The sequence below is a fragment of the Lichenifustis flavocetrariae genome, assembly GCF_026130545.1.
Taxonomy (GTDB): domain Bacteria; phylum Pseudomonadota; class Alphaproteobacteria; order Rhizobiales; family Beijerinckiaceae; genus Lichenihabitans; species Lichenihabitans flavocetrariae.
Genome location: NZ_JAMOIM010000004.1, coordinates 227,076 through 284,746 on the forward strand (window position 1 = coordinate 227,076; position 57,671 = coordinate 284,746).

The following is a 57,671-nucleotide window of genomic DNA, read 5'->3' on the forward strand; positions in this document are numbered from 1 at the left end:
TCCTCCTGCAGTTCGCGCAAGACGCGTTTCAACTCTGCACGATCGCTGCCCTTGATCCCAAAGGCGCGCGCAAGCTCGCGTTTGCCGAGAGGAGCCGGTTTGCGACCGCTCTCCTTCGCGGCCGCGACCTCCTGCGCGATGAGGGCCAGGATCTCGGCTTTTGTGGGGAGGGGCGTGGAAGCGGACATTTCAAACACATATAGTCGGCCTCTCCCGGCAATACGAGACGCGTTATCGGGACCTCTTCCTCGCGCATCGCTTGCGAAATGCGGGTCGCGCTTGACAGGCGGAACCCGATGGTGGAGTCCGGCCCCCATTTCCAACATGCGGACTGGGTCTCATGGCGATCGCATTCGTGTTTCCGGGACAGGGGTCGCAGGCCGTCGGGATGGGCAAGGCCCTGGCCGACGCCTTCCCGCAGGCCCGGGAGGTCTTTGCGCGTGTCGACGCGGCGCTGTCGCAACCCTTGTCGCGCCTGATGTTCGACGGTCCCGAAGCAGAGCTGACCGCGACCGCCAATGCTCAGCCGGCCCTCATGGCCGTGAGCCTCGCGGTCGTCCGGGTCCTCGAAGCCGAGACAGCCTTCAAGGTGGCGGACGCGACCTTCGTGGCCGGTCATTCGCTGGGAGAATATTCGGCCCTTGCGGCTGCGGGTGCGCTTGATCTCGAAACCGCCGCGCGGCTGCTGCGGCTTCGTGGCGAGGCGATGCAGCGGGCGGTTCCGGCCGGTGCGGGCGCCATGGCGGCGCTGCTCGGCGTGGACGAGGATCAGGCCCGTGCGATCGCCGCCGAGGCCGCTCAGGGTGATGTGTGCGACGTCGCCAACGACAATGGAGGCGGCCAGATCGTGATTTCGGGCACCGCCGCCGCCGTCGAGCGGGCAGTCGCGGGCGCCAAAGCGCGGGGCGTCAGACGCGCCGTGATGTTGCAGGTCTCTGCGCCTTTCCACTGCCGCCTGATGGCGCCTGCCGCGGTGGTCATGCGAGACGCGCTCGCCGGTGCCGACATCCGGGAGCCTGTCGTACCCGTGGTGGCCAACATGCTGGCGCGCCCGATCAGCGCTCCCGCGGATATCCGCGTCGCGCTGGTGGATCAGATCTGCGGCACGGTTCGCTGGCGCGAGAGCGTCGACTTCATGGCGCGGGCCGGCGTCACGGAGTTCATCGAGGTCGGGGCCGGCAAAGTCCTGTCGGGTCTCGTCAAGCGCATTGCGCCGGAGGCAGTCGGCCGTTCGGTCGGCACCCCCGACGAGGTCGCGGCTCTCGCGTCGCGCTGAGCGGCGCCCATCAGCATCAGGATCAGGAGGAACGCCCGTGTTCGAACTTTCGGGAAAAACCGCTCTCGTCACCGGCGCAACCGGCGGACTCGGCCAGGCGATCGCCCGGACCTTGCACGCCCAGGGCGCGAGCATCGCGATCTCCGGAACGCGGGCCGAAGTCCTCCAACGGCTCGCGGAAGAACTCGGGGAGCGAGTCCATTGTCTGCCATGCGATCTCAGCAAGCCCGAGGAGGTCCAGGCTCTCGTGCCGGCCGCCGAAGCCGCCCTCGGTTCGCTCGACATCCTCGTCAACAACGCCGGCGTCACGCGCGACCGTTTGTTCCTACGCATGAAGGATGACGACTGGCAGAGCGTGCTCGACATCAATCTGACGGCTGGATTCCGGCTTGCCCGGGCAGCCCTCAAGGGCATGATGAAGCGCCGGGTCGGCCGCATCATCAGCATCACGTCGGTGATCGGCACCACCGGCAATGCCGGCCAGGGGAATTACGCGGCCTCGAAAGCGGGCCTAGCCGCCATGTCCAAGTCGCTCGCCGCTGAGGTCGGCAGCCGGGGCATCACGGTGAACTGCGTCGCTCCTGGCTTTATCGTCAGCCCGATGACGGATGCATTGAACGACGCCCAGAAGGAACGGGTGTTGACCAGTATTCCGGCGGGCCGATTCGGCGCTGGTGGAGACGTGGCTGCTTGCGTGGCGTTTCTGGCAAGCGACGAGGCCTCCTATGTCACGGGCCAGACGTTGCACGTCAACGGAGGAATGGCCATGATCTAGACCCGGTGGCGAAAATCTCGCCATCATGTCGGTGTCATGCTACCAAAGCCAAGCCAGCTATGCCAAGAATATCGGCCTGAGGAAATTGCCTTTCTGCAGCGAATATGCTTCCAACGCGGGCGCCGATGGCGGCGACGCGAGACGGCGAGGTTGCGACAGCATCCCGATTGTCCGCCGATGCTGCCTCGGCGCTCTTTGGATTCAGCAACGCTCACGATCAGAGCACCAAGTACCAAACAAGGAATGACAAGATGAGCGATGTCGCAGACCGCGTGAAGAAGATCGTTGTGGAGCACCTCGGCGTCGAGCCGGACAAAGTGGTCGACAACGCGAATTTCATTGACGATCTGGGTGCCGATTCGCTCGACACCGTCGAACTCGTGATGGCGTTCGAAGAAGAGTTCGGCGTCGAGATTCCGGACGATGCCGCCGAAACCATCGTGACGGTGGGCGATGCGGTCAGGTTTCTGGAAAAGAACAAGAAGTCCTGACGACTGCCGCCCCGCGGTTCGCCAAGAGGCCGTATGCGTCTCGGCCAAGGCGGGGCGGAGCCGATGCTCCCACCGCTGAGGACTTTTGCATCGACGACAAAACCGAATATGACGGTGATTGTCACAAAGCCCGCATCGAGATGAAATGGCGGGTTGCAGTTAAGGATCGCATCGGGTGAATCTGGGACGTCGGGTCGTTATCACCGGCTTGGGTATGGTGTCTCCGCTCGGCGGCGACGTCACGGCGAGCTGGTCTCGTTTGCTTGCCGGGGAAAGTGGGGCGCGAACGGTCGAAACCTTCGACGTGTCCGATCTTCCGTGCAAGATCGGCTGCCAGGTTCCACGTGGCGACGGCCTGAATGGGTCGTTCAATGCCGACATGTGGATGGAGCCCAAAGAACAACGCAAGGTCGATGATTTCATCATCTTTGCCGTTTCGGCTGCCACCCAGGCTCTCGCGGATGCGGGTTGGGCACCGAAGACCTATGAGGATCAGATCGAAACGGGCGTCCTGATCGGTTCCGGCATCGGCGGCCTCGGGGGCATCTACGACGGCTCGGTTCTGCTCAAGGACCGTGGTCCCCGTCGCTTGTCGCCGTTCTTCATTCCGGGACGCTTGATCAATTTGGCGAGCGGCTATGTCTCGATCATGCACGGGCTCAAAGGTCCGAACCACGCGGTCGTTACAGCCTGCTCTACGGGTGCGCATGCGATCGGCGATGCTGCCCGCCTCGTGGCCTTCGGCGACGCCGAAGTGATGGTGGCAGGCGGCGCGGAATCCGCCGTCAACCGCCTGAGCTTCGCGGGTTTCTGCGCCTGCCGCGCCTTGTCGACGGCCTTCAACGACCGGCCTCAAGCGGCATCGCGCCCCTATGACAGGGATCGCGACGGTTTCGTCATGGGCGAGGGCGCGGGCTGCGTCGTGATCGAGAGCCTGGAACATGCCAAAGCCCGTGGCGCCAGGATCTATGCGGAGATCATCGGCTACGGTCTGACCGGTGATGCCTATCACATCACCGCGCCTTCCGCCGACGGTGACGGTGCCTTCCGGTGCATGAAGGCCGCGCTCAAACGCGCTGACCTCGAGCCCTCCGCCATCGACTACGTCAACGCGCACGGCACGTCGACGCCGCTCGGCGACGAGATCGAACTGGGAGCTGTTCAGCGTCTGGTCGGCGATGCGGCCGAAGGGCTGACGATGTCGTCCACGAAGTCGGCGATCGGCCATCTTCTCGGCGCCGCGGGGGCCGTCGAGGCCATCTTTTCGGTGCTGGCGATCCGTGACCAGATCGTTCCGCCGACGCTGAACCTGGACAACCCGTCCGTGGAGACGCCCGTCGACCTCGTGCCGCACCGCGCCAAGTCGAAGCGCGTGGCTGTCGCCCTGTCCAACTCGTTCGGGTTCGGCGGCACGAATGCTTCGCTGGTCTTCCGCCACATCGATGCCGCCTGACGATGGGCGTGGCAGCGCCGCATCAAGGCGGGTAATTCAATCCGATCGAAGCCGCGCCGCCATGACGGCGCCGTTGTTGTCACGCCAGCATGGGGTAGACATCGGATATCTGGCGATGCGAACTGTCCTCAGGTCGTGTGAAAGGTGGCGTCGTTGAAAAGCCCGAGGGAAGCCCTGCAGCCTGACGCGGCGCCGCCGCCGCCGTCGCCTGCGCCTCGCCACAGACGTGCTTCCCTTACGTCGATTTTGAGCGGCGTCCTCTCGTTTCTGATCGTCGTCGTCGTTGTCGCCGTAATCGGTTGGTCTTTTCTGTCGGAGAAGATCACCGCGCCTGGGCCGCTGCCCGCCGACAAGACGGTGAACATCCCCAAAGGCGACGACGTCGAGCTGACGCTCGAGGAGAACGGCGTCATCGACAATGCGATGTTGATGAAGGCGACTTTGCTGCTCGAACGCAGCCGAGGCAGCGTCAAGGCGGGCGAATACCTGTTCAAGCAGAACGCCAGCCTGCAGGACGTGATCGACACGCTGATCTCGGGCAAGCAGGTGCTGCATGCCTTGACGATTCCCGAGGGCCTCACGAGCCAGCAGGTCGTTGACCGCATGCGTGAGAACGACGTGCTGGTCGGGGACCTCAAGGCCGTGCCGCCGGAAGGTTCGCTGATGCCGGACACCTATAAATTCGCGCGCGGCACAACCCGCGAGCAACTCGTCCGGACCATGCAGCAGGAGGAACGCAAGGTGGTGTCCGACGTTTGGGCACACCGTACATCGGACACCGTGATCCGCTCGCCCTACGAGCTCGTGACGCTCGCGTCGATCGTCGAGAAGGAAACCGGCAAAGCGGACGAGCGGCCCCGTGTGGCCGGGGTCTTCATCAATCGCCTGTCACGAAATATTCCCCTGCAGTCCGATCCGACCATCGTGTACGGGCTTGTGGGCGGCAAAGGCACGCTCGGGCGGGGCATCCTCAAAAGCGAGGTCGACCAGAAGACGCCTTACAACACCTATGCGATCGTCGGTCTTCCGCCTGGGCCGATTGCCAATCCCGGCAAGGCGGCCCTCGAGGCGGTCGCCAGTCCGTCGCGCACCAAAGAGCTTTACTTCGTCGCCGATGGCACAGGAGGCCATGCCTTTGCGGAGACGCTGGATCAACATCGCGCCAATGTGCTTCGGTGGCGCCAGATAGAGCGGGACGCGAAGGACAAGGTCGCGCCCGACGCCGCCGGAAGCGTGCCGCCCGCGCCCGGTACCACACCTGGTGCCGTGCCGAAGAACCAGCGCGGCGACGCGGGTCAGGATGGCAACGTGTTCGGCGACCTTCTGCCGACCGGCAATGCGGCGTCCGGCTCCCGCTCCCCGGATCGTTTTGCCGCGATGCCGCTCCCGGTCATGGGAGACACGAATTTCGCGTCATCGGGCGCGAAGGCGGCGGCAGCCTCTCAAGCCAATCCCTTCGACGATCTCGACATCGAAGTCGATGGTGTCAGATCCAAGGAAGCGCCTCCGGTGTTCGCCGATACGGACACCGAGGCCGACACGACTCCGGGTCCGGCCGCCAGTCAGATGACGTTCGCGCTTTCGGCACAGCGGCAGGCAGAGATGCGGGCACGGGAATCGGCCTATGGGCTGCCGGCCGCGTCATCCACCCTGCAGCCCGACCGGGTGCAGACCGCCGCGGCCCCCGAAGCGGCACCGCCCCTGCCGGGCGGCAAAGTTCGGATTTTCGACGCGTCCGAAGGGACGCCCCTCGATCCGCTTCGGGATCACTCCTACGACCTGATGACCGCCAAATCGGTTCCCGCCTTGAAGGCGCTGCCGCCAATGCCCGCCGGGATGGCACGCTGATTTTAGCCGTGCTGCGCTGGCCGATGATCCGTTTCGGTCGGGACCTCTGGACCTCGATGCTGAAATCGCGCAGTTTGCCGATCCCGTTCCGAGCCTCGCAGTCATGATGATCGCCAATCCGGCCCTGCAAACACCCCCCCGCCGCAGAGGCCTCATGCTGATCCTCTCGTCGCCGTCGGGCGCCGGGAAGACGACGCTGACGCGCCTCTTGCTGCAGAATAGAGACGTCGACCTCACCCTTTCGGTGTCGGTGACGACACGCGCGCGCCGGTCGAGCGAGGCCGATGGCATCCACTACCATTTCATCTCACGCGATCGTTTCGAGACGATGCGGGACCGCGGCGAACTGCTTGAACATGCTGAGGTTCATGGCAATTACTATGGGACTCCGCGCGGCCCGGTCGACGAAGTGCTGTCCAACGGCCGCGACGTCCTGTTCGATATCGATTATCAGGGGACGCAGCAGGTGCGGGCCAAGGCGCCCGAGGATGTGGTGACGATTTTCATCCTGCCGCCTTCGATCCACGAGCTTCGGTCGCGGCTGGAGCGCCGCGCCGAGGACGCGCCGGAAACCATTGCGGCTCGACTCCGCGCGTCACGCAACGAAATCACGCGCTGGACCACTTACGATTACGTCCTCGTCAATGACGATCTGCAACGGACCTTCCGTGACGTGCTGGCGATCCTGACGGCCGAGCGTCTGCGCCGCGTTCGCCAGGAAGCCGCAACCGCGGCCTTCGTCAGCCAACTCCTGAGCGAGCGCTGAGGGTCAGGCGCTCCCAAAGTTGAGCCAGATGGACGAAGCCTGTGACGTCGACTTCTTCGGCCCGCTTCGTGCCGTCGATACCGGCCGCCGCGAGAAAATCGGGAATGTCGATCGTCTCTGCGAGTCCGGGGACGCTCTTGAGAGACTGGCGAAGCATCTTCCGGCGCTGACCGAAGGCCGCGAGCGTCAAGGCCGATAGACGGCCGAGCGGGCAGGGCGCAGGATCCCGGCGTGGGATGAGTTCCACGACAGACGACATGACCTTGGGCGGCGGCGTAAAAGCCGCAGGTGGCACGTCGAACAGGATGCGAGACTGCATTCGCCACCCGCACAGGACCGCCAACCGACCGTAATCGGCGCGTTGTGCCGGCGTCGCGACGATCCGCTGCGCAACCTCGCGTTGGAACATGAGGACCAGCCGATCGAAGCGCGGGGGCCAGGCGGCGGTCTCGACCCATTTGACGAGCAGCGCCGTGCCGATGTTGTAAGGAAGGTTCGCGACGATCCGTAACGGCACTTCGGCGTCCGTTAGGCTGCACGGATCAACCGACAGGGCGTCGGCCTCGATCACGTCGAGGCGGCCAGGGAAATGGGCGCCGATCTCGGCTAAGGCCGCGAGGCAACGTCTGTCACGTTCCACGGCGACGACGCGGGCCGCGCCCTGCGTCAGCAGGGCCCGGGTCAGGCCGCCAGGTCCGGGTCCGACCTCGAACACACATACGCCTTCGAGAGGTCCCGAGGCGCGGGCGATCTTTCCAGTCAGGTTCAGGTCGAACAAAAAGTTCTGGCCAAGCGCCTTCTTGGGGTCGAGCCCATGCCGTTCGACGACCTCTCGAAGCGGCGGCAGGCCATCGGCGGACAACGACCCGGTCACGCGAAGTGCCTCGACAGACCCGCTGGCGTCGCCTCAGCGCCCATCTGTCGTATTGGTGACGCCGAGGTTGCTCGATCCCTTCGCCGAGGCCAGCGTCCTCAGAGTAAGCTGGAACATGACCGTCTGATCACGGCTCTCGACATTGGCGGCCGTGGTGTAGGTCTGGGAATAGTTGATGCTGAATGTCGTGCATTCGTCGTTGTAGCCCACACCGAAGCCAAGCGACGCGAGCGCCGGGTGGTTCACAGCAAGATCGTAGGCCCCGGTGACGCTGTCATACTTGTGCGGGTTGAGATCCAGAACGGTATTGGCGCTCACGAAGTAGTGCTGGAGGAAATCGTAGCGGCCCGTGAGCAATACGCCCTCGCGGACGAAAGGGTAGCCGATCAGGGGCTGGGCCTCATAGCGCGAATATTGCACCGTCGTCGTGAGGTCGTAGGCTTTCGCATTGGCCGCGAGGTCGATCGTCTCGGGCGTGAAATCCTTCTGATTGAACCGGCCTTTGGCGATGAACCAGAGATTGGAATTCGGTGCCACTGCGACTCGGCCCACATAGTCCGAATCGTCGGTCTGCAATCCCGAATTGCCGGCGATTTGCGCGACGTCGCTGGACGCGTAGGAATTGTTCCCGGCCAACTGGAAGGACTCGCCAAACAGGGCATTGACGTAGCCATCCTGCTTGAACGTCATCGTGTACTGGCCACCCGCATTGGCCCGGACCCCGCCTTCGACACGATCGTAACCGGAGAACTTGTTCCACTCGAACAAATTGGTGTCGTCGAAAAACAGGCTTTGCGCATCCTCGTTCGGCCGATTTCCGGATTCGGCCTCATTCGGTCGCGCGATGATCTGCGCGATGGGCTCGAATGTGTGGGTCAACGACCCGGTCTGCGCCACGAACGGGTAGCGCCAATCGAGTCCGACGCCGGGCTGGAAGCGCGCGAACATGGAATTCTTGGAGCCGAAGAAATTCGCCTGGTCGGCATTCGAGAGGACCGAGGTGGCGCTGCCATTGGTGAACCTGAACGAATCCGACTCGTTCAGCGACAAGCCTTCGGCGTCGAACCTGGCGAATGCGAAAGGCGTCCAGACCTCGCCGATCGGGTCGATGAACTTGCGCTGCCAGGTGATCTGAGCCGAAGCCCGTTCGTAATTTCCGGCGATACCGCGAACGAAGCAGGACGGCGGCTTGAAGTTCGGCAGGGCGAGATTGGGCGTCGAGGATGTCGGGCACACGTCGTAAAGCCCGAATGCCTTGTCGAGCAACCGGACACCAGTTGACTGGTAGGCCGCGGATTCACGGCTTAGCGCCGTGAAGTTGGTGTCGATGTTGATCTCGCCGCCGATCCCCATGGTCTTTGCCGGGTCGACAGGGATCGTTCGATTATAGTCGAGAACCGGTAGGACGAGAGGCTGCTGCTTTTCGAAATCGAATTGCGACAGGCCCTGGATGTAATAGCCCCGCAGGTCGAAATAGCTGCGTTCACCCTTCCCGGTCAGATAGGCTGTCGAGATCGACTCGCGGACATAGTTTGTCGACAGCGTGTCGTCGCGGAGCTTGTAGTCCTCGAAGAAATACTTGTCCGAGAAGACCGCAACGTCCCAACCGAATTTCCAGCTCGGGTTGATGTAGAATTGGCCGGCCGTCTCGATCGAGCCTCGAAGCTCGCGATCTCCGGTTCCGTAGGGCGCCGCATCAAAGGCTTTGGGGTCGAGCTGGTAGATGCCCGTCGCCCGGATATTGTAGCTGCCGTTGCTCAGCCGTTGGCGGAATTCCGCCTGTCCCAGCACGCCCTGGCGTGTCAGGACGGTCGGCGTGAGCGTGACGTCGTAGTCTGGCGCGACGTTCCAGAAATAGGGAATGGCAGCGCCATAGCCAAGGCGATTGTTATAAAGGAAGCGCGGCGCCAGAAGGCCGCTCTTCTTCGACACGGTCGGATCCGGGCTCGACAGATAAGGGAAATACGCGACGGGGACGCCGTAGAATTCGAAGAAGGCATCCTCGTAATAGAGCATCTGTTCGTCGCTCTTGTGGATGATCTTCATGGCCCGGACCTGCCAGAGCGGCGGCCGTTCGGGGTGCTCCTTACAGGGCTCGCAGGCCGTGTAGGTGCTTTTGTCGAGAACCGCGGTTTCGCCTTCGCTCCGCTCTCCGCGGGGGGCTGTCAGCCGGGTCTTGTCCTTGCTGATCGTGGACAGGCTGTCGATGAAGCCGCTCTTGAAGTCGTCCGTCAGGTCGAAGCGACTGCCGTAGGTGACCGTCCCGTCCGCCTCGGTCAGCTTGGCATTGCCTTCGGCATAGACCCGGTTGGTGTTGCGGTTGTAGATGACCTTGTCGGCTTCCAGCGTGCGGCCCTGGTAGTAGAGCTGCACATTGCCCTCGGCCGACACGACATTCGTGTCCCGATTGTAGACAAGCTCCTTGGCTTCGACCAGAAGCCGATCTTTCTTCGCAGGATCAGTGGTGCCGCTCGGTGTGCTGGTGGGCCGGACTGCCGTCGGAGTGGTCGTCTGGCTCCACGACGGCGAGACCCATCCGGCTGTCACGAGAATGACGGCCATCAAGGCAAGCACTTTGGCAGGGACGGTCTGGCAGGAGATAAAGATACGCGATCTCACATCAACTCACACGAACGGGTGCCCCGCATCAACCATCCTCTTGGTACAGGAGCACAAGCGAACCCAGCATACTCCCGATGATGGCCGGAGACCAAGCCGCGACCGTCGTGCTGATCAGTCCTGCACCGCCGAGATCTCCGACAAGCTTCGTGGAAACGTAAAGCACAAAGCCCGAGGCCACGCCTCCCGACACCATCCGGGCCACGCCACCAAACCGGAAAAATCTTAAGGAAAAGGATGCCGCCACGAGAACCATAGCGACAAACAACAAGGGACGGGCCAGAAGTTTCTGATATTGCAGGCTATAAGCAGTGGCGTCGAGCCCGGCGCGTTCGGTCTGGTCGCGCACCTCTGGCAGTGTCCAGAACGGTACACTCTCGGGCGGGACGAAGGATTGCGTCACCTGCTCCGGTGTCAGATTGGTCGCGAGCAGGTAGGTCTTGTCATCGACAGGCGCCGTATCGGGCGCAAGCACCCGTGCATTTTCGAACGCCCAGTAACCCGGATGCAACTCTGCACGTGGCGATTCGACCCGTTCCATGAAGGCGCCGTCTGGTTCGTACACGAAGGCCGTGACTCCGGAGAGCACGACCCCGCCGTCGCTGGCGCGGGCGGCACGGAGAATCGCCTGCCCGTCGAGTCCCCTTTCCCGGATCCACAGGTCCACCTCGGAATTCGAATCCTGCATCTGGCCGAAGAGCTTGGTCTCCAGCCGATCGGCCCGCTGCTTGAAAATGGCCGAAAGCGGATTGTAGACCATGACGGCGAACAGGCCGAGCAACAGCGCGACGACCAAAGGCGGCGCCATGAACTGCCAGACCGAGACACCCGCCGCACGGGCGACGATCAATTCGAGCTTTCTCGTGAGATTGAGAAAGGCGAACATGGCTCCGAACAGAACAGAAAAGGGCAACATCTGTTCGGCGACGGCGGGCACACGCAGCAAGGACAGAAAGGCCACCAATTGCGCCGTGGCGCCCTTGGCGTCCCCGGACCGCCGGAACAGCTCGACGAAATCGATCAGATAGATCAGCGCGAACATCGTGCCGAAGACCCCGAGCACGGTCCAAAGGAATTTGAGCGAGAGGTATCGCGCCAGCGTGAACCCGATGGCGCTCATGCCGCTCTTGGACGCATCAATGGAAATGTGGGCAGACGCGGGAGAGGGATCGTCGGCCCGAACATGATGAAGCTCGTGACCACTACGCTGACCAGTGGGACCGCATACATGACCAGCACCCCGGACGCCGAACGAGCAGCGAGATTTGACGCGGCAAAGCCCGCGATCCGGACGCTCATGACGACGATGATCGCTGTCACGATCGCCGAACTGCGGCCCTGGCGCGTCGTCCGCGCCTGGCCGAGCGCCGCGAAGGCGATCAGCCCGAATGCGAGCGCATAGAGAGGGTTGACGAAGCGGTCATGGAGTTCGGAGCGGAACTTGCCGTATTGTTGCTTGACGCTCGGATCGTCGGGTTTGAGCCGCATGAGGTCCGCGGTGCTCCGCTCGCGTGGCTTGTACGTGATACTCCCGGCATCGGCGCCGAATTGAGCGAGGTCGATGGCGTAGCTGTCGAAGCCGATCAGGGCGGCATCCCGCGAATTCGGTTGTTGCCGCTGAATACTGCCCTTCTCCATCATCAGATAGCTGGCGTCCTCATTGTTGATCGTCTGTCCAAGCTCGGCGAGATAGGTCGAGACCTTCTCCGGGTCGCGCCGGTCTTGCATGAAAACGCCCAGCAATTCGCCGTTAGGTCCGCGCTCACGGTAGTGAAAGACGAACCCCTGATCGAGCGTCGTGAAGGTGCCGGGCCGCACCACACGGGTCAGGAAGTCCGACCTGACTTCCGTCACGAGGTCACGCAAGGCGTGGAAGCTCCACGGCATTACGTACACGGACATGATGGAAACCACGAGGGCCGCCATGATCGTCAGCAACGCGAAAGGCCGCATCAGACGGAAGGGCGATAGGCCTGACGCGCTCATCACGATCAACTCGCTATCGCTGTTGAGCTTGTTGAGGCTGTACAGGACAGCGATGAACAAGGCGATCGGCGCGATGATCATGACGAGTGACGGCACGCCGAGACCCGTGATGGCCAGAAAGGTCACCAGCGATTGGCCCTTGGTGGTCAGCAGGTCGAATTCGCGCAACGCCTGCGTGATCCAGATCATGAACGTCAACACGCCGAGGGCGGACACGAAGGCCCAGAACGTGGTGCCGAAAATGTAGCGCTCGACCAGTCTCATGGGCGGATCGAGACTGCGGGTCGGTCGCGCCGGCAAGGTCGGAGCGGTTCGACCGGATGAGAAAGCCTAACCTGCATCCGCGTCCTTTCGCCTCCCCGAGACGTCGTAATCCGATCCCTCGTCTCGCGCATCGACTGAGGCCACCGTCGCTGCCGTCATGCTGGCGGCCAGACCAATTAGGCAGTGCGAACGGCATTTTCGGGGCAGCTCCGCCGATCTACCGAAGCGTCACCTTGCCCGCATCTCTTCAAGCGTTAAAGCTCAATGATCGGCTTGCCGTTGGACGTAGCATCGCGGATCGCGCTACGCTTGGCATACGCCTGACATTGACGAGGATAGAATGCCCGACTTGGTAGAGATCACGTTCACGCCCCTCGGAGCCGAGCCCTCGGGCGGAACCCTGGTGTGCTTCGTCGGCAAATCCGTCGAGCTTCAGGGGGCCGCGGCCCGATCGCTGCCCGGCGCGGCGGCGCTGGTCACCAAGGCTGCCGAGATCGCGCAATTCAAGGGCAAGCCGAAATCGGTCCTCGACCTGCTGGCCCCGTCCGGACTCGCGATCGACCGGCTGCTCGTCGTCGGAGCGGAGGATGAAAAGCCTTGGGGGCAGCACGATTGGGTGACCCTCGGCGGCTTCGTGATGGGGAAGCTCAGGGCCGGCACGAACGTGACCGTCATACTCGACCTTCCGGGGGCTGACACGTCGGCCGTCGCATCCTTCGCGCTCGGGTTGAAGCTCCGCGCCTACCGGTTCGACCAGTACAAGTCCAAGAAGGCGGACAAGGCCGATAAGACTGACGACGGTCCGATCGCGGTCGCCATCGCCGTGAAGGAGCCTGAGGCGGCACGCGCCGCGGGCGCCAGCCTCTCGGCCATCGCGGGCGGCGTCTATACGGCCCGCAGCTTGGTGAACGAACCGCCGAACGTGCTGTTCCCCAAGGAGTTCGCGCGCCGTGCTGCTGAGCTGCAGGCGCTCGGCGTCGAAATCGAGGTGCTCGACCAAGCCGCTCTGGAGAAGATCGGCATGCGGGCGCTTCTCGCGGTCGGTCAGGGCTCGCGCAACGAAAGCCGCGTGGTGGTGATGCGCTGGAACGGCGGTGCGGCCGGTCAGAAGCCCGTTGCCGTTGTGGGAAAAGGCGTGACCTTCGACACGGGCGGCATCTCCATCAAGCCGGCGGCCGGCATGGAGGACATGAAAGGCGATATGGCGGGCGCCGCCTGCGTGGTCGGCCTCATGCAGGCACTCGCGTCACGCAAGGCCAAGGCCAATGTCGTCGGCGCCATCGGCCTTGTCGAGAACATGCCGGACGGCAATGCGCAGCGGCCGGGGGATATCGTGACCGCCCTGTCGGGCACGACGATCGAGATCATCAACACCGATGCTGAGGGGCGGCTCGTGCTGGCCGACGTTCTCTGGTACGTCCAATCCACCTATCAGCCCGCGATCATGATCGACCTCGCGACGCTGACCGGGGCCATCATCGTCGCGCTGGCCCATGAATATGCCGGCATGTTCTCGAACAGCGACGAATTGTCCGAACGACTGGTGAAAGCCGGCCAGGAGACCGGGGAGCGCGTTTGGCGGCTGCCCCTCGGTCCGACCTACGACAAGCTGATCGAGTCGAAATTCGCCGACATCAAGAACACCGGTGGGCGGCATGGCGGGTCGATCACGGCCGCGCAATTCCTGCAGCGCTTCGTCAACGAGGTGCCCTGGGCGCATCTTGATATTGCCGGCACCGGCATGGGGTCGCCCGTCGACGAGATCAACCAGAGCTGGGGATCGGGCTGGGGGGTGCGCCTGCTCGACCGACTCGTGGCCGATCATTACGAGGGCTGACGGACGCGACGCCTCATGACGGAGGTCTGGTTCTACCATCTCGAAAGCCAGCCGCTCGACAAGGTGCTGCCGATTCTCCTGCAGCGCTCCCTCGATCGCGGCTGGCGCGCCACGGTCCAGGCCACGTCGGTCGAGCGCCTGACGGCGCTCGATACGGCCTTGTGGGTCTTCGATGAGGCGAGCTTTCTTCCGCATGCGATGAAGCAGGACGGCAATGCCGCTCAGCAGCCGATTTTGCTGACCGATGACGACGAGAACCCCAATGGGGCTGCGATCCGGTTCTTTGTCGATCGGGCCGCGGTCGCGCCGGCGCTCGCTCGCGGCACCTACGAGCGTGCCGTCCTGCTGTTCGACGGACAGGACGATGAGGCCGTCATGAATGCGCGGGGGCAGTGGAAGACGCTCAAAGAGGCCGGCCATGCCGTGACCTATTGGCAGCAGTCCGACGATGGCCGGTGGGAGAAGCGGGCATGAGACCGATGTTGCGCCTCGCGCTATTCGTCTCGATGGCCTCTCTTTCCGGGTGGCGCGGTGCCGGAGCGACCGCGCTGGCGGCCGGCCGACAGACGATGACCTTTATTCCTGGCGACAGATCGCGGCCTGCCACTCTCGTGACGCCGGGATCCGGGCGGCGCGCATCGGCGGCGCCCGTCCACGCGCCCGCAAAGGGCCGTATCGCGCGTCGGTCGCAGGAGGGCGATGAGACGCCCGCCGCGACCGCGCGACCGGGCCAGGGGTTCACCCTGGAAGACGGGGTCCTGACCTATCCGGCGCCCGCCCGGTTTCAGCCTCAGAAGCAAAAACCCCGGTGAGTGTCGAACGCGACCCTTGAACTTGAGAGGCGCCCGCGACGCATGAAGTCTTCGACCAGACACAACCTGGCTTCTCTGCCTGCGGGCCCGGATCGGCGGCGGTGGCCCGGTGAGATTCCGTGGCGCTATTCGGTCTCGGAGATGCGGGCCGACGCGGTGGTGCACGCCATGGGCCTGGCCTTCGCGGTTGTGGCCCTTGTTCTCTTTATGGGGATGCCCCCGGTCAGCCCGGCCGAGACGATGGCCGTCACGGTCTACCTTGCGGCCCTGGTGAGTTCCTTGGCCATGTCGGCCCTCTACAACCTTTGGCCGGTGTCTCGCGGGAAGTGGATCCTCCGTCGCTTCGACCATTCCGCCATCTATCTGCTTATCGCAGGAACCTATACGCCCTTCATGACCCGGCTCGGAACATGGTGGCTCCTTTGGACGGTCTGGGCGGTCGCGGCTCTTGGGATCGCTCTCAAGCTGCTTCTCGCGGGACGCCTCGACGGCGTGTCGATTGTCCTTTATCTCGCCCTCGGCTGGAGCGGAGTCGTCTTGTGCAACGACCTTTTCGCCTCTTTCTCGTCCATCAGCCTCTGGCTGATCGGCATAGGGGGCCTCGTCTATTCAGTGGGCGTCATCTTCCATCTGTGGGAGCGTTTGCCCTTTCAGAACGCGATCTGGCATGTCTTTGTGCTGACCGCCGCGATGGTGCACTTCGGAGCCGTTTGGTCGGTGGTCTACGCGGTTGAGTGAGCCAGCGGCATGTTTCCGTCCGGCAAGGTCCAGACCCGCTGCGAATGTTCGAGACCGCGCAGGGAAACACTGCCCACGGCATCCAATGCGTATCTGCACCGGTTCGCGAACGAATCCGAAATCAGGATCGAGCGGTCGAGGTCGCCGCAGAGCTTCTCGATGCGGCTCGCTTCGTTCACGGCTCTGCCGATCACGGTAAAATCGAGCCGCCGGTCGGTGCCCACATTGCCGTAGACCACTTCGCCGAAGTGCAGCACGATATCGACCTCTAGCGCCGGTAAATGGCGCGCTCGCCGCATCTCGTTCAAGCGGCGGTTCGCGGCCCGCGCGGCGACGGCGGCCTGCAGGGCGCTTTCGCAATCGATACAGGGATGAATTTCTGGTGCCGATACCGGAAAGACGGCCAGGAATCCGTCACCCATGAACTTCAGGATTTCGCCACCGCTTGCCGCGATCGGTTCGCCCACGGCTTCGAAATGTTCATCGAGCCAGCCCACGACTTCGGTGGGATCCTGGCGGTCGGCGAGCGCCGTAAACCCGCGCAGGTCGGTCAGGAGAATGGCAGCCCAAATGGTTCGGCCTTCACCGCGCCTGATCTGACCGCCGAGCACGTGCGTACCTGTGGCCGCCCCGAGATAGGTCCCCAATGTGTGCCGCAAGGTGTGCGAAAACGCGAGCTTGCACATGGCAAGTCCGAGCGCCGGTATCAGGTCCGCCAGAGCCGCCATCTGTGACGCGCTGAAGCCGGTTGGCTCTCGCGTGACAAAAGAAATCGCGACGCCACGCAGGGCCGTCCCCGGCGTGAAAGCGACAAGGTAAAGGACGTAATCCGTTCCACCGGCCGATTTGAATTCATGCAGGACCGGAAATGGGTCCCCGACCCCCAATGCATCCAAACGCCAGCGCCCGAAGACCTCGCTCTTCTCCAGGAGCGACTGAATGGGGCTCTGGCGAAAGGCGACCTCGTTCTCCTCGCCATGGGGAGTCTGGCTCAGGACAACGCCTTCGTCCGACGTCCAGATCAGGCTGAAGCTACTCGCCGTCGGGTCGAGCGCCGGCATCGACACGCCGAGGCGCCACACGGGTATCCCGGCCGCGACCAGCGCCAGGGAATAATTCTTAAGAAGGGATTCGCCGTCGTCGGAAGCCGTGGCCGATTGCGTGATCCAGCGCGCCAGCTCTGCCGTATCGGAAATTTCTTTGGACATGCGTTCCTCGCCCGTACGACCCGGTCTTTGGTCGCACGGCCACGTCAGGCCCGCAATTCTGAAGCAATCACATCGTCGCGCCGATCTGCCACGGCACGAATTCCGCATCGCCGTAGCCGAGCGCTTCGGATTTCGAGGGCTCGCCCGAGGCGACCGTCAGGATCTTCTCGAAGATCTCCTGGCCTTTGGCTTCGAGGCTGACCCCGTCGAGCACGTCGCCGCAATTGATGTCCATGTCGTCCATCATGCGGCGGTAGACATCGGAGTTGGTGGCAAGTTTGATCGAGGGGGTCGGCTTGCAACCATAGGCCGATCCGCGACCCGTGGTGAAGCACAGGATGTTGGCGCCGCCCGCGACTTGGCCCGTGGCCGCTACCGGATCGTACCCGGGCGTATCCATGAAGACGAAGCCCTTGGCCGTGACCGGCTCGGCATAGTGATAGACGCCCGCAAGCGTCGCGGTGCCGCCCTTGGCGGCGGCACCGAGGGATTTTTCGAGGATCGTGGTGAGGCCACCCGCCTTGTTGCCGGGCGAGGGGTTGTTGTTCATCTCGCCGCCGACGCGGCTTGTGTAATCTTCCCACCACTTGATCATGCCGACGAGCTTTTCGCCGACCTCGCGTGTCGCGGCGCGGCGCGTCAGCAGGTGCTCGGCCCCATAGATTTCCGGTGTCTCGGACAGGATGGCGGTGCCTCCGTTGCGCACCAGGATGTCGGAGGCGACACCGAGCGCCGGATTGGCCGTGATGCCGGAATAGCCGTCCGAACCGCCACATTGGAGCGCCAGCATCAACTGCGACGCCGGCAAGGTCTCGCGCCTCGCGCGATTAGCGGCCGGCATCATGTCGCGGAGCGCCGCAACCCCAGCCTCCACGGTCTTGCGGGTGCCTCCCGTTTCCTGGATCGTCATGGTGCGGAACGTGTCGCCGTCGACAAGTCCATATTCCTGCTTCATCCGGCCGATCTGGAACACCTCGCAGCCGAGCCCCACCAGCAGGACGCCGGCGATGTTGGGGTTGCTGGCATAGCCCCACTGGGTGCGCTTCAGCGCCTCGAATCCCTCGCCCTTCGAGGCCATGCCGCAGCCGGTGCCGTGCACCAGCGCGATCACGCCATCGATGTTGGGATAATCGCGCAGGACGTCCGAACGCTCGATCTCCTTGGCGATGAAGCGGGCCACGGTGGCCGAGCAATTCACGGATGTCAGGATCGCCAGGTAGTTGCGGGTTCCGGCTCGGCCGTTGGCGCGACGGAAACCCTGGAACGTGGCCTGCTGTTCGACGGGGAGGACCGACTCGTGCTTGGCCCCTTCGGCAAACTGATAGTCACGCGTGAAATCGTGCATTTCCACATTATGCTCATGCACCCACTCGCCCGGAGCGATCGGCGTGCTGGCGAAGCCGATGATCTGACCGAATTTCAGAATCGGTGCACCGACTTCGATCGGCACGATCGCCATCTTGTGACCTTTGGGAACCCGGGCGCGCGGGTCGATCCCCACCGCGTTGGCGCGGCCGGGCTCGAGCGTGTCGACCGCGACCACGACATTGTCTTCGGGCTGCAGCTTGAGCGTGCGGGCGGCGGGCGAAACGATATCAAGCATGATCGGCGGAACTCTCGGCGAAAAGTTTTGGGTTGTCGCGCGCGAAGACCTCGAACATGGCCGAGGTCCGTTCCAGATGCCCGCGCGCCGCGGCGGCGGCGGCCAGCGGATCGCGGGCCGCGATGGCCCGAACGATCTCGCGATGTTCGCTGTAGGTGGTCTGCGATCGTCCGGCCGGCGTGATCAACAGCCGACGCACGCGTTCAAGATGGGACAGGAGTTGGTCGAGAACTTCGGCCGCGTGATTGAGGCCAAGGCTCTGGACGATCAACTGATGAAATTCGACGTCCAGGCGGTAGAAGCCGGCATGGTCCCCGGCCTCCGCGGCCGCAGCCTGGTAGCGAAGGCTTCGATCGAGTTCATCGTTGAGGGTCGCCGAACCCGCGAGGGCCGCCTCCGCCGCCACATCGGCCTCGATGGCTCGCCGGATGAGCATGAATTCGCGGACGTCGGGCAAGGAGATGCGCGACACGAACGAGCCATGCTGCGGCTCGATAATCACAAGCTTCTCGAAGGCCAAGCGATTGACCGCGGTGCTGACGGGAAAGCGCGACATTCCCAGGCGCTCGCACAAGGCGAGTTTGTCGATTGCAGACCCCGGCGCAAGCTCGCCCGACAGGATTGCTTCCTTGATGGTGCCGTAGACATGGCTGGCTTTGGACGGCCGGCGCGACGAGCCGCCTGCGTCCGGTCCTGTCCCCAACCAGGCAGCGCTGCCTTGCAGGCCAGCGCTCACAACACAGTTCCAGCAAGCAATGTCGGGGAAATGACTAGCATGCCAGAACTTAAGCTTCGGTCTAGCGCGGGTCAACGCATTTGTGCGAAAGAGTGAGTCTCACAACTTTGCGGATCACGCCATGTCCACCTCTCTCGCTTCCCTGGTTGCTGATAGCCTGCCGCGGGACGGGGTCGCAGGCGCGCTCGCGGCTCGGGTCTGGCGGCCGGATATCGGGGGCCCGGCGATCGCCGCCGTGCGGGCCGACGGTGTGATCGACGTGACGCCGACATTCCCGACGATGCGCGACCTTTGCGAATCGCCCGACCCCGCTGCCGCGCTTCGGCAGGCCTCCGGCGAGCGGATCGGCTCGCTCGACGAGATTCTGGCCAACACGCCGGAGGAGACGCGCGATGCGGCGCGGCCCTTCCTGCTCGCGCCGATCGACCTGCAGGCCGTCAAGGCGGCCGGCGTGACCTTCGCGGTGTCGATGCTGGAGCGCGTGATCGAGGAACGCGCCCGCGGCAACGCCGAAGCGGCCGTGGCCCTGCGGACCGAGATCACCGGCATGGTGGGCGAGGATTTTTCAAAGCTGAAACCAGGCTCGGCCGAAGCGATGCGGCTCAAGGCGATGCTGCTCGAACAGGGGTCCTGGTCGCAATATCTGGAAGTCGGGATCGGTCCCGACGCCGAGATCTTCACCAAGGCCCCGGCGATGGCAGCGGTGGGGACGGGCGCCGACGCGGGCCTTCATCCCTCCTCGTCCTGGAACAACCCTGAGCCCGAGGTCGTGCTCGTTGTCGCCGCGACGGGCCGCATCGTCGGCGCGACGCTAGGCAATGACGTCAACCTGCGTGATGTCGAGGGGCGCTCGGCTCTGCTGCTCGGCAAGGCCAAGGACAACAACGCGAGCTGCGCGGTCGGCCCGTTCCTCCGCTTCTTCGATGCGACGTTCAGCCTCGACACGGTGCGGTCGATGGTCGTGACGCTGACCGTCGATGGGCCTGAGGGCTATCGCCTGGAGGGTTCGAGTTCGATCGCCAAGATCAGCCGCGACCCGGCCGACCTCGTCGGACAGATGATCGGCCCGCATCATGCCTATCCGGATGGTGCCGTGCTGTTCCTCGGCACATTGTTCGCCCCGATCGAAGACCGCGATGCACCGGGCAAGGGCTTCACGCATAAGATCGGCGACGTCGTCACGATCGCGGCGCCTGAACTCGGCCGCCTGGTGAACCGCATGCGGCTGACCTCGGACTGCGCGCCCTGGACCTATGCGGCGAGCCACCTGATGCGCCATCTCGCGAAGCGAGGCGTCCTTTAGAGGTCCCTGAAGCTTTCAGGTGGGACGCACCATGCGGGCCGCCTGCAAAAAGGTCGTCACACCGACGAAAGCGGTGCCGCCTGCTGGACCGCATGGTCCTGCAAGCTATGCTGCGGCCTCGGACTCATACTGATAAAACCGGGATTTGAGAGGAACGCCATGATTGCGACCGAAGGCCTGATCCTTGTGACGGGCGAGTCGCTTGTCGACCTGATCCCCGTCGAGGCCACGACCTTCGAGGCCGTCCTGGGTGGGTCGCCCTTCAATACGGCCATCGGGCTTGGCCGGCTTGGCGTGCCGACCGGCTTCGCCGGTCGGATCTCGACCGACGCCATGGGCGAACTGCTGGTCGAGCGCCTCGCGGCCGACGACGTCGACCTGAGCTTCGTGGCGCGAGCGCCGCAACCATCGCCGCTCGCCTTCGTGACACGCGGTACGGCAGCGACCGGAGCGCGTTACGCCTTTTATCTCGGCTCGACGGCCTATGATGGCCTTTCACCGCTGCCCACGCACTGGCCGACCCAGGTGGCGCATCTGCATATCGGCTCCTTTTCCGCGGTCGACGGGCGCCTGGGCGAGGCCGCGCTGGCCTCCTTCCGGAACGCTGTCGGGCACGGGACGACGAGCTTCGACCCCAATATCCGGCCTTTCGTGGTCCCGCCGGTGGATGTGACGCGTGGGCTCGTCGAAGAGCGAGTGCGGCTTTCGACGATCGTCAAGGCCAGCGAGGAAGACATGGACTGGCTCTATCCAGAGCGCGACCCACATGCCTCGGCAGCAGCCTGGGCGCTGGAAGGGCCACAGCTCGTTGTCCTGACGCGCGGCGGAGCGGGCTCAATTGCGTTTTTTGGTGGCCGAAGCCTGGAAATCAAGGCGCCAACCATTCAGGTGGCCGACACGGTTGGAGCTGGCGACAGTTTCATGGCGGCGCTCCTCGCGGCCATGCACGGGGACGATGCGCTCGGCCCGCGCGCCGCGCGGGGCCGTCTCGTTCTCTCCGAGGAGCGCGTCGGCTCCTGGCTCACCTTCGCCACCATCGCGTCCGCGATCACCTGCACCCGGAAGGGCGCCAATCCGCCGACCCGTGCGGAGGTTCAGGCCGGGTTGACGGGATAGTCCACACGCTCGAGATAGAGGCCTGCGGCAGGGGCGACCTGCCCGCAGCGGCGACGGTCGGCCGCATCGAGCGCCGCCTTAAGGTCGGCCGCGCTCCATCGGCCCGAGCCGACATGCTCGACCGAGCCGACCATCGAGCGGACCTGGCGATGCAGGAAGGACTGGGCCGAGACCTCGATGTCGATCGCGTCTCCCACCCGCGTCACGTCGAACCGGTCGAGGGTCCGGATGGGGCTCGACGCCTGACACTCGCTGTCCCGGAAGGTCGAAAAATCATGCATGCCGAGGAGATGCCGGGCGGCGGCGTGCATCGCCTCCGCATCGAGCGGGCGCTTGACGAGCCAGACCCGTGCCGCGTCGAGCGCCGCCGGCGCCCGGCGGTTGACGATGCGATAGCGGTAATGACGTCGCTTGGCTGAAAACCGGGCTTCGAATTCAGGCGGTACGATCTCGGCCGCGACGATGGCGACAGGGTGTCCGGCGAGGCGCGCGTTGATGGCATCTCGCACGCTGTCGGTACGGTAGGCCTTCACCAGGTCGAGATGGGCCACCTGCCCGGTGGCATGAACGCCCGCGTCGGTGCGACCGGCACCGCGCAGGCTGTTGAGCCTGCAACCCAGAGGGGCGGCGGCCTCTTCGAGAACCTGCTGGACCGCAAGGCCATTGGCCTGCCGTTGCCAGCCTACGAAAGGCGTGCCGTCATATTCGATCGTCAGCTTGTAGCGTGGCACGGCTCAAGCCGCCTCGCTTGCGAGACGCAGACCGGGGGCGATGGGTGTCCCGCGCAGGAAGTCGGCGACCGGCATGGCCGGTTTGCCTGCTCGCTGCAGCCGGGCGAGCGCAACGGCGCCGGCGCCGCAGGCGACAACGAGCCGGTCCGGACCGGCCTGCAGCACCGTGCCGGAGGGGCCGCTGTCCGTCACGGCCCGCGATCCCGCAGCCCTGATCCGCTCGGCGCCGCGGCCGAAATCGGCTTCGAAGAAGGCTCCTGGAAACGGCGTGAGCCCGCGGATGTGGTCGTGCACGGCCTTGGCGGGGCGCGACCAATCGATCCGGCATTCCGCCTTTTCGATCTTGCTGGCATAGGTGACACCTTCTTCAGGCTGGGGTCGAAACGTCAATGTGCCGCGCCCCAGGGCCGCGAGAGCCCGTGTCATGAGGTCGGCGCCGAGCGGCGCCAATGTGTCGTGCAGGGTCCCGGCCGTCATGTCGTCGGGAATCGACACCCGCTCCACCAAGCCGACGGGGCCGGTGTCGAGACCGCGCTCCATCTGCATCACCATGATGCCGGTCTCGGTGTCGCCGGCCATGATGGCGCGCTGCATGGGGGCGGCGCCCCGCCAGCGCGGCAGCAGCGAACCATGCAGATTGAGGCAAGCCAAAGCCGGCGCCGTCAGGATCGGTTCGGGCAGGAGCAGACCATAGGCCACGACCACCGCGACCTCCGGCGCATAGGCGCGAAACCGCGCGGCCTCGTCGTCCGAACGCAGGCTCCGAGGCGTCTCGACGGGGACGCCGAGCCGGTCGGCCAGAAGGTGGATCGGCGACGGACGAAGCGCCATGCCTCGGCCCCCCGGGGCCGGCGCCCGCGTGTAAACGGCGGCGATCTCGTGACCCTGCGCCGCGAGTTCTGTCAATGTGGGAACGGCAAAGTCCGGCGTCCCCATGAAGACGAGCCGCATCGGGCTTCAGGTCGTCCGTTCGAGCGGCTGCGGCGACTTGCGTTCGGGTGGCGAAGGCCGCTCGCCTTCGCGCGGATTGAACGGGCGCCCCTCCTCGGCGGCCTTCTTGGCCGCCTTGACGAACTTGCGCAGGACCCGCTCGCGCTTCAGCCGGGAAATATGATCGACGAACAGGACCCCGTTGAGGTGATCGATCTCATGTTGAATTGCCGTCGCCAGCAGCCCATCGGCCAGCAATTCCCCGTCGCCCCCCTCACGATCGCGGAAGCGGATCCGAACCGACGCCGGTCGCTCGACCTCCTCGTAATAGTCCGGAATCGAAAGGCAGCCCTCCTCGTAGACCGATCGCTCCTCCGACGACCACACGATCTCGGGATTGACCAGGAACAGGGGCGTCTTCGGCTCATCCTGGCGCGCGAGGTCGAGGACGACCAGGCGATGCGGCAAACCCAGCTGGATGGCGGCCAAGCCGATGCCAGGGGCGTCGTACATCGTCTCGATCATGTCATCGAAGAGTGCGCGAATGCTGTCGTCCACGGTCCCGATCTTTTCGGATGTGAGCCGAAGCTTGGGATCTGGCAGTGTGATGATCGGACGAATGGCCATTCAGAAACTCGATTGGATGCAGGTGAAATAAGCGCCTCGCCGGCAGGAATCAAACCGTCGTTTCGGCCGGTGTCGAGACAGTTTCAACGTCCGGTAAAGCCGGTTGCCGATCGGGCGCCCTATTGCTGCCCATCTCGGTCGATCTAAACACGTGCAACCGAGCAACATCCAAGCTATTTTGGCGTGGGGTTGCCAAGATTTCGGGGTGCGGTGCCCGCCGTACCTCATGCATGATGGAGCTTCGTGTGAAAACGATCATCACAGCCGCGACGCTCGGCCTCATGGCGTTCATTCCCCAGTCCTTCGCGAAGGATCTGGGAACGATGGATCCCACTGGTACCTGGCTGACCGAGGACGGGCGCGCCAAAGTCCGTATCGAGAAATGCGGCGTCGACCTCAAGGAGATCTGTGGCAATATCTCCTGGCTGCGCGATCCGCTGGATGACAAAGGGCGTCCGAAGATGGACATCAAGAATCCGGATCCCGCCAAGCGCACCCGTCCGACGCTCGGGATGCCGCTGTTGCAAAACCTGAAGCCCGATGACGACGACGTCTACAGTGGCGAGATCTACAATGCCGAAAACGGCAAGATGTATGACGTGACGCTGAAAGTGGAAAAGCCCTCCGACCTGCACGTGAAGGGATGCATGCTCAGCATCCTGTGTGGGTCGCAGCACTGGGCTCGGGTGGCCGACATCCCCGCGACCGTGGTGGCGCAAAGCCAGAAACCCGCCAAGGCCCGACTGCAGTCGGTCGCTCCCAGCCAGTGAACGCGCGGCCAGAACAAAACAGCCGTGCCTCGATAGAAGGCTTGAATTCGCCCGCGACCTGTTTCATTTAGCGGACTGGGTCCGGGCCCCTCTGGCGGTCGAGACGTCGACCGCGATGTCGGACTGACACGTTTGAGTCGCGTCGACGTGACGCTTTCTCAGGGATGTCATGCGCCGCGATGTCTGTTTGCTTCGCCTGCGTCTCTGCCGGTCAGGGCGCCAGGACCATGCATGAGATTCTAGCACTGATACAAGATCCCGCCGCCTGGGTTGCGCTCGCAACCCTTGTGGCGATGGAAGTCGTCCTCGGGATCGACAATCTTGTCTTCGTCGCCATCCTGACCAACAAGCTCCCCGACGCCTATCAGGTTATGGCGCGTCGGATCGGCATCGGGCTCGCCCTCGTGTTGCGGCTGGCTCTGCTGGGCACGGTGGCGTTCATCGTCCATCTGACTGAGCCGGTGCTCGAAGCCTTCGGCTTCAGCCTGTCGTGGCGCGACATGATCCTGATCGCCGGCGGCCTGTTCCTGGTCTGGAAGGCCACAACCGAAATCCACCACAGCGTCGATCCGGAGCCTGGCGATCATGAAGAGAAGTCGCCCAAGCGCATTGGGCTTGCGGCGGCGATCGGACAGATCATCGTGCTCGACCTCGTCTTCTCGATCGACAGTATCATCACTGCGGTCGGTATGACCGATCACATTCCCATCATGTTCGCGGCGGTGATCATCGCGGTGAGCCTCATGATGCTGGCCGCAACGCCGCTCGCGGATTTCATCAAGCACAACCCGACCATCGTCATGCTCGCGCTCGGTTTCCTACTGATGATCGGCATGACCCTGATGGCGGACGGGCTCGGGTTTCATGTGCCGAAAGGGTATATCTACACGGCTATGGCCTTCTCGGCGGCCGTCGAAGGCCTGAACATGGTGGCCCGTCGGGCGCGTCAGCGAAAGCGCGACGCCGCGCCTGCCGCCATTGTGCATAAAATGCCGGATGTCGAGCCAAGCGATCTCCTGGCCAATCTGAAGAGGAAACGAACATGAGCAATCCCATCCCGGCTTTGGCCGAGGGCAGGGTCGCAGTCATCACGGGCGCCGCGAGCGGCATTGGTTTGGCAGCCGCCAAGACATTCGCGGCCATGGGTCTGCACGTGGTGCTGGCGGATCTCCCTGGTGAAGCACTCGCGAAGGCGGAAGCCGCCGTCGCGGCGGAGGCGAAAGGGCCCGCGACCGCGCTGGCTGTCGCCACCGACGTCAGTGATCTCGCGGCGGTCGAGCATCTGCGTGACCAGGCGGTCCGCCGTGGTGAGATCGCGATCGTCATGAACAATGCGGCCATCGGTCCGGTGGGGGAGCCCTGGTCCGACTATGCGACCTGGCAGCGGCTGTTGGGGGTCAACCTCTGGGGCGTGATCAACGGCGTGCAGGCCTTCGCGCCGGTGCTGCTCGGTCAAACGGGAGCGTCGCTGATCGTCAACACGGGGTCGAAGCAGGGCATCACCACGCCGCCCGGCAATGCCGCCTACAATGTCAGCAAGTCCGCCGTGAAGACCTTTACGGAACAGACCGCGCATGCATTGCGCAACGCACCCGGGTCGCGGGTGAGTGCCCATCTGCTGATCCCCGGCTTCACGTTCACCGGCCTGACCGGCACGCGCGCAAAGCCCGACGCGGCATGGACCGCCCAGCAGGTGGTCGACTTCATGCTCGATGCGCTCGGGCGCGGTGATTTCTACATCTTGTGCCCGGACAACGACGTCCAACGACCGACCGACGAGAAGCGGATGGCCTGGGCCATCGGTGACATCATCGAAAACCGCCCCGCGCTGTCGCGCTGGCATCCTGACTATAAAGAGGCCTTTGCGGCCTTCATGGCTCGGAAGGACTGAGGGGGCAATATTGTGGGTCGAGCCGGCGTTCGATCCCCATAATCCTTGGAGCGGTTCATCCTGCGCCACAAAGGCCACGATGCCCTACCGCTCACGATCCGAACTGTACTCTTGTCAGTCGCTGAGAGCTCTAGCTCGACGAGGATGGGCTGTGGTCGAGACCGGTTCGCAAAGGCGGAAGTCAAACAGTCTCATGCGCGAGCCCGGACAGATCCGGGCCCACACGATTATGCAGAAGGCGGAACTCAGCGCAGGCTTGCCGTGAAGCGCTGGATTTTTCCGCAGGCGTCTTCCAGCAGCGCATTCGAGGTCGCGTAGGAGATGCGGAAGTTCGGACCTGTGCCGAAAGCCGACCCATGCACGGCGGCCACGCCCTCCTGGTCGAGGAGTTCCGTCACGAAGTCTTCGTCGCTGGTGATCACCTTGCCGGACGGCGCCGTCATGCCGATCGCCGCCGCGCAGGACGGATAGACATAGAACGCGCCTTCGGGCTTGTGTACTTCGAGCAGCTTCGCCTGGTTCAGCATCGAGACGACGAGGTCGCGGCGCTCCTCGAACGCCTTGCGGGATTTCGGGATGAAGTCCTGGGGGCCGTTCAGCGCCTCGACTGAAGCCCATTGCGCGATCGAGCACGCGCCCGAGGTCTGCTGGCCCTGCACCATGTCCATGGCCTTGATGAGCGTCTCCGGGCCGGCCGCGAAGCCGATGCGCCAGCCCGTCATGGCATAGGATTTCGAGACGCCGTTCATGGTGAGCGTCCGCTCCATCAGGTTCGGCTCGACCTGGGCCGGCGTGACGAATTCAAAGTCGCCATAAACGAGGTGCTCGTAGATGTCGTCGGTCAGCACCCACACATGCGGGTAGCGCACCAGGACATCGGTCAGGGCCTTCATCTCGGCGCGCGAATAGGCGGCTCCCGACGGGTTCGACGGCGAGTTGAGCAGGACCCATTTGGTCTTGGGCGTGATGGCGCGATCGAGATCCTCCGGCCGCAGCTTGAAGGCGTGCTGCTGCGAAGTCTGCACGATCACGGGCGTGCCGCCGTTGAGCAACACCATATCGGGATAGCTGACCCAGAACGGCGCCGGGATCACCACTTCGTCACCTGGGTTCAGCGACGCCAGGAAGGCATTGTAGAGCACCTGCTTGCCGCCCGTGCCCACGATGGTCTGTGACGGCTTGTAGTCGAGCCCGTTCTCACGCTTGAACTTCTTGGCAATGGCTTCGCGCAGCGGCACGATCCCGGAGACGGGGGTGTATTTTGTCTCGCCGCGCCGGATCGCCTCGATGGCGGCATTCTTGATGTTGTCCGGTGTATCGAAATCCGGCTCACCGACCGACAGACTGATGATGTCGCGCCCCTGCGCTTTCAGGTCCCGTGCCTTTTGCGTCACCGCGATCGTCGCGGATGGCTTAACGCGCGCGAGAGTGTCGGAGATGAAGGCCATGGTGCAGTCTTTCGGGTTTTGAACGCGGCGCACATTATGAGCGAGGGAGCCCAGCCGCAACGGAAAAGCCGTACCGCACTCATGCCATTGGCTGATGGCTGACTTCGCCAATCGAGATGAGACGCGGCGTTACAGGGGCCGCTTTCGCTCGGAGACGCGCCGCTGCAAGAAGGCTCCCGGCATTTCGCCGAGCGGTAGGGAGGTGGCATCGCGCAGATCCTGCCGCCTCAGCCCGATATCGGCTAATTCGCGGTCATCCATCCCACCCAGGAGCGCCATCTCACGTCGATAGGCAAAAAATCGTGCTGGCAGCGATGTGAGCCACAGGAGCGCCTTCGACGCTCGGCGGAGCTGGGGCCGGCGCAGGGGCGGCGTGGCCGTTCTTTCTAGAAATGCGGCCTGGGCGAAATCGGACGATCTTGGGTGCTGCATGGTCATTCTCCGGCAGGATAGGTCGCCGGAAAGCATTGCCTTGACCAGGGACAGGGGCGTACAATTCCACGAAACTGTCCTGACAGGAAACCAGTACAGTGCTCGACAGGCTAGATGCGAATCGGACCATAGGAACGCTCGTCCAGAGCGTGATGTCGGCGATCCGGGACCGGATCGCCGCCCGCGCTCTCGCGCCGGGAGCCCGGTTGCCATCGGTCCGCAAGCTCGCCGAGACCATGGACGTGTCGAAGTCGACCGTCGTCGAGGCCTACGAACGCCTCTGCGCCGAAGGAGCCATCGTGTCGCGCCGCGGCTCGGGTTTCTTCGTTGCCGGGGCCACCCGGCCCCTTTCCCTCAAAGCGATCGGCCCGCAGATCGACCGTGTCATCGACCCGATCTGGCTGACGCTGCAATCATTTCAGGCGCCGGCCGACATGCTGAAGCCCGGCTCGGGCTGGTTGCCCGATGCCTGGATGCCCGATGTGGGCATCCAGCGTGCCTTCAGGCAGATGGCCCGCGAGCCAACTGCGCTCCGCATCTCCTACGATCGCCCGCTCGGCTTCGCGCCGCTGCGGCAGTACCTGGCTCGACGGCTCGGTGAACGAGGGATCGTCGCTGAGCCCGATCAGATCATCCTGGTCGATTCAAGCACGCAGGCCGTTGACCTTCTGCTGCGATTCCTGATCGAACCGGGCACGACCGTGCTGGTCGATGACCCATGCTATTACAACTTTCACGCGCTTCTACGGGCGCATCGCGCCAATGTGGTCGGCGTGCCCTTCACGCCGCACGGACCTGACCTCGATGCCTTCGCGACGGCGCTGAAGACGCATCGGCCGCGTCTCTATCTGACCAATTCAGCCCTGCATAACCCCACCGGGGCCTCGCTGTCGGCCGCGACGGTCCATCGCGTGCTGAAGCTCTGCGAAGCCCATGACACGATCATCATCGAGGACGATATCTTCGCCGATTTCGAGAGCACGCCGACACCGCGTCTCGCCGGCTTTGACGGACTCGACCGGGTGATCCTCACCGGCGGGTTCTCGAAGACCATCTCGGCGGCCATGCGGTGCAGCTTCATCGCGGTGAAAGGCGATTGGATCGAGCCGCTGATCGATCTCAAACTCGCGACGAGCCTCGGCAACAACCATGTGGCGGCGGCTTTCGTCCATAATGTGCTGACCGATGGCGGTTATCGTCGGCATCTCGACTCGGTCCGCGCCAAACTCTCGAATGCGATGGGCGAAACGGTGCGGCGTCTGCGTGCGCTTGGTCTGACGCCCCTGTGCGAGCCGCAGGGCGGCATGTTCCTGTGGGCAGAACTGCCCGACGGGCTCGACTCGGCCGCCATCGCGCGCCATGGGCTACAGAACAATGTCCTCTTCGCGCCCGGCAACGTGTTCAGCCAGGCCCAGAATGCCCGAAGTTTTCTGCGCTTCAATGTCGCGCGGTCGCTCGAGCCTCAGGTGTGCCACGTGCTCGAGGCTGGCATGAAATCGCAGTCTCAATAGAGGCCTTTCCGTTTGATGCAGCCTGCTCGGGAATGGGGCGAGCCATGCGAAACTGGTACGCCATGGAGGCTTGGGCTACGTCCTGGCCACCCGGCCTTCCTTCGGAACCCCGCCACCATGTCCTTCGACGCCATTTTTCTCCGGCCGCGACTGATCTTCTCGTTCGTCGGGGCCGCCCTGCTGGCTCTGGCTCTCCCCGACCATCTGGCGATCGGAGAGAAGGCGCTCACGGCCTGGTGCACCGGAACGGCGGTCTACATGGCTCTCATCTCCTGGCAGATGTCGCGCGCGACCCCTGAAAAAACGCGCCGGCAGGCTTCGGCACTCGATGACAGTGCGTGGGTCATCCTGTTGATCGGCATGGCCGCGACGGCCGCGAGTTTCGGCGGTATCGCGGCATTGCTCTACGGCGCGCCGTCAGCATCCGGATCGAAGGTGCCGGACGTGATCTTGGCCGCGACCACGATGATCCTGTCATGGGCCTTCATGCAGATGATCTTCGCGGTGCATTACACGCATATCTATTTTGGCGAGCAGGACGGTGAAGCGCGAGGCGGCCTTAAATTCACCGGAACCGAGGAACCCGACTTCTGGGATTTCGTCTATTTCACCGTCTCGATCGGCGCGACCGCGCAAACCTCGGATACGGGCGTCGAATCCCGGCGCATGCGGCGGATCGTGACCGCTCAGGCGGTGTATTCGTTCTTCTTCAACACGGCCGTGCTGGCTCTGGCCATCAATATAGCGGCGGGGCTCGCCGGACACTGAAGCGCAGGCGGGGTTCGGTTGCCGGGACCCCGCCTTGATTGGCCTACCGGGCCCAGCGATCCTCATAGAGGAAAGCGGGCGCAGCCTTCAGTTGCTCCTTGGTGGCGTCGATCTTGGCGCGCCAGCCCTTGGCCTTGGGGTCATAGGAGATGATCAGACCCGCCGGGGCCACGACCACATGACGGGTGCCGATGCCAAGAAAGCCGCCTACGGAGAGAACGTAGCCGGCAAGCCGACCCGATTCGATCACGACATCCTTGATCTCGCCGACCTTTTGATTTGCGCTGTTGTAGATGCCGAGTCCGGTGACGTTCGAACTCAGGATCGCATTGTCGGGAACGGGCACGAAGCTCGGGGCCGCCGGAGTCTGGGCCTGTGAGGACTCGACTTGGACCAGCGAGCCCAGCAGAGCGAAAGAAACAACCAGGATGGCACGACGCATCCGAAACTCCTTGAATGGGGCTTTGACGTGGAACGGCCGCACGCGTGTCGCGCGGCCCATGGCCCGCCCCAATAGATGGGTGGAACGGGCGGGCTTGTGACACCGGATTGCGGTGACGATATGCCTGAAAGCGACGGCATTGGATCGCATGCGCAGCATTCGGTGTCGTCGCGGATTGCCTATGGTCGGATCCCATGTTCTTCGTCAAGCTGTTCGGTGCCATTCTCCTCGGCGGCATTTTGCTCGCGGCGGGCTTCTTCGGCGACATGCTGTGGAACGATGGCCGGCTGTTCTACGCCGCAGTCGGCCGCGATAGGCTGGTCGAACTTTGTACGCCGCCGGCGCGTGAGGACCTGATCAGCCGGGGATTTTCGCCCACGGATCTCGTTTTCGCCCCGCGCCCGTCGATCGCCTTTACGTCGGGTCCGTCTGGACAGTCCAAGACCTTCTCGGCCCCCTTCACGTTCAGCGATGGTCCGAACGGACAACGCGTCGATGGCCGGTTGGCCTGCTCGGTCAGCGGCAAGACCGTCAAGGTCGATGTGCAGGTGGACAGTCTGCCGCTGCGGGCGGCTTGACCCCGTCAGTGCTGGAACCGCAGGCCCAGCAAGGCCACGTTCTGCGTGTAGTCGGACCCGGCCACGGTGCTGGTCAGACGCTGGTGCGAGAGGGTTCCGGTCAGGACGAGGGAGCGCGAGAGGTGATATTCGGCCTTGAGGCTTTCGGTCAGCGTGTTCTCGACGATCGGCGCCCCGATGTAATCGTTGTTCTGGTAGATCACCGCGCCCGTCAGTGTGAGATACCGGAAAAGTGCATGCGATAGCACCACGCCGATCGACCTGGCTTCGATGCCTGAGGCACCGACAGCGGTCGTCTCGTTGAAGCTCGTGGCGCCGTTCAGCGTCAGGGTCGTCAGCGGCGTCGCGGCCCAGATCAGCGACACGTCACCCGTTGGCCCGGTCAGGTTTCGCAGACGGACATCGTCGTAGAAACGCGCCGCATAGCCTGCCGAAGCCGTGCCGGTGAGTTGGGGAAAGAATTCGAAGCTCGCTCCGGCCCGCGCTCCGACACCGTCTGAATCGCGGCGATAGGTGAACGGGTCGATTGTGGCATCGTGCACGCGCGTGTCGTAGCCCACCTCTACGAAGGGCTGCAGCCCTGGCTTCAGGTCGTAGCCCAGGCGTAGCTTGGTGCCGTAATCCGTCACATTTTGGTAGGCGAGATCGACCACGTGCCCGTTGCTGAGAACGCCATTGTCATAAGTGGTGCGATCGATCAGTCCATGCATGCCGACCGAAAAGCGCCCGAACGCTTGGGTGACCCCGAAGGTCCCGCCAAAAGCTTCCACCAGCGGGCGCCCGACCACATCGACGTTCAGTTCCGGGGAACCCGGCCGCTGGGTGTCGATGTTGAAACGAGCCTCCGTGTCGATCTTCGTGTCCCGTGTGGCGTCGATGGTGAAATCGACGACGCCGTTCGCATCCGGGCGATTTGCGTTCCGGTTCTCGAAAAAGTCGTCGTAAGCGCCGTAGAGCGTTCCCTTGAGCTCGTAGGCGGCCCAGTTGGACTGGATTTGCAGACCTCCTTCGGTGCGGCTGTAGGGCGAGGCTTTGATGTTGGACGAGACCTGCTCGGGGTTGCTGTCGTAGCCGAGGCTCTGCTGGACATAGGGGAAGACACGCACGGACGCGACGTCGTAGCCGACAGGCGCAAAGGGCGCGGGATCCGCCGCGAACGTGCGGCGCAAGGGGACAGGGAGGGCTGCGACCGTTGGACTCGGCGGCCCGTCCGGCAACTGGCCGCCCTGGCGCCGGATCGCGCGGGGATAGCTCTGCAGCGGCGCCAACCCCACGGGATAGCGATTGGGAAGAGCGGCATTGCGCAGCTTAGCCAGGCGGAGCTTTTCGGCCCGCGCGCCTTGTGCGGCCTGAGGCGCGGCACTGGTGACATTCGACCCCTGTGGCGGCGTGAAACCGTTGAGGCCCGTCCCAGTTCCGGTGGCATCGACCGTGCCACGCATTCCGCCGAAGCTCCCACCCTCCGAGAAAGCCGGGTCAGCGTCCTGGGCAGCCGCCGGCACGCACAGGCAAGCCCCTACGGCAATTCCCATCGCGGCCGTCCACATCATGGGGCCTGAACGCGGGCGGCTGAACGCCGATCGGGGCACGGTGCTGCTCAAGGGGTCCCGCGGTTCGGGAAGATCATTAAGGATGTCTAACCGTGTATGGTTAATGTCCCGTTAGGGTCCGGCCTCCCGGGCGGGATCATGCCGTGCTCACCGCGTGGTAAACAAAGCCGAAACTCTCTTGCGTCAGGATGCTTGGGCAGAGCCAAGGACGAGGATCATCATCCATGCAAGAAGGTCCCATGTCGCCGGGACGGCGTGCTTGCGCCATAGGTCTCGGCGCCGCCCTCATCGACGCCACGGTGCCGGTCGCGGCCCTGGCCTCCGCGTCGCGGGACGGGAGCTTTTCCGCCTTCGTGGCAGATCTCTGGCCCGCCGCCCATGCACGCGGCATCTCGCGCGCGACCTTCGAGGCCGCCTTCGCGGGTGTCGTGCCAGATCCCGAGGTGATCGCCAAGACGAAGAAACAGGCCGAATTCACCAAGACGGTCGGGCAATATCTGACCAGTGCCGTCTCGGACAAGCGCATCGCGACCGGGACCAGCCAGTACAAGCAATGGGCGCCCTGGCTCGTCCGCGCCGAGAAGACCTACGGCGTCGACCGCTATGTCATCATGGGTGTCTGGGGCCTCGAAACCAATTTTGGGGCATTTGCGGGCAACGACTACGTCATCCGTTCGCTCGCGACACTCGCCTACGCGCATTATCGCGGCACCTATTTCCGCTCCGAACTATTGGCCGCGCTCGGTATCCTTCAGGCGGGACACACCGATCCTGCCCATATGATGGGCTCCTGGGCCGGCGCCATGGGGCAGACCCAGTTCATGCCGTCGAGCTTCAAATCCTATGCGGTCGATTTCGACGGCGATGGGCGGCGCGACATCTGGACGAGCGTCCCCGATGCGATCGGCTCGACAGCCAACTACCTCCACAAGCATGGCTGGGTGCCTGGCGACACCTGGGGCTACGAAGTACGCCTGCCGGACACGCGGCCTGAAGCCAACGGGACAGGTGCGAGTTTTGCGACTTGGGCAGCGCGCGGGGTGAGGCGGGCGGATGGCGGCGAGATGCCGGACAGCGGACTCGGGACGCTGCTGATGCCGGGTGGACGCGAAGGTCCGGCCTTTCTGGTCACCAAGAATTTCAAGGTCATCAAGAGTTACAACAACTCCGTGTCCTACGCGCTCGGCGTGTCGCTGCTGGGAGATCGTATCGCCGGATGGGGGCCACTCACCGCGCCCTGGCCCGTTGCCGGACAGGCGCCGATGTCGCGGAAGCGCTTCGCCCGGGACTAATCCGAGGCGCTTCGTTATAATTTCGCCGTACGGCTACAGGCGGGTCGGTGAATGAAACCAGGGCGGCACTGGCGATCGTGGCTGACCGGCGTGGCGATGGGGCTGGTGGCCGCCCCCCATCTCCTTTCGGCCGAGCAACAGGACCCTATGGTCCGCTTTTGGCTGAACGATCCACCGAAGTCCCCGGGGGCGCCACGCCAGGTTCGCCCCAAGCCGCGCGCTCCCTCGAGGCAGACGGCTGGGGAAAGCCGGCAACCGGCCGTGACGACCCGACGCCCCTCGTCGGAGGATGTGACGCCGTCGAGCTTCGTCGTCGCGGTATTTGGGGATGCGTTCGGGGCCGCGCTTGCCCGTGGCTTGGCGGATCCCGATGGCCCAGCGCCGGGTCGCGTGACGCTCGACCGGACCAGCGACGGCAGCGGCGTGACGACCCCGGAGACCGATGGCTGGGGCCGGTCTGTCGAGGCGGCACTGGCCCAGGTGGGTCGGATCGATGCTGCCGTCGTGATGATGGGTGGCGATGATCGTGTCCCGCTTCGCGACGGCCATGGTGAGCGTCAGGATCCGGGCACTCCGGCCTGGCGCCAGCTCTATGGGGATCGCGTCGAGCTTTTTGCGGCCGCCTTTCGCGACCGGCATATTCCGCTGATTTGGGTCGGTCTGCCGATTGTGCGCGACCCGGAGGATGCCCGGCTCTATGCCGCCATCAACGAAATCCTCCGGGATCGAGCCGTCCGGGCTGGCGCGACCTTCATTGATGCGTGGCAAGCTTTCGCCGACGAAAACGGGGATTTCAGCACCACGGGTCCGGATGTGAACGGTCGCCCGGCCACATTGCGCTGGACCAACGGCTGGAATTTCACACGGGCGGGCGCGCGAAAACTTGCCAGCTTCGTGACGGCGGACCTCAGCCGCATCCAGGATCGATCGCGCGCCACACGGCAGTTGGCTGTCGTTCCCGATGCCAACCCCGATGTGTTCGACCAGGCTCTGGCGATCGATGTCAACGCGCAGATAAGACGCGAGGCCGGTCTGCCGGTCGGCAACGCCAAGCTGTCGCCTGAATCGGCCGGAACCGCCGGGCCTTCAGCGACCTCGCGGACGGGTCCGGTGCTTGCCCTGACGGGTGCCCCCATGGCGAGCGATGGATCGCTGCTTACGCCTGACTCGGTTAAGGGTTTGCGACCGGCGAGTTCCACGCGCGAGGAGGCACCCTCGGCTCATACCGGACGCACCGACGATTTCGGCTGGTCCGGGCTGAACGATCGATAAAGCGCGGATCGGCATGTCGATAAATGCGTATGGGCACGAGCGCCGTGCGCTCATGCCCATACCATCGACCCCCCTAGACTTGAGCTGCCATTCTCCGATGGCTCATCAAGCCCAAACTTCAAAGCATGGATGCTGCATAAACGCAAGGCACCTATGCATAAAATTGGTGGCTCCTGCCTAGAAGCCAGTCAAGATTCGGAAACCTCTTCACCGCGGCAGCGTCGTCGATCCCATGAGATGCGTGTCGACCGCATGAGCGGCCTGCCTGCCTTCGCGGATAGCCCAAACAACAAGGGACTGGCCGCGTCGCATGTCGCCACAGGTGAACACCTTGTCGACGGAGGACCTGTAGGCCTTCATGTCGGCCTGCACATTGCCGCGACCATCCAGCGCCACACCCAATTGCTCGAGCAAGCCTTCCCGCACGGGCGAGACGAAGCCCATGGCCAGAAGCACGAGATCGGCCTTGAGGGGAAATTCCGAGCCGGGTACAGGCTGGAATTTGTGATCGACCCGCACACATTCGATTTCGGTGACGACGCCGTCCTGGCCCTTGATCTGTCGTGTATTGACGGCGAAGTCGCGGTTGGCGCCTTCCTCCTGGCTCGACGAGGTTCTCATCTTTAGCGGCCAATCGGGCCAGGTCAGCAGTTTGTTCTCCTTGCCGGGCGGCTCGGGCATGATTTCGAGCTGGGTGACCGAAAGTGCGCCCTGGCGGATCGAGGTGCCGATGCAGTCAGAGCCCGTGTCGCCGCCGCCGATCACCACCACATGCTTGCCGTGGGCCAGAATGGGGTCGTTGGTCTTCAGCGGCTCCTTGCCGAGACGACGGTTCTGCTGTGGCAAGAACTCCATCGCATAATGCACGCCGCGCAGGTCACGGCCCGGTACCGGCAGATCGCGCGGCTTTTCCGCACCGCCTGCGAGAACGACGGCGTCGTATTTTGCCAGGAGTTCGGCCGCCGCCACGTCGATGCCGACGTGGACTCCGCAATGGAAGGTGACCCCCTCGGCCTTCATTTGCTCGACCCGGCGGTCGACATGGCGCTTCTCGAGTTTGAACTCGGGGATGCCGTAGCGCAGCAGCCCGCCGGGCTTCTGGTTCTTCTCATAGACATGCACGTCATGACCGGCCCGGGCGAGTTGCTGCGCGCAGGCAAGACCGGCTGGACCGGAACCGATGACGGCGACCGATTTGCCGGTCTTGGTCGAGGCCGGCTCGGGCTTGATCCAGCCCTCCGCCCAAGCCTTGTCCGCGATGGCGTTCTCGATCGTTTTGATCGTGACGGCGGCGTCGTTGAGGTTCAGCGTGCAGGAGGCCTCGCAGGGCGCGGGGCAGATGCGGCCGGTGAATTCCGGAAAATTGTTGGTGGAATGCAGGTTGCGGGACGCTTCCTGCCAATTGCCGCGATACACCAGATCGTTCCAGTCAGGGATCTGGTTATTCACGGGGCAACCGTTGTGACAATAGGGGATGCCGCAATCCATGCAGCGCGCACCCTGTTCCCGAGTGGCCTGTTCGGACAGCGGGATCACGAATTCCTTATAGCCGCGGATTCGATCCGAGGCCGGCGCATAGCGCCGGTCCCGTCGATCGATTTCGAGAAAACCGGTGACCTTCCCCATTTATTCCCCCGCAGCCGCGAGCACCGGCTCGTCTTCGAATTCTGAAATCAGTTCGGAGAGGGCGCGCCGATATTCGACCGGCATCACCTTCTTGAATTTCGGCAGGGTGCTGTCCCAGTCGGCCAGGATGGCCCTGGCCCGCGCCGAACCCGTCAGCTTGGCATGGGTGTGGACGAGGTGATGCAGCCGGCGTTCGTCGTGCTTCGTCATGTTGCTGGCGATGCGGACGTGATCGATGTGGCTCAGGTCGTTGGTTTCATGGAACTGGCGTTCGGCCACCGACAGTTCGGCCGGCACCGATTCCAGTTCCACCATCGACATGTTGCATTTCTTGGCGAAGCCACCGTCCTCGTCGAGCACGTAGGCGATGCCTCCCGACATCCCGGCCGCGAAGTTGCGGCCGGTCGGCCCGAGCACGACGACGACGCCGCCCGTCATATATTCGCAGCCATGGTCGCCCGTGCCCTCGACGACAGCGGTCGCGCCCGAGTTGCGCACGGCGAAGCGCTCGCCCGCGATGCCGCGGAAGAAGCATTCGCCCGCGATGGCACCATACAGCACCGTATTGCCGACGATGATCGACTGTTCGGGCACGATCTGCTTGGCCTCGCGTGAGGGATAGACGATCAGCCGCCCCCCCGAGAGTCCCTTGCCGACATAGTCGTTGGCTTCCCCTTCGAGCTCCAGCGTCACGCCCCGGGCCGCAAATGCCCCGAAGCTTTGGCCAGCCGTGCCGCTCAGCTTGATGTGGATCGTGCCGTCCGGCAGGCCGGCATGGCCGTACTTTCGGGCGATCGCGCCGGAGAGCATCGCGCCCGTCGTGCGGTCATAATTCCGGATTGGAAGCTCGATCCGCACAGGCGTCTTGTCGGACAAAGCCGCGGCGCTCTTCTCGATCAACGTCTGATCGAGCACCCTGCCGAGGTTGTGGTTCTGCGCCTCGGTGTGGCGGATGCTGTCGCCTTCCGTCACCTCCGGCCGATGGAACAGCTTGCCGAAATCGAGACCATTGGCCTTCCAGTGCTGAAGTGCCGCATCGCGGTCGAGCATCTGGATCTGACCCACCATCTCGTCGAAGGTGCGGTACCCCATGGTGGCCATGATCTCGCGCACTTCCTCAGCCACGAAGAAGAAGAAGTTGATCACATGCTCGGGCTGGCCAACGAACTTCTTGCGCAGCACCGGGTCCTGCGTCGCGACGCCGACGGGGCAGGTGTTCAGGTGGCATTTGCGCATCATGATGCAGCCGGCCGCAATCAGTGGCGCGGTCGCGCAGCCGAATTCGTCGGCACCAAGTAGGGCCCCGATGACGATGTCGCGCCCCGTCCGGAGGCCGCCATCGACCTGCACCGTGATGCGCGAACGCAGGCGGTTCAGCACCAGCGTCTGCTGGGTTTCGGCGAGGCCGATCTCCCAGGGGGAGCCAGCGTGCTTGATGGAGGTCAGGGGCGAAGCCCCCGTGCCGCCCTCGAAACCCGCGATCGTTACATGGTCGGCACGCGCCTTGGAGACACCTGCGGCCACCGTGCCGACGCCGATCTCGGAGACGAGCTTCACAGAGACCTTACCGTCCGGGTTGACGTTCTTCAGGTCGTAGATGAGCTGCGCCAGATCCTCGATCGAGTAGATGTCGTGATGGGGCGGCGGCGAGATAAGGCCGACGCCCGGCGTAGAATGGCGCACCTTGGCGATTGTGGCGTCGACCTTGTGGCCGGGCAACTGACCGCCTTCACCGGGCTTCGCGCCCTGTGCCATCTTGATCTGCATGATGTCGGAATTGACGAGATATTCCGCCGTGACGCCGAACCGGCCCGAGGCCACCTGCTTGATGGCCGAGCGCATGGAATCGCCATTGGGCATTGGCGTGAAGCGATCCGATTCCTCGCCGCCTTCACCCGTGTTGGACTTGCCGCCGATCCGGTTCATGGCGATAGCGAGCGTCGTATGCGCCTCGCGCGAAATCGAGCCGAACGACATGGCCCCGGTCGAGAAGCGCTTGACGATCGACGCGACGGATTCGACCTCCTCCAGCGGTGCGGCCTGACGGCCGTCCTCTTCCGCCGTCTTCAACTTGAAGAGGCCCCGGATGGTCAGCAGCCGCTCATCCTGCTCGTTCAGAAGCTTGGCATAAGCGCGATATTGATCGCGCGAATTGCCACGGACGGCATGCTGCAGCAGCGATACGGTCTGAGGGGTCCAGCTATGGGCCTCGCCGCGCACGCGATAGGCATAGTCGCCGCCGACATCGAGCGCGGTGCGGTAGATCGGGTTCTCGCCGAACGCGTCGGTGTGTCGCCGCACAGCTTCGTCCGCAACCTCGCTGAGGCCGATCCCGGAGATCATCGTATGCGTGCCGGTGAAGTAGCGCGCCACGAAGGCGTCGCTCAAGCCGATGGCGTCGAAGATTTGGGCGCCGCAATAGGACTGGTAGGTCGAAATGCCCATCTTCGACATGACCTTGAGGAGGCCCTTGTCGATCGACTTGATGTAGCGCTTGACCGCCTCGGCTTCCTTCACCTCCTCGGGAAAATCCTTGGCCAGCACCTTCAGGCTCTCGAAGGCCAGATAGGGGTTGATGGCTTCTGCGCCATAGCCGGCGAGGCAGGCGAAGTGATGCACTTCACGCGCTTCCCCGGTCTCGACGACGAGGCCGACCGAGGTCCGTAAGCCCTTGCGGATGAGGTGATGATGCACGGCCGCCGTGGCGAGCAGCGCCGGGATCGGGATCCGATCCGGCCCCATCATGCGATCCGACAGGATGATGATGTTGTAGCCGCCGTCGACGGCCGCCTCGGCCCGGTCGCAAAGCCGCTTCAGGCTCTCTTCCATGCCGGCGGCGCCGTGCTTCACCGAATAGGTGATGTCGAGCGTCTTCGTGTCGAACGCATCCTCGAAGAACGAGATGCAGCGGATCTTTTCGAGATCGTCGTTGGTGAGGATCGGCTGCCGGACCTCCAGCCGCTTGCGGCGCGAATTGCCCTCGATATCGAAGATGTTGGGCCGCGGTCCGATGAAGGACACGAGGCTCATCACGAGTTCCTCGCGGATCGGGTCGATCGGCGGGTTCGTGACCTGCGCGAAGTTCTGCTTGAAGTAGTTGTAGAGCAGCTTCGGCTTGTCCGAGAGCGCCGCGATCGGCGTGTCGGTGCCCATGGACCCGGTGGCTTCCTCGCCGCGTGCGGCCATTGGCGCGAGCAAGGTCGACAGGTCTTCGCGCGAGTAGCCGAAGGCCTGCTGCTTGTCGAGAATCGGCACGTCGGTGCGCGCCGCGCGGGCTTCCACCGGCTGCAACTCTTCGAGCACGATCTGCGTGCGCTCGACCCAGGACCGATAGGGATGCGAAGCCGCGATCTGGCTCTTCACCTCGTCGTCCGAGATGATGCGGCCCTGTTCGAGATCGACGAGCAGCATCTTGCCGGGCTGCAGCCGCCACTTGGTGACGATCTTGCTCTCGGGGATCGGCAGCGTGCCGGATTCCGACGCCATCACCACGAGATCGTCGTCGGTCACGAGATAGCGGGCAGGACGCAGACCATTGCGGTCGAGCGTCGCGCCGATCTGCCGGCCATCGGTGAAAGCGACGGCGGCCGGGCCGTCCCACGGCTCCATCATCGAAGCGTGATATTCGTAGAAAGCGCGCCGGCTCTCGTCCATCAGCGGATTGCCGGCCCAGGCTTCCGGGATCAGCATCATCATGGCGTGCGACAGTGAATAGCCGCCCTCGACCAAGAATTCGAGAGCATTGTCGAAACAGGCCGTATCCGACTGGCCCTCATAGGAGATCGGCCAGAGCTTGTAGATGTCATCGCCGAAGAGCGGCGATTCCACGCTCGCCTGGCGCGCCGCCATCCAGTTGACGTTGCCGCGCAAGGTGTTGATCTCGCCGTTGTGCGCGACCATCCGATAGGGGTGGGCGAGCGACCACGACGGGAACGTGTTGGTCGAGAACCGCTGGTGGACGAGGGCCATGGCCGACTCGAAGGATGGATCGAGCAGGTCGGGATAGAACTGGCCGAGCCGGGTCGCGAGCAACAAGCCCTTGTAGACGACCGTCCGGCACGACAATGAGACGGGATAGAACCCGCTCACGCGCGCATCGTCGAGGTTGTGCACGACGCCGGAAATGACCTTGCGCAGAATGAACAGGCGACGCTCGAAGATCGTGTCGTCGGCGATTCCGTCGCCACGACCGACAAAGACCTGCACACAGGCTGGCGCATGCGGGCGCACGCTGTCGCCCAGGACCGTCGGATCGGTCGGCACGTCGCGCCAGCCGACGAGCTTCTGCCCTTCGCGCTTGCACGATTCCGCGACAATCTCCTCGACGATACGCCGCCCTTCAGGGTTGCGCGGCATGAAGAAGAAGCCGACCGCGTATTGACCCGGCTCTGGCAGGTCGAAGCCGAGCTTCGCACTCTCCGCCTTGAAGAAGCCATGCGGGATCTGCACCAGCATGCCGCAACCGTCCCCGGCATGCTGGTCCGCGCCCACGGCGCCGCGATGATCGAGGTTCGCCAGAATCTGCAGGCCCATCCCGACGATGTCGTTCGACTTGCGATTCTTCATGTCGGCCACGAAACCGACCCCGCAGGCATCGTGCTCGCGCGTCGGGTCATAAAGCCCTTGCGCTTTCGGCAAAGCGGGATCGATCATTGGACGATAGGTGGCCGTCGCACGGGCCGAGGCCCCGTACGATCCTGCCGCCGACACGCTGCCGTTATTGTCGCTCATGTCCATGACCGACCTCCCCCTTTTTGGCACAGACAGCCGTACGACCGTTCCGCGCGCAAACCCAAGCGCCCGGCAGTTTCCAAATGGTCAGCGAGACTGTCCTATTTTCCGTGCATGACATTTACAGAAAGTCTTGAATCGTTCAAGTGAGCGCCGACGCGTTCGCTCCCAATCGTTCAGGTTCTTGTGCGCTGGCGTCGCTCGGCGGAAAGCCAGAAGGTCCCACCCGAACCGGTTTAGATAGGCGGGCCGGAGCGGCGCTGCCTGCGGACCTGTCGGAGTCTGTCCACCTCGCAAATTTTACGGCCAGGGGAACTTTGGCTTGCATCCAATGTTGTGAGTAGGTTTCGGCCTGCTTGTCACGGAGTGAACAGCTGGCGGTCGTTCGACGCCAAACAAACTCGTTCGCGTGTGTTGGCAGGTGAGAGTGAGTTGAGCCCCGATGAAGTGCGGCGTGCATCGCGGATTTGGGAACCAGGGGGATAGGCAGGCTTGTCCATGTGACGTGTCTGGGACGAGGGCCTTCACTCCCGGGAGTTCGGTTGGCGAGCTTGGTGGATTGCCGAGATTTCTGGCCAGCTCTCCCCGGACGGGGTTTGCGCTTTGACGACGTCTGGCGACACAGCATCTCTGACGACGCCACAACCTACCGAGATGACTCCGCCGAATATTCATGCGGAGCGAGTGTCACTTGTCTTGGCGGCGGACAACACCGGGGTCTGGAGTTGGTCTCCCGCTAAGCGCAAGCTGTCCTGGGACATCCGGATCGCAAGTATTTTGGGGATTGAGCCGGATCACCAGCCGGAGATCGAGGATTTTCTTTCCTCCATCCATGCAGACGATCGGACGCCCCTCGATCGGCTGTTCCGGGGGATCTTCAATGGGGAGGGGATCGGCGAGGACGATTTCGAATTTCGGATGCGCCGCCTCGATGACGGGCGGGAGCGCTGGATCTCCGCACGGAGCCGCGTGTTTCGCGATGAGAATGGCACCGTCAGCGAAGTGATCGGTACCGCTCGCGACATCACCGACCAGAAGCTGCATGACATCCATCTGCACATGCTTTTGCGCGAAATTACCCACCGGTCGAAGAACCTGCTTGCGATCATCCAGGCCATGGCACGGCAGACCGTGAAAGACAGCCTCACGGCTGAGGATTTCGAACGGCGCCTCTCGCTACGTTTGCGAGGCCTGGCAGCATCCCATGAATTGTTGGCAGCGCAGGATTGGCACGGCGCGCATATCGAGGAACTCATCAAGGGCCAATTTGGCGATGCGTTCGAACAGTTCCGCACCCGCGTCATCCTGCACGGCGAGTCCGTCTTCGTGAAGCCGGAAGCGGCTCAGAACATCGGCCTTGCCCTGAATGAACTGGCCACGAATGCCATTCGGTATGGTGCGTTGTCGAACCAGGACGGTCAGGTCGATGTCACCTGGGGCATCGAAGAGTCGGAAGAGCACGATCGCCGCTTACGCATCACCTGGAATGAGTTTGGGGGCCCGGCTGTAGCGCCGCCGCGTCGCCAGGGTTTCGGCCGGAAGGTCGTGGAGCGCGTCGCGGCGAGCGCGCTCGACGGGAGCGTCAGTCTGACATTCGCGCCGAGCGGTCTGCAATGGTCTCTCCGGATCCCGGCATCGTTCGTGCTCAGTGGAAGACCCATCAGCCGATCCGAGATTCCTAAATTCTTCTGAAATCCGGCCTGTCGGAGCCGTCCGGACCCGCAACGACTGGGTCCGGCAATCCTCACGGGACGACTGAACCCGAACGCGGCACCGTCGCTTCCTGGGAGGGGGGTGGCGCCTCGGTCGGGAACGCGCCGATCAGGCCGCGAGCGGGCGAGAGGCGCCGATGTTCGAGGCCGCTGAGAGGAGCACGAGGCTGAATCCCTTGGCGGCTTCGCGCGAGGAGCGGAAGCGCTTGAACACGATGTCCATCAGCTCTTCCATGATGGAATTGTCGATGTCCTCGACGACATCGGCTTGGATGCCGACCCGTAGCAGGTCGCGTGTGAGCTCGTCGCGAACCTGCTCGATCAAGGGGCGGTTCTCGAGAATGAGAGCCCGCCACAAGCGGCGATGATGGGTTGAAATCAGGCTCCGGAACGCCGCGCCCAGTTCATAGTCGCCATAGGCCTCACCGATGCAATCGGCGATCACGGGTTCTGCCCAGACCATCATGTCTCGGCGCAGATCGCCGAGAGGGTCGGCCGCGAGACCGGCGGGGCGGCAAAAGGTGTTGTAGGAAGGAAAGGACGGCGACGACGGCATCGACGATCACCCGGCGGGACACTCGAAGACGACGACCGGCTTAACACCGACCTGCGACGCCGCATCCCTGGCGTCGCCCCACGTCACAACGACATGGTTTCCGCTCTCGATCGACCGGCTTCAGTGTGTGGGCGGCCGACCGGAGCATCTCCGACCTGACGATGTTTAACCATCATGGTTAACAAATCGTGATCGCTGTCACGGACTTGTGATAAATTGTCGATCTCAGCTCCGGAGGCGTTGATTGTCCGGGTCGAACGGGCTTTCTCCAAGCACCACCGCCTTCTTGATCTGACCCAGCACCGTGACCTCCAGCTCGGTGCCTACGGCGGCATGTTCGGGACTGACCATGGCGAGCGCGAGAGATTTGCCGATGCGCCAGCCGAACCCACCCGAGGTCGTTCGCCCTGCCGGTTGACCGTTGATCGTAACAGGTTCCGATCCACGCGCATCTGTATCGGTGATCCCATGCAGTTCGAGCGTGACGGTCTTGTTCTTGAACCCCTGCGCCTGCCAGGCAAGCAGCGCCTCCTTGCCCAGAAAATCCTTCTTCATGTCGATGAACCGGTCGAGACCGGATTCGAGACCCGCATATTCGATCGACAATTCGCGACCGACATATTTGTAGGATTTCTCCAGCCGCAGTGAGTCCATGGCCTTGATGCCAAATGGCTTGATGCCGAACTCCGCCCCCGCCGCCATCAGCTTGTCGAAGATGTAGTTCTGCATTTCGATCGGGTGGTGGAACTCGTAGCCGAGTTCACCTACGAAGTTCACCCGAAGGCACAGGCAGCCCGCGGCCCCCACAGAAACATGTCGGCCTGTAAGCCACGGGAAGGCTTTGTCGGACACGTCGATGTCGGCGACCTTGGCCAGCACGTCCCGTGATCGCGGGCCGGCCAGCACCAGCACGCCATATTGCGTCGTGACCGGTGTAAGCGTGACGCTGCCATCCGTCGGCATCAGCTTGCGCAGGGTGTCGTGGTCATGCGCTTCGAGCGCGCCGGCCGAGACAAGATAGAAGCGCTCCGGTCCCGTGCGGGTCAACGTGAATTCGGCCCGCACGCCGCCCTTCTTGGTCAGCAGATAGGTGAGGGTGACGCGGTTGACGGCTTTCGGAATGCGGTTCGTCAGGATCGAGTCGAGCCAGGCTGCCGCGCCCGGGCCGGAGACTTCACATTTGGCGAAGGCCGACATGTCCTGCAGACCGACATTCTCATGCACGTTCTTGCATTCGGCGCCGACGAATTCGAAGTAGTTCGAGCGCCGAAAACTCCACTTCTCGCGCGGTTTGGCACTGTCGACCTCCGGCGGGTGGTTCTCGTTGAGCAGAACCTGCGGCTTGTTCAATTCTTCGGCCGAGAGGCTGTAGCCCTCGGGCGCGAACCACGCCGGCCGCTCCCAGCCGTAGACCGATCCGAACACGGCGCCGAGCGCCTTCATGCGATCGTAGCAGGGCGTCTGGCGTAAGGGCCGGGCTACCGCGCGTTCCTCGTCCGGATAGTGGATCGAAAAGACCTTTGCATAGGCCTCCTCATTCTTCTCGATGAGATAGCCTTGCGACGCGTAAGTGCCGAAGCGGCGCGGATCGACGCCCAGCATGTCGATCGTCGGTTCACCCTCGACGATCCATTCCGCGAGCTGCCAGCCGGCGCCACCGGCCGCCGTTACGCCGAAAGAATGGCCTTCGTTCAACCAGAAATTCTTGACGCCCGGCGCGGGCCCGACGATGGGCGAGCCGTCCGGCGTGTACGCGATGGCCCCGTTATAGACCTTCTTGATGCCGACTTCGCCGAAGGCGGGAACCCGCTCGATCGCCGTCTCGATATGCGGCATGAGGCGTTCCAGATCCTCCTGGAACAGCTCGTATTCGCTTTCATCGGAGGGACCGTCGACGTAGCACACGGGTGCGCCGTGCTCATAGGGCCCCAGCAGAAGCCCACCCGCCTCCTCACGCATGTACCAGGACGAGTCCGATTCGCGGAGCACGCCCATCTCGGGCAGGCCCTGGCGCTTCCGTTCCAGAATGGCGGGGTGCGGCTCGGTCACGATATACTGATGCTCGACCGGGATGACCGGCACCTTGAGTCCCACCATGGCGCCGGTTTTGCGGGCGAAATTGCCCGAGCATGAGACGACGTGCTCACACACAATGTCCCCCTTGTCGGTCACGACCTTCCACTCGCCCGACGGCAGTTTTTCGATGGCCGTCACGGTCGTGTTGCGATTGATCTCGCCCCCGCCGTTGCGGGCGCCACGTGCCAAGGCCTGGGTCAGGTCGGCGGGCTGGATGTAGCCATCCTCCGGGTGCTGGATGGCGCCCAGCAGACCTTCGGTCTCGCAGAGCGGCCAGATCTCCTTGACCTCTTCGGGCGTCAGGAACTTGACGTCGACGCCGCCGATCGTTCGGGCGACGCCCGTGTAGTAATTGTATTCGTCGAGCCGGTCCTGCGTACGGGCGAGCCGGATATTCGACACGGGCCGAATGCCGACATCGAGCCCGACCTCGGCGCCGAGCCGCTTGTAGAGCGCCACCGAATATTTGTGGATCTGACCGACCGAGTAACTGACGTTGAAAAGCGGCAGCAGACCGGCGGCGTGCCAAGTCGAGCCGGAGGTCAATTCCTTACGCTCGACCAGCACCGCGTCAGTTACGCCCTTCTTGACGAGGTGATACAGGGTCGAGACGCCGACGACCCCGCCGCCGATCACCACCACACGCGCATGGGTCCGCATTTCAATCGTCCGTCGTTGGTTACAGCTCTCAAGCCTTGTCGCGGAGCGCCGCGCTTGGCGCTCGTTATGCCCCGACTTGCCCTGTCTCGGAAGCGTCGCCGGTGGCGTCCGGACGACAGGGTTTGAGATAAATCAGGGAGGTCCTGATCGCGACTTGCGCGGGCGCACAAAATTTGCGTCGTCCGACTGGCACACCAAAGGACTGCTATGCCTCATCGTCGCCTGTTGGGCCTGTTGATTGCTGGGGTGTGGATCGGGTGGGTCGCCGTCGGCGAGACGGCCTCTGGTGCCGAAACCCAACCCGACAAGAGCCTCTACAGCATCGTGTCCCCGACGCCGGATTCCGCCTTGCGGGATTTCGCGCCTGATCGTCCGGCCCGTTCGATCGGCCCGACAACGGTCGATGCAGGGCGGTTTCAGATCGAAAGCGACTTCATCAATCACACCTTCGCCAATCAGGACGGCATGACGACGCGCACCACTCAGGCGCTCGATCCTGTCCTGAAGCTCGGCGTCACCAGCTTCATGGATTTCGAGGTCGCGTTCGGGGGCTTCAACGATCTCCGCACGACCGACAATGCGAGCGGCGCCGTGGTGGCCAAGGGCCGCGGCTTCGGCGATGTGACGTTGACCACCAAGTTCAACCTGACCGGCAACGATGGCGGCAAGGTTGCCTTCGCGCTCGCACCCTATCTCATCGTGCCGGGCGGTACCGCCAACATCACGGCCGGGCAGGTCGAAGGCGGAGTGATCGCGCCTTTGGCGCTCAAGCTGCCCCAAGACTTTGGGGTGACGCTGCAGACCGAGGTCGACGCGCTCGCCAATGTCAACGGTCCTGGCACGCATGTAAACTTCACGAACATCGTCAACGTCAGTCGTCCCGTTCCGGGGATCAAGGACCTGACGTCCTACGCCGAACTCTATTCATCGGTCACCACCGAGCCGCATGCGCCCGACATCTATACGTTCGACCTCGCGCTCGCCTATCTGGTCGAGACCAACACCCAGCTCGATATCGGCGCCAACATCGGCCTCAACCGCGGCGCGCCCGATTATCAGCTCTATAGCGGCATCGCGCATCGGTTCTGAAGGAAAGCGCCTCCTCCGAAAAGCGGCCTGCGTTCAGGCCGGCGCGGTTGGCGATCTGGTCCATCGGACCGGGTGCGGTGCTCGACCGTCGCCGCGACGGTCTTCATCCCGGGGAAAACGACGAAGCGAGAACGCGGGACGCCACGTTGAACCCTAAAGACCCGGAAGCTCGATCTCGGTCACGGTCTTCTTGGCGCGCGGGATCGAAGCCGGGCTCATCGAGAGTTCCTTGACTCCAAGTCGAAGGAAGATCGGGATCAGGTCCGGGCGGGCGGCGGCCTCGCCGCAGATGCCGACCCAGATGCCTTGCTGGCGCGCCGCGTCGCAGATCAGCTCGATCGCGCGCAGGACGGCCGGATGATCGGCGCGGTTGAGATCGGCGACGCGCGGGTTGAGCCGGTCGGCCGCCATCACATATTGGGTGAGGTCATTGGTGCCGATCGAGAAGAAGGCCGCATGTTTGGCGAGGTCGGCCGCCAAAAGCGCCGCGGCCGGCGTTTCCATCATGATGCCGAGATCCGGGTTGCCGACCGGAATGCCGGCTGCATCGAGTTCCGCCCGGCACTCGGCCAGCAGGGCTTTGACGCGCAAGACCTCATCGGCATTGGTCACCATCGGCACCATGATCTTGATGTTGCCGTGGGTGGCGGCGCGCAGCAGAGCCTTGAGCTGCGGCTTGAATACGTCGGGTCGGTCGAGGCACATTCGTACGCCGCGCCAGCCCAGGAATGGGTTCTCCTCGTGCGGAAACTCGATCCCGGCCACAGGCTTGTCGCCGCCGATGTCCAGCGTCCGCACGATCACGGGGTAGGGCGCGAAGGCGCGCGCCAGTTCCGCATAGATTTCCGCCTGCTCGTCTTCCGAGGGCAGTACCTTGCGTTCCATGAACAGGAGTTCGGTGCGGAAGAGGCCCACGCCCATGGCACCGGCTTTCAGGGCCGGCCCGATCTCCTTCAGCGAGCCCAGGTTGGCCGCGACCTCGATGGCCTGGCCGCTTCGGGTCACCGGAATGATCTGCCGGTAGCTGTCGAGCGCGTCGCGTTCGCGCGCTTCTCGCGCCACCCGCTCGCGGATCTCCGTCGCGACCGTGTCGTTCGGGTCGAGCCAGACCTCCCCTGTTTTCCCGTCGAGCGCCACGACCTGCGCGGCTCTCAGAGCCGCGAGGTCGGCTCTCGACCCGAGCACGGCGGGAATACCATGGGTGCGCGCCATGATGGCGACATGCGATGTCGCGGCCCCTTTGGTGCAAAGAATGCCCGCGATGGCCTGCAACGGCGCCTTGGCGAAATCCCAGGCCGAGATCTCCTCCGCCACCAGGATCGCCCCTTCAGGCACCGCCCCCAGATTGGCATCGGCTTTGCCGAGCAATTCCAAAGCGAGAGCGCGAGTGACTCCCCGCACGTCTTCGGCTCGCGCTCGGATGTAATCGTTGTCGACCCTCTCGAACGTGGCGGCGAGGTCCTGGCCGGCTTGCAGCGTCGCCGTCACCGCATCCTTGCCGGTGCGGATCACGCTCTCCACCGCGCCGATCATTTCGGCGTCGCGCGCAACCTCGATCAAGGCCTCGATGATCTGTGCGTCTTGCGGGGTGACGCCGTCTTTGAGCTTGCTGCCGATGAGGCTTGCCGTCGTCGCATCGAGCGCCCGGCGCATCATCTCGATTTCTGCCTCGATGGACTCGGTCGCCACGACTCGGTTAGGTGCTTGCAGCACTTCCGGGAAAAATCCAAAGGCGGGACCGATGGCCGCGCCTTCGCTCGCGGGAACTCCACCCGGTCCTGAAAGGACCTCTCTCCGAGGTGTGAAACTCGACGAACGTTCGTCCGCCGTCGCGAGCGGAACTGTGCCGCCGAGGTCGAGACCGGCCTCCGGGGTTTCGATGAACGTCGCGAGAGCGTCGAGGGCGGCCGGCGCGTCGTCACCCTCGGCTGTCAGCGAGACGTCCTCGCCTTCCTTGAGACCAAGCAGCATCAGCTTGACGGAGCTTTTGGCATTGGCGCCCTTGTCCCCACGCCGAATCTGGACATCGGACACGAAGGTCTTGGCCAGTTTGACGAATTGGGTGGCGGGCCGCGCGTGCAAGCCCTCCTTCACCCGGACCGTGACATGGCGTTCGATCATCGTCGTCTTTCTATTCAGGATGGAACGCGGCACTCGCTCGATCGCGTGCCCGTCGCGTTCGAGATCAGGCCGTGATGGCGATGATCGCGCCTGGCTTGAGCGAGCTGGCCAAAAGCTCGGTCGTCAGGACAGAGGCGTTCAGCTCGCCGGGCCGGTTGCTGGTCGTGGCACCATCGAAATTGACGACCACATGCCCCATGTCGGCGATCTTGGCCCAGGCGAGCGAACCGATGGCCGTCAGCGTGGCTTCCACCTCCCCGATCCTGATCTTGGCGCCCACGGGGGGCGCTTGGGGGGTCGAGCCATCGATCACTTCATGCAGGACCGAGACTTCGGCCAGTTCCGGCGGCGCACCTGCGGCGAACAGGATGAGCACGCCGCCGTCGATGAGATCGGCCACATCGGGGCCGACCTCCGTGATCTTCGTCCTGTAGAAAGTCGTCATCGGGTCACATCACCAGCAGAGAGAAGATCCAGGCGATTACCACGGAGAGGGGTCCCATCACTTGCCTGCTGAGTAGAACCGCCGGCACACCGATCTCGATCGTCTTGGGCTTGGCCTCACCGAGCGCCAGACCCACTGGAATGAAGTCGCAGCCCACCTGCGTGTTGTAGGCGAAGAGCGCCGGAAGGCTCATCGCGGGCGAGATCGTCCCGTTCTGGATTTGCGGGCCGATGATGGCGACGCCGATCACCTGCGCGATGACGGCGCCCGGGCCGAGGATAGGCGACAGAAACGGCAAACCACAGACGGCCGAGATAACAAGCAGGCCGACGATGTTGTTGGCCAGCGGGCCCATCGGCTTGGCGATGATATCGCCGATGCCGGTGTAGAGGATGATGCCGATCAACATGGTCACGAAGGCCATGAAGGGCAGCACGTTCCGGACAACCTGATCGATCGTCCGTCGGCCGGCATTGAAGAAAATGCCGACGACGCGCCCCATGACACGGCCGATACTGGCGATCAGGTTGATGAACCCACCACCCCCGGTCTCCGGCGCAACGGTCGGCTTCGCCGTCACGTTCGGGGCTGCCGCGGCGACTCCGGCCGCCGTCGGCGCAGCCGATCCATCCGCGAATTCGACGTTTCTATCCTTCACGCCGGACACATAGATGTCTTCGGTGATGAATTGCGCCAGCGGCCCCGACTGTCCGACGGGCGTGAGGTTGATGGTCGGGATCCGCTTGCGCGGATAAACGCCACACCGGGCCGTGCCGCCGCAATCCACGACGACGCAGGCCATTTCCGATTCGGGTGGAGGTTGTCGAAAGCCGTCGACCGCGATACCGCCGGTCATTTCGGCAATGAGCTTCGCCAGCGGCGGAATCCCGCCGCCCGTCACGGCGACGATCTTGTCACGCTGACTGGTGGGCTCGATCACAAGCGGGCCGCCCCAGCCGTTGGGGCCCTGGTTGATCTTGACGGCCTTATACTTGGCCTCGGTGAGTGCCATGACGCTTCCCCTTGAATTTTTTAGAGTTCTACGCCCTGGCGGCGCGCCATGAAGGCTGTGATGCGTTCGGTTACGATGCCCTTGAGAAGAATGACGATCAGGCCGACGATGAAGTACCAGATGGCCAATTTGACGTGATAGCCCTCCGGCACGACGCCTCGCTTCTCGAGGTCGAGCAGGGCCACGAGCACACCGCCCCAGACGAAGTATTCACCGGCATTCGCATGCGGGAAGAGGCCCAAGATCGGATGCACGAACGAGACCGCCGAATCGTAGAAGGCGGGTTTGTGCTTTTCCTCGAGGAAGGTTCCGAACGTATAGGCCATCGGGTTGGTGAGGAAAAACACCGACAGGACCGGGAGAACTGTATAACGGGTCAGGGCGACCTTCCCCATCGATTGCGCAAAGCCGTGCACACGCTCTTCGCCGATCAAGCCTGTGAGCGCGTAAAACGCCGTCATGAGCACCACGAGCGTCGGAATGATGCCGGTGACGAAGCCCACGAAGACCTCGCCGCCCTTCTGGAACATGCCGATGAAATGCGAGCCGATATTGCCGAGCCATCCGAGCTGGTCGGCCGTCGGCTTCAGATTCTTCACCTCGTTCTGATATTTGGTGAGCGCATCGGCGGCCGACGCCGGCGCGTCAGGCGCCGCGGCCTGTGCGAGCACGATGGCGTTCCTGTGCAATTCGGCCGCAACCCCGGGTCTCGCGGCATCGGTCTGGCCGAGAGCGATGTCGATCGCGTGCCACCCGGCGTCGTGTAAGGCCGCGAGCGTCGTGCCGTGTGCCATGAGTTCTATGGCGTGTGCCGCTGTGTCGACAAGCATGGTCAGTCCTCCCCTCGATGTTGCGTCAGGCCGCCGCTTCCACGCGTTGCTGAAGTTTCAGCGCGGCTCTTTCGATTTGCTCGGCGGCCTTGATCAGCGCCCCGCCGGTCGCTTTGTCCCGGAAGGCCGGCTCTTCGGGCAGGTCGTCCAAGGTCTTGCCTTCGATGGTCGACAACCGCGCAAATCGGGCGAAGACGGTGCGTCCCCGCATGATCAGCGCGCGACGCACGGTCCGATCCGGGCTGACCACCAGCAGCAGTATGACCCCGGCCCCAAAGGTCGAGCGCGCATTGCCGGCCCCGACAAAACCATCGGGCCAGAGGCGGGAGACGTCGCCCATCGTCGCACTGAAGTGCCGCATCTGAACATAGGTGCCGAGCGCCTGCAGACCCCAGGCCACCACAAGCCCCATCAGTGCAATCTGCCATAATGGCATCGACGTTCCTCCTATTACCGGTCTTGCCGCCGGTCTGCCAGGTTCTGCCCTGGAAGCTATCCTCAATAGAGAACATTTGAAATATGCGGTGTCAATATGTTCCGGTCGCGAAATCGTGAGCGACAGGAGCGGGTTTTTCCACCAAACAGGGCGTGCCAAATAAGCATATTGCGGTGCGCCAAAGGTGAGGATGCATGGATCTCGAAATCACGCGCCACGTGATGGAAGTGCCGGATCTGCGGCACCGCGTCCGACAGTTGCGTTGGTTCAAGACGTCGTTTCGGCAACATGCCCGGTTGGTCGGTCAACACTATGGGCTTGCGGTCCGGGTCGACGAAACGCGTTTGACCGAGGCCTTCCTCAATTGGGCTGAACGGTTTTCTGCCGATAAGGACTATGCGCGGCTCGACCGTCGCGACTTCGTGACCTTCACGGGCGGACTTCTTCTGCGCGAGTTGTTGCAACTCCACCCCGTCGAGGTCGAGGCGAGCACCGCGACCGGAATGCCCACATTGCAGCAGACGCCGAATTGGGCGATCGTTCACGATTGGCCCGAAGGCTTCATATCGACCAATTATTGCTTGAGTATCCTGGCGGCCGTGTTGGAGCAGGAAGGCATGCCGCTGACGATCCCGGCTTTGGCCAACGATTTGCGGACGTGGTGGTCCTATCGAGAAAATGTCGGCGAAGATCCTTCGCGCGCGATCGCCTTTCTCGACCTTTTCACCGGCACCGAACCGAATTGGTACATGCCCGACTCGGTCGCCAGCCGGACGGCGATTAAACGCGCTCTACAGGCCAAGGTTGTTCCGGACAGCGTGACGACTGAAGTCGCAGTCTGAAGTTTGTATTGACGACTGTACAATTGTTCGATAGCTCATGGGGCAAGCTAACGGAACCGGATAGGTCTGATGCAGAATTTCATCGGGTTGGCCGCCGAACTCGCGGCGCGCGCTGAGCGGCAGGGCCCGATCACCATCGGTCTCGCCGGTGCGGGCCAGATGGGAACCGATATCATCGTTCAGGTCAGCATGATGCCGGGCATCCGCATCGGCGCCATATCTGAAATCCGGCTGCAGAATGCCATCGACGCGATCCTCATGTCGGGTCGCGAGCGGGGCGATATCGTCGATGCGAAATCGGCCAGCGATATCGATCTGGCGATCGAGACCGGCCGCGTGGCTGTCACCGACGACTACAAGGCCCTTTGTGCCTCGGGGCGGATCGATGTCGTCATCGATGCGACGGGAAATCCGAATGTCGGGACGCTCGTGGCGCTGGAAGCCATGCGGAACGGTAAGCATGTCGTGATGCTGAACGTCGAGGCCGACATCACGATCGGCCGTTTCCTCAAGGAAGAGGCCGACAAGGCGGGTGTGGTATTTACGGGTGCGGCGGGCGATGAGCCGGCCTGCGCGCTCGAACTGATTTCCTTCGCGCAAAGCTGCGGGTTCGACATCGTGGCGGCCGGCAAGGGCAAGAACAATCCACTCAAATTCGACGCCATGCCGGAGGACTACGAGGCCGAGGCCCGGGCCCGCAACATGAGCGCCCGAATGCTCGTCGAATTCGTCGACGGCTCGAAGACCATGATCGAGATGGTGGCCATCGCCAACGCGACCGGCCTTGTGCCCGATGTCCCCGGCATGCACGGCCCTGCCGCCACCCGCGAGCAATTGGCACAGGTTCTCTGCACGAAGGAAGACGGCGGCATCTTGAACAAGACTGGGGTCGTCGACTACTCCATTGGTAAGGGAGTGGCTCCCGGCGTGTTCTGCATTGTCAAGCCGCGTCACGATCGCGTGACCGAGCGGATGATCGACCTGAAGGTCGGTCCAGGGCCGTGTTTCTCGCTGCTGCGCCCCTACCATCTCACGAGTCTCGAAGTGCCGCTGTCAGCGGCGCGGGCCGTGATGCACGGGAAGGCCGATATGGTGCCACTGGATCATCCGGTGGCCGAATGCGTGACGGTCGCCAAGCGCGACCTTCAACCCGGCCAGACGCTCGAAGCGATCGGCCTGCACGACTACCGGGGTTTCGCCATGACTTGGGCCGACGCCCGCACGGAGGGCGCGATCCCGCTCGGCATCGCCGAAAAGGCCAAGGTGATGAAGCCCATCAAGGCCGGTGAGAAGCTGACCTACGACAATTGCGTTCCTGACGACTCGCTCGTGGTGACGCAGATCCGCAAGCGGCTCGATCAATCGGACGCCCGGTTCATGGGCAGCAATCCCCAGCTACAGGAGCGGCTGCGCGCCTGAACGGCGCCTCCGCGACACAATCTCAGCGGGCCGACGGCGGCAACAGTCGGGCGCCAACCCGAAGGAAACGACGGCATGACCATGCAAGTCACGGATGGCGGTCGAGCGCAGCCAACGCCCGTTCCGGTGCAGGCTGATGGGGGATCGAACCTGCCCGCCATCTACCAGCGCCTTGGTCGGGATGCGCTCAGGGACGCGCTGAAGAAGATGCATCTGATCCGGCTCTTCGAGGAGGGCGCCGAAAAGGCCTATATGCGGGGCCTGATCCACGGAACCATGCATCTGTCGATCGGCCAGGAGGCGAGCGCCGTCGGCACCTGCATGCCACTCAGCGACGCCGATTACATCACCTCCACCCACCGCGGCCACGGCCATTGCATCGCCAAGGGCGCTGATGTCGGGCGCATGTTCGCCGAGTTCTTCGGCAAAGAGACCGGCTATTGCCATGGCCGGGGCGGCTCCATGCACATCGCCGATGTGGCCAAGGGCAATCTCGGCGCCAATGGCATCGTGGGCGGCGGTATTCCAATCGCTGTCGGGGCGGCGCTGTCGGCCAAGCGCCGGAAGACGACCCAGGTCGTCGTCTCGTTTTTCGGCGACGGCGCCAACAATGAAGGCGCATTTCATGAGGCCTTGAACATGGCCTCGGTCTGGAAACTGCCCGTGGTGTTCGTCTGCGAGAACAACCGCTACGGCATGTCGACCTCGACGGAGCGTTCTACGGCGGTCGCCAATGTGGCGGATCGCGCGGTCGCCTATGCGATGCCGGGCGTCATCGTCGACGGCAACGATTTCGCGGCCGTGGCCCAGGCCTCTTTCGATGCGGTCGACCGGGCCCGGCGTGGCGAAGGGCCGACGCTGATCGAATCCAAGACCTACCGGATCCGCGGCCATTCACGCTCCGACCGCAACCGCTATCGCACCAAGGAAGAGATCGAGGAATGGCGTGGGCGTGACCCGATCGTCGCCTTCGAAAAGGAACTGCTCGATCTGGGCCTCCTCACCCGCGACGAGAGCGAGGCGGTGCGGGCCGAGGCTGAACGAGAGATCGAGGCGGCAATCAATTTTGCGGCCGAAAGCCCAGCCCCGCCGCTCAAGGATCTCACGCGGTTTGTTTACTCGAATTGAAGCGGGCGGCTCAGCCGACCGCATTCAAGATCGATGATGAAAGCCGGACTGCAGCTTCTATCCTGCCATCATGTAGGGGGTGGGGGGTGCCTGGTACCGGGCCATCCCGGCGCAGAGTTCCTTTTGGCTTTCCGACGCCCACCCTAGCCCCTCTCCATCAGGGAGACGGGAATGTCATCCGGAGCACCGCCTCATGGACGCCGCCGTCCGAGAACTGAGCTATGCGCAGGCCATTCAAGAAGCCATGGCGATCGCCATGGAGGCCGATGAAAACGTGATCTTGATGGGCGAAGACATCGGGGTTTATGGCGGCGCCTTCCAGGTCACGGGCGACCTGGTGCATCGCTTCGGCGAAGACCGGGTGATGGACACGCCGATCTCGGAACTCGGCGGCGCCGGTGTCGCGGTCGGCGCGGCGCTCACCGGATTGAAGCCGATCTTCGAATTTCAGTTCTCTGATTTCGCGACTCTCGCGATGGAGCAGATCGTCAACCAGGCCGCCAAGATCCGTTACATGCTCGGTGGCGAAGTGAGCGTGCCGCTCGTCATGCGCTTTCCGGCCGGTAGCGGCACCGGCGCGGCCGCCCAGCACAGCCAGAGCCTGGAAGCCTGGCTCGCGCATGTCCCCGGCCTGAAGGTCGTGCAGCCCTCGACGCCGTATGACGTGAAAGGCCTGCTGCTTGCCGCGATCGCCGATCCCGACCCGGTGATGATCTTCGAACACAAGCTCCTCTACAAGATGAAGGGGCCGGTGCCGGAGGGCAGCTATACGGTGCCGATCGGCAAGGCCGAGATCCGACGTCAGGGCAGCCACGTGACGATCGTGGCCACCGCCATCATGGTGCATCGAGCGCTCGAAGCTGCCATCGAACTCGCCAAGGACGGTATCGAGGCGGAGGTGATCGACCTGCGCTCGCTGCGGCCGATGGACACTGGTACCATCATCGAAAGCGTCAAGAAGACCGGCAAGCTGATCTGCGTCTACGAGGGCGTGAAGACGCTCGGCATCGGCGCGGAAATCTCGGCCGCGATCGCCGAGAG

Annotated in this window: 50 protein-coding genes (2 of these 50 cut by a window edge); 26 read left to right on the plus strand and 24 right to left on the minus strand. The window is 63.7% G+C overall.

All coding sequences use genetic code 11. The annotated features are described in order from the left end of the window. Positions 1–188, minus strand: the 5' portion of a protein-coding gene (gene rnr, locus M8523_RS08515; RefSeq protein WP_282584410.1) for a ribonuclease R. Its footprint begins 2,137 nt before the window's first position; 188 of the gene's 2,325 nt are visible here — the first part of the coding sequence; its start codon is at positions 186–188; the stop codon falls past the left edge of the window. Positions 189–340: 152 nt separating this feature from the next. Here rnr and fabD point away from each other — a divergent pair, with 152 nt between their 5' ends. From fabD to gmk, 6 genes are all read left to right on the plus strand, one after another. Next, positions 341–1,276 (plus strand): ACP S-malonyltransferase, encoded by a 936-nt coding sequence (fabD, locus tag M8523_RS08520; RefSeq protein ID WP_282584411.1) that lies wholly within the window; start codon positions 341–343, stop codon positions 1,274–1,276. Positions 1,277–1,313: 37 nt separating this feature from the next. Then, the gene (gene fabG / locus M8523_RS08525; RefSeq protein ID WP_282584412.1) at positions 1,314–2,051 is read left to right on the plus strand and encodes a 3-oxoacyl-[acyl-carrier-protein] reductase; all 738 of its coding nucleotides are present in this window, start codon (positions 1,314–1,316) and stop codon (positions 2,049–2,051) included. A 251-nt stretch (positions 2,052–2,302) separates the two neighbouring features. Next, entirely contained in the window at positions 2,303–2,542 is a 240-nt protein-coding gene (locus M8523_RS08530) for an acyl carrier protein (protein ID WP_282584556.1), read from the plus strand. A 175-nt stretch (positions 2,543–2,717) separates the two neighbouring features. Further along, positions 2,718–3,995 (plus strand): beta-ketoacyl-ACP synthase II, encoded by a 1,278-nt coding sequence (gene fabF / locus M8523_RS08535; RefSeq protein ID WP_282584413.1) that lies wholly within the window; start codon positions 2,718–2,720, stop codon positions 3,993–3,995. Between the two features lie 246 nt (positions 3,996–4,241). Then, the gene (mltG, locus tag M8523_RS08540) at positions 4,242–5,843 is read left to right on the plus strand and encodes an endolytic transglycosylase MltG (RefSeq protein WP_282584414.1); all 1,602 of its coding nucleotides are present in this window, start codon (positions 4,242–4,244) and stop codon (positions 5,841–5,843) included. Between the two features lie 103 nt (positions 5,844–5,946). Continuing rightward, positions 5,947–6,609, plus strand: coding sequence for a guanylate kinase (gene gmk / locus M8523_RS08545; protein WP_282584415.1), 663 nt, complete (start codon positions 5,947–5,949; stop codon positions 6,607–6,609). On the opposite strand, the gene rsmA is transcribed toward gmk, so the two are convergent. The 4 genes from rsmA to lptF all read right to left on the minus strand — a co-directional run bounded on the left by rsmA (position 6,584) and on the right by lptF (position 12,352). Continuing rightward, complete coding sequence (gene rsmA / locus M8523_RS08550; RefSeq protein ID WP_428350115.1) at positions 6,584–7,483, minus strand: 16S rRNA (adenine(1518)-N(6)/adenine(1519)-N(6))-dimethyltransferase RsmA; 900 nt, start codon at positions 7,481–7,483, stop codon at positions 6,584–6,586. The genes gmk and rsmA overlap by 26 nt on opposite strands. A gap of 33 nt (positions 7,484–7,516) precedes the next feature. Beyond that, positions 7,517–10,045, minus strand: coding sequence for an LPS-assembly protein LptD (locus tag M8523_RS08555; RefSeq protein WP_282584416.1), 2,529 nt, complete (start codon positions 10,043–10,045; stop codon positions 7,517–7,519). 85 nt (positions 10,046–10,130) lie between these two features. Then, the gene (gene lptG, locus M8523_RS08560; RefSeq protein ID WP_282584417.1) at positions 10,131–11,222 is read right to left on the minus strand and encodes an LPS export ABC transporter permease LptG; all 1,092 of its coding nucleotides are present in this window, start codon (positions 11,220–11,222) and stop codon (positions 10,131–10,133) included. Beyond that, complete coding sequence (gene lptF / locus M8523_RS08565) at positions 11,219–12,352, minus strand: LPS export ABC transporter permease LptF (protein ID WP_282584418.1); 1,134 nt, start codon at positions 12,350–12,352, stop codon at positions 11,219–11,221. The genes lptG and lptF overlap by 4 nt, the downstream gene beginning before the upstream one ends. Positions 12,353–12,692: 340 nt before the next feature. Between lptF and M8523_RS08570 the strand changes: the two genes are divergently transcribed. The 4 genes from M8523_RS08570 to trhA are packed head-to-tail and all read left to right on the plus strand — an operon-like array spanning position 12,693 to position 15,739. After that, positions 12,693–14,189, plus strand: coding sequence for a leucyl aminopeptidase (locus M8523_RS08570; protein WP_282584419.1), 1,497 nt, complete (start codon positions 12,693–12,695; stop codon positions 14,187–14,189). Between the two features lie 15 nt (positions 14,190–14,204). Beyond that, positions 14,205–14,663, plus strand: coding sequence for a DNA polymerase III subunit chi (locus M8523_RS08575; RefSeq protein WP_282584420.1), 459 nt, complete (start codon positions 14,205–14,207; stop codon positions 14,661–14,663). After that, the gene (locus M8523_RS08580) at positions 14,660–15,001 is read left to right on the plus strand and encodes a hypothetical protein (protein ID WP_282584421.1); all 342 of its coding nucleotides are present in this window, start codon (positions 14,660–14,662) and stop codon (positions 14,999–15,001) included. Before M8523_RS08575 ends, M8523_RS08580 begins: the two co-directional genes overlap by 4 nt. 42 nt (positions 15,002–15,043) lie before the next feature. Next, the gene (trhA, locus tag M8523_RS08585) at positions 15,044–15,739 is read left to right on the plus strand and encodes a PAQR family membrane homeostasis protein TrhA (protein WP_282584422.1); all 696 of its coding nucleotides are present in this window, start codon (positions 15,044–15,046) and stop codon (positions 15,737–15,739) included. Here trhA and M8523_RS08590 read toward each other — a convergent pair. The 3 genes from M8523_RS08590 to M8523_RS08600 all read right to left on the minus strand — a co-directional run bounded on the left by M8523_RS08590 (position 15,724) and on the right by M8523_RS08600 (position 19,286). Beyond that, complete coding sequence (locus tag M8523_RS08590; protein ID WP_282584423.1) at positions 15,724–16,947, minus strand: adenylate/guanylate cyclase domain-containing protein; 1,224 nt, start codon at positions 16,945–16,947, stop codon at positions 15,724–15,726. The genes trhA and M8523_RS08590 overlap by 16 nt on opposite strands. Before the next feature lie 67 nt (positions 16,948–17,014). Further along, positions 17,015–18,550: a D-arabinonate dehydratase gene (locus M8523_RS08595; RefSeq protein WP_282584424.1), complete on the minus strand. Its 1,536-nt coding sequence runs from the start codon at positions 18,548–18,550 to the stop codon at positions 17,015–17,017. Next, a complete protein-coding gene (locus tag M8523_RS08600; protein WP_282584425.1) occupies positions 18,543–19,286 on the minus strand; it encodes a GntR family transcriptional regulator in 744 nt (247 codons plus the stop codon). The genes M8523_RS08595 and M8523_RS08600 overlap by 8 nt, the downstream gene beginning before the upstream one ends. Before the next feature lie 121 nt (positions 19,287–19,407). On the opposite strand from M8523_RS08600, the gene M8523_RS08605 reads away from it, so the two are divergent. Both M8523_RS08605 and M8523_RS08610 read left to right on the plus strand, forming a co-directional pair. Continuing rightward, complete coding sequence (locus tag M8523_RS08605; protein ID WP_282584426.1) at positions 19,408–20,589, plus strand: fumarylacetoacetate hydrolase family protein; 1,182 nt, start codon at positions 19,408–19,410, stop codon at positions 20,587–20,589. A gap of 159 nt (positions 20,590–20,748) precedes the next feature. Further along, a complete protein-coding gene (locus M8523_RS08610) occupies positions 20,749–21,705 on the plus strand; it encodes a carbohydrate kinase family protein (RefSeq protein WP_282584427.1) in 957 nt (318 codons plus the stop codon). On the opposite strand, the gene truA is transcribed toward M8523_RS08610, so the two are convergent. Genes truA through def form a run of 3 tightly spaced genes read right to left on the minus strand, consistent with a single transcriptional unit; the run spans position 21,684 to position 23,993 of the window. Then, on the minus strand, positions 21,684–22,436 hold the full coding sequence (truA, locus tag M8523_RS08615; RefSeq protein ID WP_282584428.1) for a tRNA pseudouridine(38-40) synthase TruA: 753 nt from the start codon (positions 22,434–22,436) through the stop codon (positions 21,684–21,686). The genes M8523_RS08610 and truA overlap by 22 nt on opposite strands. A 3-nt stretch (positions 22,437–22,439) precedes the next feature. Beyond that, entirely contained in the window at positions 22,440–23,387 is a 948-nt protein-coding gene (fmt, locus tag M8523_RS08620) for a methionyl-tRNA formyltransferase (protein WP_282584429.1), read from the minus strand. A gap of 6 nt (positions 23,388–23,393) precedes the next feature. Further along, positions 23,394–23,993, minus strand: coding sequence for a peptide deformylase (gene def / locus M8523_RS08625; protein ID WP_282584430.1), 600 nt, complete (start codon positions 23,991–23,993; stop codon positions 23,394–23,396). A 245-nt stretch (positions 23,994–24,238) separates the two neighbouring features. On the opposite strand from def, the gene M8523_RS08630 reads away from it, so the two are divergent. The 3 genes from M8523_RS08630 (at position 24,239) to M8523_RS08640 (ending at position 26,654) form a co-directional block, all read left to right on the plus strand. Next, on the plus strand, positions 24,239–24,763 hold the full coding sequence (locus tag M8523_RS08630) for a DUF2147 domain-containing protein (RefSeq protein ID WP_282584431.1): 525 nt from the start codon (positions 24,239–24,241) through the stop codon (positions 24,761–24,763). Between the two features lie 227 nt (positions 24,764–24,990). After that, positions 24,991–25,809 (plus strand): TerC family protein, encoded by an 819-nt coding sequence (locus M8523_RS08635; protein WP_282584432.1) that lies wholly within the window; start codon positions 24,991–24,993, stop codon positions 25,807–25,809. Beyond that, positions 25,806–26,654 carry an SDR family NAD(P)-dependent oxidoreductase gene (locus M8523_RS08640; RefSeq protein ID WP_282584433.1) on the plus strand — a complete coding sequence of 283 codons (849 nt, stop codon included), beginning with the start codon at positions 25,806–25,808 and terminating at the stop codon, positions 26,652–26,654. The genes M8523_RS08635 and M8523_RS08640 overlap by 4 nt, the downstream gene beginning before the upstream one ends. Before the next feature lie 245 nt (positions 26,655–26,899). Here the strand turns inward: M8523_RS08640 and M8523_RS08645 are convergent, their stop codons facing one another. Continuing rightward, positions 26,900–28,102 (minus strand): pyridoxal phosphate-dependent aminotransferase, encoded by a 1,203-nt coding sequence (locus tag M8523_RS08645; protein WP_282584434.1) that lies wholly within the window; start codon positions 28,100–28,102, stop codon positions 26,900–26,902. A 129-nt stretch (positions 28,103–28,231) separates the two neighbouring features. Further along, positions 28,232–28,747, minus strand: coding sequence for a DUF1127 domain-containing protein (locus M8523_RS36715; RefSeq protein ID WP_428350123.1), 516 nt, complete (start codon positions 28,745–28,747; stop codon positions 28,232–28,234). Here M8523_RS36715 and M8523_RS08650 point away from each other — a divergent pair. Together M8523_RS08650 and M8523_RS08655 are read left to right on the plus strand one after the other, a co-directional pair. Beyond that, complete coding sequence (locus M8523_RS08650) at positions 28,687–30,045, plus strand: aminotransferase-like domain-containing protein (RefSeq protein ID WP_282584558.1); 1,359 nt, start codon at positions 28,687–28,689, stop codon at positions 30,043–30,045. The genes M8523_RS36715 and M8523_RS08650 overlap by 61 nt on opposite strands. 117 nt (positions 30,046–30,162) lie before the next feature. After that, entirely contained in the window at positions 30,163–30,813 is a 651-nt protein-coding gene (locus M8523_RS08655; protein ID WP_282584435.1) for a DUF1345 domain-containing protein, read from the plus strand. A gap of 43 nt (positions 30,814–30,856) precedes the next feature. Here M8523_RS08655 and M8523_RS08660 read toward each other — a convergent pair whose 3' ends face one another. Continuing rightward, entirely contained in the window at positions 30,857–31,255 is a 399-nt protein-coding gene (locus M8523_RS08660) for a PRC-barrel domain-containing protein (protein WP_282584436.1), read from the minus strand. A 194-nt stretch (positions 31,256–31,449) separates the two neighbouring features. On the opposite strand from M8523_RS08660, the gene M8523_RS08665 reads away from it, so the two are divergent. After that, a complete protein-coding gene (locus M8523_RS08665; RefSeq protein ID WP_282584437.1) occupies positions 31,450–31,833 on the plus strand; it encodes a hypothetical protein in 384 nt (127 codons plus the stop codon). Between the two features lie 5 nt (positions 31,834–31,838). On the opposite strand, the gene M8523_RS08670 is transcribed toward M8523_RS08665, so the two are convergent. After that, positions 31,839–33,365 (minus strand): outer membrane beta-barrel protein, encoded by a 1,527-nt coding sequence (locus M8523_RS08670; protein ID WP_282584438.1) that lies wholly within the window; start codon positions 33,363–33,365, stop codon positions 31,839–31,841. A gap of 242 nt (positions 33,366–33,607) precedes the next feature. On the opposite strand from M8523_RS08670, the gene M8523_RS08675 reads away from it, so the two are divergent. Both M8523_RS08675 and M8523_RS08680 read left to right on the plus strand, forming a co-directional pair. Beyond that, complete coding sequence (locus M8523_RS08675; RefSeq protein ID WP_282584439.1) at positions 33,608–34,675, plus strand: lytic murein transglycosylase; 1,068 nt, start codon at positions 33,608–33,610, stop codon at positions 34,673–34,675. A 51-nt stretch (positions 34,676–34,726) separates the two neighbouring features. Then, positions 34,727–35,947 (plus strand): SGNH/GDSL hydrolase family protein, encoded by a 1,221-nt coding sequence (locus M8523_RS08680; RefSeq protein WP_282584440.1) that lies wholly within the window; start codon positions 34,727–34,729, stop codon positions 35,945–35,947. A 207-nt stretch (positions 35,948–36,154) separates the two neighbouring features. On the opposite strand, the gene M8523_RS08685 is transcribed toward M8523_RS08680, so the two are convergent. Together M8523_RS08685 and gltB are read right to left on the minus strand one after the other, a co-directional pair. Continuing rightward, the gene (locus M8523_RS08685) at positions 36,155–37,573 is read right to left on the minus strand and encodes a glutamate synthase subunit beta (RefSeq protein WP_282584441.1); all 1,419 of its coding nucleotides are present in this window, start codon (positions 37,571–37,573) and stop codon (positions 36,155–36,157) included. After that, complete coding sequence (gene gltB / locus M8523_RS08690) at positions 37,574–42,304, minus strand: glutamate synthase large subunit (protein WP_428350171.1); 4,731 nt, start codon at positions 42,302–42,304, stop codon at positions 37,574–37,576. A 684-nt stretch (positions 42,305–42,988) separates the two neighbouring features. Between gltB and M8523_RS08695 the strand changes: the two genes are divergently transcribed. Further along, positions 42,989–43,996, plus strand: coding sequence for a sensor histidine kinase (locus tag M8523_RS08695; protein WP_282584442.1), 1,008 nt, complete (start codon positions 42,989–42,991; stop codon positions 43,994–43,996). Positions 43,997–44,125: 129 nt separating this feature from the next. Here M8523_RS08695 and M8523_RS08700 read toward each other — a convergent pair whose 3' ends face one another. Both M8523_RS08700 and M8523_RS08705 read right to left on the minus strand, forming a co-directional pair. Further along, positions 44,126–44,572: a hypothetical protein gene (locus M8523_RS08700; protein ID WP_282584443.1), complete on the minus strand. Its 447-nt coding sequence runs from the start codon at positions 44,570–44,572 to the stop codon at positions 44,126–44,128. A 225-nt stretch (positions 44,573–44,797) separates the two neighbouring features. Next, positions 44,798–47,308, minus strand: coding sequence for a GcvT family protein (locus M8523_RS08705; RefSeq protein ID WP_282584444.1), 2,511 nt, complete (start codon positions 47,306–47,308; stop codon positions 44,798–44,800). A gap of 207 nt (positions 47,309–47,515) precedes the next feature. Between M8523_RS08705 and M8523_RS08710 the strand changes: the two genes are divergently transcribed. Beyond that, complete coding sequence (locus tag M8523_RS08710; protein WP_282584445.1) at positions 47,516–48,397, plus strand: transporter; 882 nt, start codon at positions 47,516–47,518, stop codon at positions 48,395–48,397. A 153-nt stretch (positions 48,398–48,550) separates the two neighbouring features. On the opposite strand, the gene ptsP is transcribed toward M8523_RS08710, so the two are convergent. From ptsP to M8523_RS08735, 5 genes are all read right to left on the minus strand, one after another. Further along, positions 48,551–50,518 (minus strand): phosphoenolpyruvate--protein phosphotransferase, encoded by a 1,968-nt coding sequence (ptsP, locus tag M8523_RS08715; RefSeq protein WP_282584446.1) that lies wholly within the window; start codon positions 50,516–50,518, stop codon positions 48,551–48,553. A 64-nt stretch (positions 50,519–50,582) separates the two neighbouring features. Next, a complete protein-coding gene (locus tag M8523_RS08720; RefSeq protein ID WP_282584447.1) occupies positions 50,583–50,963 on the minus strand; it encodes a PTS glucitol/sorbitol transporter subunit IIA in 381 nt (126 codons plus the stop codon). Between the two features lie 4 nt (positions 50,964–50,967). Continuing rightward, positions 50,968–51,975, minus strand: a complete 1,008-nt coding sequence (gene srlE / locus M8523_RS08725) for a PTS glucitol/sorbitol transporter subunit IIB (RefSeq protein ID WP_282584448.1) — start codon at positions 51,973–51,975, stop codon at positions 50,968–50,970. Positions 51,976–51,995: 20 nt separating this feature from the next. After that, complete coding sequence (srlA, locus tag M8523_RS08730; RefSeq protein ID WP_282584449.1) at positions 51,996–52,805, minus strand: PTS glucitol/sorbitol transporter subunit IIC; 810 nt, start codon at positions 52,803–52,805, stop codon at positions 51,996–51,998. A 25-nt stretch (positions 52,806–52,830) separates the two neighbouring features. After that, entirely contained in the window at positions 52,831–53,241 is a 411-nt protein-coding gene (locus M8523_RS08735; protein ID WP_282584450.1) for a transcriptional regulator GutM, read from the minus strand. Positions 53,242–53,435: 194 nt separating this feature from the next. Here M8523_RS08735 and M8523_RS08740 point away from each other — a divergent pair, with 194 nt between their 5' ends. The 4 genes from M8523_RS08740 to M8523_RS08755 all read left to right on the plus strand — a co-directional run. Beyond that, on the plus strand, positions 53,436–54,083 hold the full coding sequence (locus M8523_RS08740; RefSeq protein ID WP_282584451.1) for a hypothetical protein: 648 nt from the start codon (positions 53,436–53,438) through the stop codon (positions 54,081–54,083). Positions 54,084–54,152: 69 nt separating this feature from the next. Then, positions 54,153–55,502 (plus strand): NAD(P)H-dependent oxidoreductase, encoded by a 1,350-nt coding sequence (locus M8523_RS08745; RefSeq protein ID WP_282584452.1) that lies wholly within the window; start codon positions 54,153–54,155, stop codon positions 55,500–55,502. A gap of 81 nt (positions 55,503–55,583) precedes the next feature. Beyond that, positions 55,584–56,630, plus strand: a complete 1,047-nt coding sequence (locus M8523_RS08750) for a thiamine pyrophosphate-dependent dehydrogenase E1 component subunit alpha (RefSeq protein WP_282584560.1) — start codon at positions 55,584–55,586, stop codon at positions 56,628–56,630. A gap of 193 nt (positions 56,631–56,823) precedes the next feature. Continuing rightward, positions 56,824–57,671, plus strand: the 5' portion of a protein-coding gene (locus tag M8523_RS08755; protein ID WP_282584453.1) for an alpha-ketoacid dehydrogenase subunit beta. It continues 151 nt past the right edge of the window; only the first 848 of its 999 coding nucleotides appear in the window; its start codon is at positions 56,824–56,826; its stop codon lies off the right edge, out of view.

Excerpts from the sequence above, each read along its gene's own strand:
- M8523_RS08735 (WP_282584450.1), bottom strand. The coding sequence starts at position 53,241 with ATGCCATTATGGCAGATTGCACTGATGGGGCTTGTGGTGGCCTGGGGT.
- M8523_RS08750 (WP_282584560.1), top strand. The coding sequence starts at position 55,584 with ATGCAAGTCACGGATGGCGGTCGAGCGCAGCCAACGCCCGTTCCGGTG.
- M8523_RS08610 (WP_282584427.1), top strand. The coding sequence starts at position 20,749 with ATGATTGCGACCGAAGGCCTGATCCTTGTGACGGGCGAGTCGCTTGTC.
- M8523_RS08570 (WP_282584419.1), top strand. The coding sequence starts at position 12,693 with ATGCCCGACTTGGTAGAGATCACGTTCACGCCCCTCGGAGCCGAGCCC.
- M8523_RS08650 (WP_282584558.1), top strand. The coding sequence starts at position 28,687 with ATGTCGGCGATCCGGGACCGGATCGCCGCCCGCGCTCTCGCGCCGGGA.
- M8523_RS08530 (WP_282584556.1), top strand. The coding sequence starts at position 2,303 with ATGAGCGATGTCGCAGACCGCGTGAAGAAGATCGTTGTGGAGCACCTC.
- lptG (WP_282584417.1), bottom strand. The coding sequence starts at position 11,222 with ATGAGCGCCATCGGGTTCACGCTGGCGCGATACCTCTCGCTCAAATTC.
- M8523_RS08705 (WP_282584444.1), bottom strand. The coding sequence starts at position 47,308 with ATGCGGACCCATGCGCGTGTGGTGGTGATCGGCGGCGGGGTCGTCGGC.
- trhA (WP_282584422.1), top strand. The coding sequence starts at position 15,044 with ATGAAGTCTTCGACCAGACACAACCTGGCTTCTCTGCCTGCGGGCCCG.
- M8523_RS08680 (WP_282584440.1), top strand. The coding sequence starts at position 34,727 with ATGAAACCAGGGCGGCACTGGCGATCGTGGCTGACCGGCGTGGCGATG.
- lptF (WP_282584418.1), bottom strand. The coding sequence starts at position 12,352 with ATGAGACTGGTCGAGCGCTACATTTTCGGCACCACGTTCTGGGCCTTC.
- M8523_RS08665 (WP_282584437.1), top strand. The coding sequence starts at position 31,450 with ATGTTCTTCGTCAAGCTGTTCGGTGCCATTCTCCTCGGCGGCATTTTG.
- M8523_RS08595 (WP_282584424.1), bottom strand. The coding sequence starts at position 18,550 with ATGCTTGATATCGTTTCGCCCGCCGCCCGCACGCTCAAGCTGCAGCCC.
- M8523_RS08640 (WP_282584433.1), top strand. The coding sequence starts at position 25,806 with ATGAGCAATCCCATCCCGGCTTTGGCCGAGGGCAGGGTCGCAGTCATC.
- gmk (WP_282584415.1), top strand. The coding sequence starts at position 5,947 with ATGATGATCGCCAATCCGGCCCTGCAAACACCCCCCCGCCGCAGAGGC.
- fabD (WP_282584411.1), top strand. The coding sequence starts at position 341 with ATGGCGATCGCATTCGTGTTTCCGGGACAGGGGTCGCAGGCCGTCGGG.
- M8523_RS08740 (WP_282584451.1), top strand. The coding sequence starts at position 53,436 with ATGGATCTCGAAATCACGCGCCACGTGATGGAAGTGCCGGATCTGCGG.
- M8523_RS08675 (WP_282584439.1), top strand. The coding sequence starts at position 33,608 with ATGCAAGAAGGTCCCATGTCGCCGGGACGGCGTGCTTGCGCCATAGGT.
- M8523_RS08580 (WP_282584421.1), top strand. The coding sequence starts at position 14,660 with ATGAGACCGATGTTGCGCCTCGCGCTATTCGTCTCGATGGCCTCTCTT.
- M8523_RS08720 (WP_282584447.1), bottom strand. The coding sequence starts at position 50,963 with ATGACGACTTTCTACAGGACGAAGATCACGGAGGTCGGCCCCGATGTG.
- srlA (WP_282584449.1), bottom strand. The coding sequence starts at position 52,805 with ATGCTTGTCGACACAGCGGCACACGCCATAGAACTCATGGCACACGGC.
- M8523_RS08745 (WP_282584452.1), top strand. The coding sequence starts at position 54,153 with ATGCAGAATTTCATCGGGTTGGCCGCCGAACTCGCGGCGCGCGCTGAG.
- M8523_RS08685 (WP_282584441.1), bottom strand. The coding sequence starts at position 37,573 with ATGGGGAAGGTCACCGGTTTTCTCGAAATCGATCGACGGGACCGGCGC.
- M8523_RS08555 (WP_282584416.1), bottom strand. The coding sequence starts at position 10,045 with ATGGCCGTCATTCTCGTGACAGCCGGATGGGTCTCGCCGTCGTGGAGC.
- M8523_RS08575 (WP_282584420.1), top strand. The coding sequence starts at position 14,205 with ATGACGGAGGTCTGGTTCTACCATCTCGAAAGCCAGCCGCTCGACAAG.
- M8523_RS08700 (WP_282584443.1), bottom strand. The coding sequence starts at position 44,572 with ATGCCGTCGTCGCCGTCCTTTCCTTCCTACAACACCTTTTGCCGCCCC.
- M8523_RS08660 (WP_282584436.1), bottom strand. The coding sequence starts at position 31,255 with ATGCGTCGTGCCATCCTGGTTGTTTCTTTCGCTCTGCTGGGCTCGCTG.
- def (WP_282584430.1), bottom strand. The coding sequence starts at position 23,993 with ATGGCCATTCGTCCGATCATCACACTGCCAGATCCCAAGCTTCGGCTC.
- ptsP (WP_282584446.1), bottom strand. The coding sequence starts at position 50,518 with ATGATCGAACGCCATGTCACGGTCCGGGTGAAGGAGGGCTTGCACGCG.
- M8523_RS08670 (WP_282584438.1), bottom strand. The coding sequence starts at position 33,365 with ATGGGAATTGCCGTAGGGGCTTGCCTGTGCGTGCCGGCGGCTGCCCAG.
- M8523_RS08710 (WP_282584445.1), top strand. The coding sequence starts at position 47,516 with ATGCCTCATCGTCGCCTGTTGGGCCTGTTGATTGCTGGGGTGTGGATC.
- M8523_RS08645 (WP_282584434.1), bottom strand. The coding sequence starts at position 28,102 with ATGGCCTTCATCTCCGACACTCTCGCGCGCGTTAAGCCATCCGCGACG.
- gltB (WP_428350171.1), bottom strand. The coding sequence starts at position 42,304 with ATGAGCGACAATAACGGCAGCGTGTCGGCGGCAGGATCGTACGGGGCC.
- M8523_RS08605 (WP_282584426.1), top strand. The coding sequence starts at position 19,408 with ATGTCCACCTCTCTCGCTTCCCTGGTTGCTGATAGCCTGCCGCGGGAC.
- M8523_RS08590 (WP_282584423.1), bottom strand. The coding sequence starts at position 16,947 with ATGTCCAAAGAAATTTCCGATACGGCAGAGCTGGCGCGCTGGATCACG.
- M8523_RS08655 (WP_282584435.1), top strand. The coding sequence starts at position 30,163 with ATGTCCTTCGACGCCATTTTTCTCCGGCCGCGACTGATCTTCTCGTTC.
- fmt (WP_282584429.1), bottom strand. The coding sequence starts at position 23,387 with ATGCGGCTCGTCTTCATGGGGACGCCGGACTTTGCCGTTCCCACATTG.
- M8523_RS36715 (WP_428350123.1), bottom strand. The coding sequence starts at position 28,747 with ATGGCAACCGGGCTCCCGGCGCGAGAGCGCGGGCGGCGATCCGGTCCC.
- M8523_RS08635 (WP_282584432.1), top strand. The coding sequence starts at position 24,991 with ATGCATGAGATTCTAGCACTGATACAAGATCCCGCCGCCTGGGTTGCG.
- srlE (WP_282584448.1), bottom strand. The coding sequence starts at position 51,975 with ATGGCACTCACCGAGGCCAAGTATAAGGCCGTCAAGATCAACCAGGGC.